The following is a 56005-nucleotide window of genomic DNA, read 5'->3' on the forward strand; positions in this document are numbered from 1 at the left end:
GAGCCAGGATCAAACTCTCCGTAAATGTTTGATTGCACGACCACCGAAGTGACCGGCACATCTAGAGTGCCCAGCCGCCGGAATAGGCGAACCAGACACAAGTTTGAAACTGACAGAACAAATCATTACTGACTTGCTTTGTTGTTTAAATGTTTTCCAAAGGAATCTCATACGCGGTACCCCCTAGAAAGGAGCCCTACGAACGAGGTTTTTGGCATTTGACATTGTGCACGCTGTTGAGTTCTCAAGGATCGGACGCACCCGACTTCAGGCCTTACGGCTGTCGCTCCGGGGCACTTCCTGTGTTACGTATGTAGCTTTTCCGTTGTGTCCGGGCCCCAGCTAGTGGTGCCGTCTTCACAACTCATCAAGTAGAATCGGGCGAATATCTTCGCTTGTTTCTTACCTGGGATGGCCCCCGCTTGAGGCCGAGAAGCTTTCCGCTTCCCGCACCTTTGGGGTGACAAGAGATGACATTACGCGGATTCCGGGGGGCCCGCAAATTGTGCTTGCAGCCCGGGCGTGTCGCGGCCCGCTCCGCGGTCGCGGCTACTCCACGAAGACGCCGGCCAGCGTCTTCTTGCCGCGACGCAGCACGGCGAACCCGCCGGGGAGCACTGACCCCTCGATGGTGTCCTCGTCGCTGGACACCTTCACGTTGTTGAGGTAGACGCCTCCCTGGGAGATCGCCCGCCGCGCTTCGCTGAGGCTGCTGCTGAGTGCGGTGTCCACCAGCAGCTGCGCCACCGGCGCATGCGGGGCGGTCGTGGTGTTCGGGAGTTCCCGAAGCGCCGCCTCCAGGGTGGCCTGGTCGAGATCGCCGAGCTCCCCCTGGCCGAACAGGGCCCCCGCGGCGCGGATCGCGGCATCCGTTGCGCCCTCACCGTGTACGAGGCTGGTGACCTCCCACGCCAACGTTCGCTGGGCCTCGCGTTTGAACGGTTCAGTGGCCACTGCCTGTTCGAGGCGGTCGATTTCGATGCGCGGCAGGAAGGTGAAGATCTTCAGCCGGTCGATGACGTCCAGGTCCCCGGTGTTGACCCAGAACTGGTAGAACGCGTACGGGCTGGTGAGCGCGGGGTCGAGCCAGATGGCGTTGCCCTCGCTCTTGCCGAACTTGGTGCCGTCGCTGTTGGTGATGAGCGGGGTGCCGATCGCGTGCACGCTCTCCCCCTCAGCGCGATGGATGAGGTCGGTGCCGCTGGTGAGGTTGCCCCACTGGTCGCTTCCGCCGGTCTGCAGCACGCAGTCGTAGCTGCGGAACAACTCGAGGTAGTCCATCCCCTGCAGGATCTGGTAGCTGAATTCGGTGTAGCTGATGCCGGCGTCCGAGTTGAGCCGCGCGCTCACGGCGTCCTTCTTGAGCATGGTGCCGACGCGGTAGTACTTGCCGATGTCGCGGAGGAAGTCGATCGCCGACAGGGGCGCTGTCCAGTCGAGGTTGTTGACCAGGGTGACGGCGTTGTCACCTTCCGAGCTCAGGAACCGCGCCACCTGGCTTTGGAGGTAGCCGACCCACTCGGCGACGACGTCCTTGGTGTTGAGGGTGCGCTCGGCGGTCGGGCGCGGGTCGCCGATCAGTCCGGTGGAGCCGCCGACCAGCCCCAGCGGCCGATGGCCGGCCAGTTGCAGCCGTCGCAGCAGCAGAATCTGCACCAGGTTGCCGAGGTGCAGGCTGGGGGCGGTGGGGTCGAAACCGCAGTAGTAGGTGATCGGGTCCCCCGAGAGAAGCTCCTTCAGCTCGGCCGCGTCGGTGGAGACGTGCACCAGGCCGCGCCAGTTGATCTCCTCCCAGACATCGTCGAAGGAGGGATCGTTGGACTGCTGGGCGAGGATCGCTGGGTCTGACACCTCGCCAGATTACCAGCGGCGGGGCGTCGGGAGCGTGTGCGGGCATCCGCTTGATAAAGGCTGTGGGCTAACTCGATATTGATTTAGGCTCTAGCCTTTACTAAGCTGCATGTAGGACGGAGGCTTAACCATGTTCGTGATCACCGCTGACCAGATCGACAGTCGCAACGACCGTGACCGCGCCGGTGAGCTCATCGCCGAACTCAGCGCCAGGTTCGGCGAATCATTCGAACTCCCGCCGGACCAGACGTCAGGCGACGAGATCCAGATCATCACAGCGGATGCCCGCGCCGCGTTCGACACGGTGCTCACGATCCATCGCACCGGGCGTTGGAGTACCGGCCTGGGCGTCGGCGGTGTGCGCACTCCCCTTCCCGCCGCTACCCGGCAAGCGACCGGCGGCGCATTCATCGCCGCCCGGGATGCCGTCAACCGGTCGAAGAAGACGGATGCGCGGTTCGCGCTCGAGGTGTCGGGTGGCGGCTCGGACGGATCCGGCGGTGCCGGCGGTGCCGCGGGTGGCGGCGGTGCCGCGGGTGGCGGCGGTGCCGCGGGTGGCGGCGGTGCCGCGGGTGGCGGCGGTGCCGCGACGCTGCTCTCCCCCGGCGAAATCGACGCCCTCATCTCGATGCTGCTGCTGCTCCGCGGGCGCCGGAGCCCGGAAGGCTGGGAGGCGGTGGACCTCCTGGAACGCGGCCACAACCAGTCCGAGGCCGCCGGTCGGCTGGGGGTCACCACCGCCGCGGTGAGCCAGCGGGTTAAATCGGCCATGTGGAGAGTCGAGGAGTCAGCGCGGCCGGGCTTGGTTAGGCTGCTGGAGAACCTCGATCGCGCTACGACCGAAACGGAACCAGCCGAATGACCTATTTCCCGCTGCTCAGCTACCTGTACTGGCTCCTGTTGTTGCTGGTGACCGCGGGATCGCTCGTCTTCGCGGTGCTGGCCTTCCGGCTGGAGAAGCGGATGTACGCGATCATCTCCGCCGGTGCCCTCGCGGCCGCGTTGTTCATCGCGGTGGTGCCCGCGCCCCGCGGGGAGACCAACCTGAGCATCGTGCTCGGGATGCTCGCGCTCGCGCTGGCCGTCGTCGGCGGCGGCCCGATGGCGGTGCTCGTATTGAAGCTCGCGACCAAGAACACGGTGGCGCCCGGCACCCACGGCGGCATCATGGTGGAGAACGAGGGCGGGATTCCGGTCACGGGCGGCGCGGGAAGAGAGGGCCTGCTGCCGGAGCCCGGGGTGCACGAGGTGCTCCGCGGCGGACTCGCGATCGGCATGCTCGAACGATTCGCCCTGGCCGGCGCCATTCTGGCCGGCTTCCCCGAGGCCATCGCCGTGATCGTGGCGATCAAGGGTGTCGGCCGGTTCACCGAACTGGCCGCCTCCGAGGCACGCGAGCGATTCATCATCGGCACGTTCGCGAGCCTGATCTGGGCGAGCGCCTGCGCCGCCCTGGTGCAGCTCGCCACGTCTTGACCTGCGGCACAGCGGCATCCGCTCACCCGCCAGCCTTCCCCCGGTCGTCGCTTCGTCGCTTCGTCCCGTGACCCTGCAGCCTCCACGCCCCTGCCCCCGTGACCCTGCAGCCTCCACGCCCCTTCGCCCGCGCCCCGTTCGCCCCTCACTCTGTCCCTCGCGCTGAGGATTTGACCACACGCGGATGGCAGGCCCACCGCGCGTGGTCAGATCCTCAGCGCGAACGGAAATGCCCAGGCGCAACAGCGCACCGGCACGGCGGCGAGCAGGGAGCGGGCAGGGAGCGGGCGGCGAGCAGGGAGCGGGCGAAGAGTGAAGAGTGGGGACCAAGGGGTCAGGGGGCCAAGGGGCCAAGGGGCCAAGGGGCCAAGGGGCCAAGGGGCCAAGGGGCGATCGTCAGCGGCGGCGTCAGCGGGGCAGCTTGGGATGCCGCTTGTAGGGTGACACGCTCGGCTCGCCGGGAATCCAGAACCGCCAGGGGAACTGCTTGCTCCCCCCAGCGCCGTTGATACCGGTGCGCGGCCCCGCGAGATACTCGGCCGGGCTGTCGGCCAGGACCAGGTCGAACGGCTGCTGGTTGAGGTCGGCGCCGTTGTCCGACAGCACGATGCCGAGCGCGACAGTGAGGCGGGCCGGTCCGCGGGCCAGGTCGTGGTCGCTGCGCGAGGTGAAGCGCCTCTCCCGGGCAGCCTCGATGCCGGAGACGACCTCACCCGCCCGGACCAGGCAGCCGGAGGGCTGCCCCTCGGGCGAGCACACGATGTTGGCGCACGTGTGCATGCCGTAGGTGAAGTACGCGTACAAATGCCCGGGCGGCCCGTACATGCTCGAGTTGCGCGCGGTCAGGCCGCGGAACGCGTGCGAGCCCGGGTCGACGCCGTCACCGACGTAGGCTTCGACCTCGGTGATCCGCACCGCAACGTCGTCGTGGGTTAGGACCGCACCGAGCAGGAGCGGCGCGACCTCAGGCGCCGGTCGCTCAAGCAGGGTGCGATCGAACGTCATCGGACGCTGACCCGCATCATGGTGTGAGCGCGGCAGCCAGTCCGCGCACTCGCTCGACCAGGGCGGCCCGCTGCTCGGCGACGCGCACCGGTGCGGTTCCGCCGACGCCGTTGCGGCTCTCCACTGACCCGCGGATGGTGAGCACGTCGCGCACATCCGGGGTCAGGTGCGGTGAGATGGCCTCGAGCGCGGCGTCGTCCACCTGCTGCAGCTCGAGGTCGTGGTCTTCCGCGTATTTCACCAGCGCGCCGGTGATCTCGTGTGCGTCACGGAAGGTGACGTGGCGTTTGACCAGCCACTCCGCGACATCCGTTGCCAGGGAGAAACCCTGCGGGGCCAGCTCGGCCATGCGTTCGGTGTGGAAACGCAGCGTCGCGACCATACCGGTGAAGGCGGGCAGCAGCACTTCGAGGGTTTCGATCGAGTCGAAGACGGATTCCTTATCCTCCTGCAGGTCGCGGTTGTAGGCCAGCGGGAGGCCCTTGAGCGTGGTCAGCAGGCCGGTGAGGTTGCCGATCAGCCGGCCGGACTTGCCGCGCGCGAGCTCGGCGATGTCGGGGTTCTTCTTCTGCGGCATGATCGACGACCCCGTGGAGTACGCGTCATCGAGGGTGACGAAGCCGAATTCGCGGGTGTTCCAGATGATGATCTCCTCGGCGAGGCGGGAGAGATCGATGCCGAGTTGGGCAGTGATGTACGCGAACTCCGCGGTCAGGTCGCGGCTGGCGGTGCCGTCGATCGAGTTCTCCACCACCCCACCGAAACCGAGGTCCGTCGCCACCAGCTTCGCGTCGAGTCCGAGGGTGTTGCCGGCCAGGGCCCCTGAACCGTAGGGCGAGAAGTCGGCGCGCTTGCTCCAGTCCGCGAACCGGTCAAGGTTGCGCACGAGCGGCCAGCAGTGCGCGAGCAGGTGGTGGGCGAGGAGCACCGGTTGTGCGTGCTGCAGGTGGGTGCGGCCGGGCATGATCGCGTCGGCGTGCTCCTCGGCCTGGGCGGCGAGGGCGTCGATCAGGTCGATCACCAGTCGCGCGATGGTGGCCGCGTGGTCACGCAGCAGTAAGCGGATGAGGGTGGCGATCTGGTCATTCCGGCTGCGGCCGGCCCGCAGCTTGCCTCCCAGGTCGGCCCCAGCGATGTCGATGAGGCCACGTTCGAGCGCCGAGTGGACGTCTTCGTCGGTCTCGGCGGGCGTGAACCGGCCATCGACGACAGCCTGTTCGAGGACGTCGAGCGCATCAACCATGCCGGCCAGCTCGTCGTTGCTGAGGTACCCGGCCGCCGCCAGCGCGCGGGCGTGGGCCCGCGAACCGCGGAGGTCGTATTCAGCCAGCTGCCAGTCGAAGTGGGTGGACTTGCTCAGTCGCGCCAGCTCGGGTGACGGTCCGCCGGCAAAACGGCCGCCCCAGAGGGAGCCGGCCTCGCCGGCGCGGTTGACGACCGTGTTATCGGCCGGGTTGGCGATGTCGTTGTTCTCAGGCATTGCGGGCACCCGTCGTCGTGTCGGTGTTCTTCTCCAGCAGCCACACCAGGAGGGCCTTCTGGGCGTGCAGCCGGTTCTCGGCCTCATCCCAGATGACGCTCTGCGGGCCGTCGAGCACCTCGGCCGACACCTCGTAGCCGCGGTCGGCGGGGAGGCAGTGCAGGAAGAGGGCGTCGGTCTTGGCGCGGGACAGCATCGCCTCGTCCACCCGGTACGCGCCGAAGGTGTCCAGGCGCGCTGCCTTCTCCTCCTCCTTGCCCATCGACACCCAGGTGTCGGTCACCACGACGTCAACGCCGGCTACGGCGTCGTTGGGATCGGTGAAGACGGTGACCGAGCCGTGGGTCTCCGCGGCGATCGCGGCGGCATCCGTCACGACCTGGGCATCCGGTGCATACTCGGCCGGGGCGGCCACCCGTACATGCATGCCGGCCGTCGCGCCGGCCAGGAGGTATGACTGCGCCATGTTGCTGGCGCCGTCACCGAGGAAGGCGACGGTGAGCCCGGCAAGTGCGCCGCGGTGCTCACGGATGGTGAGCAGGTCGGCCAGCAGCTGGCACGGGTGGAAGTCGTCGGAGAGCGCGTTGACGACGGGGACGGTGGTACCGTTCGCCATCTCTTCGAGCCCGGCCTGCCCGAAGGTGCGCCAGACGATCGCGGCGACCTGGCGTTCCATCACCCGGGCCGTGTCGGAGGCGGTCTCCTTGCCGCCGAGCTGGCTGCTCGCGGTCTGGATGATCAGCGGGGAGCCGCCGAGGTCCGCGATGCCGACGGCGAATGAGAGCCGGGTGCGGGTGGACGACTTGTCGAAGATGACGGCGACGGTCTGCGGCCCGTCGAGCGGGCGCACCGCGAATCGGTCTCGCTTCAGTTCCAGGGCCAGATCGAGGATCTCGGCCTGTTCGGCCGGTGAGAGGTCGTCGTCGCGCAGGAAATGGCGGGTCACGGTGTCGCTTTCAGCTGGGTTTGTGGGATTCCTCAACTCTAGAGGCTGGCCAGTGCGAGCCCGAATCGTCGTTCGAATTCGGCCAGTTCGGCGTCGCCGACCACGAGCGGCGGAGCCAGGCGAATGCTGGTCTCGTTGGCCGCGTTGATGATCAGACCGTGCTTCATCGCCTCCGCGACCAGCCGCACCGCGACCGGTTCGGCCAAGCCCAGCCCGATCAATAGGCCCTGCCCGCGCACATCGGTGATCAGCGGCGAGTCGAGCCGGGCGACGATGTCCCGCAGCTGGTCCCCGCGCACCCGGGCGTTCTCGACCAGGTTGTCGCGCTCGATGACGTTGAGCACGGTATTGGCGGCGGCGGTCACCAGCGGGTTCCCGCCATAGGTGCTGCCGTGCTGCCCGCGGGTGAACAGGTCGGACGCCGCGCCGAACGTCACCAGGGCGCCGATCGGCACTCCCCCGCCGAGCCCCTTTGCGAGGGTGACGGCATCGGGGAGGATACCGGCGTGCTGGTAGCCGAACCAGGCGCCGGTACGGCCGATGCCGGTCTGGATCTCGTCCAGGATCAGCAGTACGCCGTGCTTCGTGCACAGGTCGCGGGCGCGAGCGAGATAGCCGTCGGGCAGGTCGATCACGCCCGCCTCGCCCTTGACCGGCTCGAGGAACAGCGCGGCGACGGTGTCGTCGATCGCGGCCTCGAGCCCGTCGATGGTGCTGTCGATGTGCTCGACCCCGCCGGGAACCGGCTCGAAGGCCTCACGCAGCTGCGGCTTGCCGGTGAGGGCGAGCGCGCCCATGGTGCGGCCGTGGAAGGAGTTGTGCAGTGCGATGATGCGCGTGCGGGGACCCGGGGCGACGGATGCCGTACTCCGGTCGGTGTTCAGACCGTGCGTGTTCAGCCGGGCCAGTTTGAACGCCGCCTCGTTTGCTTCGGCCCCGGAGTTGCAGAAGTAGGCCCGGCCGGGGTCGCCGGCGCCGGTGAGGCGTTTCAGTCGTTCGGCCAGCTCGATCTGCGGTGGCGATGCGAAGTAGTTGGACACGTGGGCCACTGTGGCGATCTGCTCGCTGACCGCGGCGACGACCTCGGGGTGGGCGTGGCCGAGCGAATTCACCGCGATGCCGGCCAGGAAGTCGAGATATTCAGTGCCCTCGTCATCCCAGACGTAGCATCCCTGGCCGCGCACCAGCAGCGCCAGCGGGATTCCGACCGTGCGCATCATCGAGGCGCCGTAGCGGTCCTGCCAGGTTGTCATTACGACTCCACTTTCTCTACTGGTTCTGCGGGCGCTGTTGGTTCTGCCCTGACGACTTCGGTGCCGATACCGCTCTGGGTGAAGATCTCCAGCAGGATCGAGTGCGGCACCCGGCCGTCGATGATCGCGGCCTTGGCGACGCCACCGTTGACCGCGTCGAGGCAGGCGGTCATCTTGGGGATCATCCCGGACTCAAGGCTCGGCAGCAGCTCGGTGAGCGCGTCGGCGTTGATCATCGACACCAGCGAGTCCCGGTTCGGCCAGTCGCTGTACAGTCCGGCGACATCGGTGAGGATCACGAGCTTCGCGGCACCGAGCGCGACCGCGAGGGCCGCCGCCGCGGCATCCGCGTTGACGTTCAAGGACTGGCCCGGGACATCCGTGTCAGGGGCGATGGAGGACACCACCGGGATCCGGCCCGCGGCCAGTTGGGCGTGAACGGCCTCGGGGTCCACCCCGACGACGTCGCCGACCAGGCCCAGGTCGACCTCTTCGCCGTCGACGACCACACCGCGCCTACGGCCCTGGAAGAGTCCGGCATCTTCACCGGAAAGCCCGGCGGCGAGCGGACCGTGCTCGTTGATGTGGCCGACCAGGTCGCGGTTGATCTGCCCCGTGAGCACCATCCGCACCACGTCCATGGCTTCCGGCGTGGTCACGCGATAGCCGCCGCGGAACTCGCTCTGGATGCCGAGCCGTTCGAGCATCGCCGAGATCTGCGGGCCGCCGCCGTGCACCACGACCGGGCGGATGCCGGCGTACCTGAGGTACACCATGTCCTCGGCGAAGGCGCGCTGCAGGGCTTCGCTGACCATGGCGTTCCCGCCGAACTTGACCACGATGATCTGGTCGTGGAAGCGCTTCAGCCACGGCAGCGATTCAATGAGCACCGCCGCCTTGACTGCGGCTTCGGCCTGGCTGACGGTTTCGGTCTGGTCGTCGCCCATCAGCTGGAGTACGCGCTGTTCTCTTCGACGTAGTCGTGGGTGAGGTCGTTGGTCCATACCGTCGCCATGGCGTGTCCGGCGTGCAGGTCGATCACAACGGATGCCGCGCGCGGCGTGAGGTCCACCAGGTCACGCGGTTGGTCCGGTTCCCCGCCGCTGCATACCTGCACCCCGTTGATGGCAACGTCGATGTTGTACGGGTCGAAGGTCGCATCCGTGGTGCCGACGGCGGCGAGGACCCGGCCCCAGTTGGGGTCGTTGCCGTAGATGGCGGCCTTGAACAGGTTGCTGCGGGAGACGGCGCGGGCCACGATGACGGCCTCGTCTTCGGTGGCGGCGTTTCGCACTTCGATCGCGACGTCGTGGGAGGCGCCCTCGGCGTCGCCCTGGAGCTGGAGGGTGAGGTCCGCGCAGAGGGCGGTGAGGGCGTCCGTGAACTCGGTGAGGTCGGCCTCGATGCCGCTGGCGCCGGAGGCCAGGAGGCTGACGGTGTCGTTGGTGGACATGCAGCCGTCGGAGTCAAGGCGGTCGAAGGTGATGCGGGTGGCGGCGCGGAGGGCGACGTCGAGCTGCGGCGAGGTGAGGTGCGCGTCGGTGGTGATCACCACGAGCATGGTCGCCAGTCCGGGTGCGAGCATGCCGGCGCCCTTGGCCATGCCGCCGATGGTCCAGCCGGTCGGCGACCGGTACTCGGACTGCTTCGCGCGGGTGTCGGTGGTCATGATCGCCTGCGCGGCCGCCAGGCCCGACTCGGCGCTGGTGGCGGCATCCGTTGTCAGGGCGGCAGAGGCCGCACGGATGCCGGTCTTCAGCTTCCCGAGATCGAGTTGCTCGCCGATCAGGCCGGTGGAGCAGACCAGCACGTCGCCGGAGGAGATGCCGAGCTGCTCGGCGACGTATTCGGCGGTGGCGTGGGTGGTCTGGAAGCCCGCTCTGCCGGTGTAGCAGTTGGCGCCGCCGGAGTTCAGCACGATGGCGCTGACCTGGCCGTCGCCCATGACCTGCTGGCTCCAGATCACCGGATTGGCCAGGCACCGGTTGCTGGTGAAGACCGTGGCGGCACTCTGCAGCGGACCTCGGTTCTGCACCAGGGCGAGGTCGAGGCCGCCTGACTTCTTGAGGCCGGCCGTGGCGCCGGCTGCGGCGAATCCGGCGGGGGCGGTGACGCTCACGGGGCTACTCCATTCGTGCTGAGGCCGGCCGTTTCGGGCAGGCCGAGGGCGATGTTGGCGGACTGGATCGCGGCGCCGGCGGTGCCCTTGGTGAGGTTGTCGACGGCGGTGACCGTGACCACCCGGCCCGCGGCTTCATCGACGGCCAGGCCGATCAGTGCGGTGTTTGCGCCGAGCACGTCGGCGGTGCGCGGGAAGTGGCCCTCGGGCAGCAGGTGCACGAACGGCTCGTCGGCGTAGGCGCGTTCCCAGGCGTTGCGGACGTCTGCCGGGGTGGCGCCGGGCGTGAGGCGCGCGGTGGAGGTGGCCAGGATGCCGCGGGACATCGGCACGATCACCGGCGTGAACGAGAGGGTGGGGTTGGTGGCGCCGGCCCAGCGGAGGCTCTGCTGGATCTCGGGGATGTGCCGGTGCGTGCCGCCGACCGCGTAGGGGTTGGCGGAGCCGAGCACCTCGCCGGCCAGGTTCGGCAGCTTCAGGCTCTTGCCCGCGCCGGATGGGCCGACAGCGAGCACGGCGACGATGTCGCGCTCCTCGATCACCTTGGCGCGGATGCCGGGTGCTAGCGCGAGCGCGACGGTGCTGGCGTTGCAGCCGGGGGCGGCGATGCGCCTGCTGTGCTGCAGGTTGGCGCGTTGGGATCCGCCTACGCCGACGACCGGAAGCTCGGGCACGCCGTAGGCCCAGGCGCCGAAGTAGTCGCCGCCGTAGAACGCCGCCCAGTCGTCTTCGCTCTCGAGGCGGTGGTCGGCGCCGCAGTCGACGACGAGGGTGTTCTCGGGCAGGTGCTCGGTGAGCGCGCCCGACTTGCCGTGCGGCAGCGCGAGGAACACGACGTCATGGCCGCCGAGTGTCTCCGGTGTGGTCTCGCTGAGCGTGAGGTGCGCGAGGGAGCGAAGGTGCGGCTGCACGTCGACCAGGCGCTGCCCGGCGTTGCTGTTCGCGGTGACGGTGCGCACCTCGAGGTCGGGGTGCGCGGCCAGGAGCCGGAGCAGTTCACCGCCCGCGTATCCGCTTGCGCCTGCGACCGCCACCGAAAGAGTCATGCTACAAATCTACTGCGCGGCGCGGCGGGGTCTTACGCGGGGCATCCGCTCGGGGCATGCGGCGGGCATCCGCCCTCCATCGAGCCGTGCCGGATGTCGTTCGCGCTGAGGATCTGACCACGCGCGGAGGGCCTGCCATGCGCGCGTGGTCAAATCCTCAGCGCGACGGAAAAGCGGGCGGCGGAAGCGGGCGGCGGAAAAGCGCGCGCGCGGATGCCGCGGCGGGCGCCCAAGGCGCCCGCCAGCGGCTACTCGCGGAGCGTCGCCCCGAAACGCTCGGCCGCCGCGGCCACGCCGGCGAGCTTCGCGTCGCTCGCCTCTGCAGCAGTGAGGGTGCGGTCGTGCGCCCGGAACCGCAGGGCGAAGGTGAGCGACTTCTTGCCGGCGGGAACGCCGGTGCCACGGTAGTCGTCGACGAGGTCCGCTCGCTCAAGCAACGCGCCTCCCCCGTCGATGACGGCGGCGAGCACGTCCCCGGCCGGTACGGCGGCATCGACGACGAGCGAGAGGTCCTGCGTGGCGGCCGGCATGGTCTCGATCGGGGTGGCCGTGATCAAGCGGCCGGCCTCCGCCATGACGGCGGAGAGGTCGAGTTCGGCGACGCCGACCACCGACGGGAGGTCGAACTCGTGCGCGACGGTGGGCAGCAGCTCGCCGGCGTAGCCGACGACCTGCTCGCCGGCATCCGTTGTCACGAACAGTTCGGCGGTGCGACCGGGGTGCATCGCCTGGTGCGCGCCCTGGCGCACCTCGATACTGACACCGGTGGCGAGGGCGACCTGGCGCACCGCGGCGATGGCGTCGGTCCAGCCGGCGGCGATCGGCGGCTGGCCGGGCTGGTGGCGCACCGCGTTGCCGGTGAAGACCACGCCGACAGAGAGCGGCTGCGGCGGGATGCCCGCGTTCAGCTCGGCCTCGAGTTCGGCGCTCGGGCGCACAGCACCGGGTGGCACGACGGCGGCACCGTACTCCACGCCCGCGACGGGGCGGAATACCGTGCCCATCTCGAACACCGCGAGGTCGGTGAGGCCGCGGGAGCGGTTGCGGTGGGCGATCTGGAGCAGCCCGGGCAGGATCGAGGTGCGGAGGAACGGCGCCTCGCCGTCGAGCGGGTTGGCGACGCGCACCTGCGGAACCCCGGCACGAGCAGCGCCGGCAACGACGGATGCCGCCCCGAACAGGTCGTTCGCCTTCTCCGACACGAACGGGTACGCGAGCACCTCGGTGTGCCCGGACGACGCCAGCGTGTTCGCCACGGTGCGCCGCAGGGTCTGGGTGCGGGTGAGGCCACGCCCGGGCGGCGCCACGGGAAGCACGGACGGGATGCGGTCGTAACCGACGATCCGAGCTACCTCTTCGGCGAGTGTCCACTTGTCGGTGAGGTCGGGCCGCCAGCTCGGCGGGGTGACGGCGAGGCCGGTGGGGGTCTCGGTCAGTGACGCGCCGATCTCGGCGAGCGACTCGCGCACCTCGTCACGGGTGTACTCGAGGCCGATCAGCCCGGAGATGAAGCCCAGCGGCAGGTCGATCGGCTGCACTTCGGGTGTCGCATCGTGCAGCGACCCGAGGTCGTCGGCGACTCCCCCTGCCAGCTCCACCAGCAGCTGCACCACCCGGGCCGCGGCGACCACCGCGACCGACGGGTCGACGCCCCGCTCGAAGCGCTTGGAGGCTTCGCTCGGCAGTTTGTGCCGGCGGGCGGTACGGGCGATCGACACCGGGTCGAAGTTCGCGGCCTCGACCAACACGTTCGTGGTGCCGTCCCCGATCTCGGTGGTCGCACCGCCCATCACGCCGGCCAGGCCGATCGGACCGGAGTCGTCGGTGATCAGCAGGTCTTCGGCGCTGAGGGTGCGCGTCACGTCATCGAGCGTGGTGAGCTTCTCCCCCGCGCCGGCTCGGCGCACAGTGATGCCGCCGCTCAGCTTGTCGAGGTCGTAGCCGTGAACCGGCTGGCCGAGTTCGAGCATCACGTAGTTGGTGATATCCACGACCAGCGAGATCGAGCGGATGCCGGCGAGCTTCAGGCGGGCGATCATCCAGGCCGGGGTCGGCCGGGTCGGGTCGACTCCGCGAACGACCCGGGTGACGAAGACCGTCGCGCCGACGTGCCCGCGGACGGGGGCCTGGTCGTCGATGGTCACCGGGAATTCGGAGGCGACGGTGATCGGCGGCACCGCGAGGGCCGGGTCGCGGAAGTCGGCGCCGGTGGCGTGCGAGTACTCGCGCGCCACCCCGCGGATCGAGAACGCGTAACCCCGGTCGGGGGTGACGTTGATCTCGACTGCCGCGTCGTCCAGGCCGAGCAGGCTGATCGCATCCGCTCCGACCTCGGGGTCGAGTCCGAGGGTCGTCAGCCGCAGGATGCCGTCGTGTTCCTCGCCCAGGCCGAGTTCGCGGGCCGAGGCGATCATGCCGTCGGAGACATGGCCGTAGGTCGTGCGGGCGGCGATCGGGAACGGGCCGGGCAGCACCGAACCGGGCAAGGTCACGACGACCTTGTCGCCGGTGATGAAGTTGTGGGCGCCGCAGACGATGCCGTGGACTGCCGGTCCGCCGTCGGCGGCGGTGTCGACGCCCTCTGGCGCGACGCGCACCTGGCACCAGCGGATGGTCTTGCCGTTGGACTGCGGTTCGTCGACGTACTCGAGCACCTGGCCGACGACGATCGGGCCGGAGAGTTCGAACCGGTGGATCGCCTCCTCTTCCAGGCCGACGCTGACGAGGGCGGCGTGCACGTCCTCCGGGGTGGTGCCGGGCTCGAGGTCAACGTATTCGGCGAGCCAGCTCAGGGGTACGCGCATCAGACGGCCATCCCGTACTGCTGGCTGAACCGAACATCACCCTCGACCATGTCGCGCATATCCTTCACATCGTTTCGGAACATCAGTGCTCGTTCGACTCCGACGCCGAATGCGAATCCGGAGTACACGTCGGGGTCGATCCCGGCCGAGCGCAGCACGTTGGCATTGACCATGCCGCAGCCGCCCCACTCGATCCAGCGCGCGCCACCCGAGAAGGTGGGGTGCCAGAGGTCGAGCTCGGCGCTCGGCTCGGTGAACGGGAAGTAGTTGGGGCGCAGCCGCACCTTGGCCTCGTCGCCGAACATGGCCTTGACGAAGTGGTCGAGCGTGCCGCGCAGGTGCGCCATGGTGAGGCCCTTGTCGATGGCGATGCCCTCGATCTGGTGGAACACCGGTGTGTGCGTGGCGTCGAGCTCGTCGGTGCGATAGACGCGCCCGGGCGCGACGACGTAGACCGGAAGTTCCCGGCTGAGCAGGGCGCGCAACTGCACCGGGGAGGTGTGCGTGCGGAGCACCAGGTGCGCGCTGGTCGGTTCGGTGAAGAAGGTGTCCTGCATGGCGCGGGCCGGGTGGTCCTCGTCGAAGTTGAGGGCGTCGAAGTTGAACCATTCGCTCTCAAGCTCCGGCCCCTCTGCCATCTCCCAGCCCATGCCGACGAACACGTCGGCGACGCGTTCCTGCAACAGGGTCAGCGGATGCCGCGCGCCGGCCTGCCAGAGTGAGGGCGCCGCGGTCACGTCCACTGTCTCGGCGGCGAGCTGCGCCCGGGCCTCGGCCTCGAGGATCACTGCCTCGCGTGCGGCGAGAGCCTGGGTGACCCGGCCGCGGGCTGACCCGACCAGCTTGCCTGCCGCCGCCTTCTGGTCGTTCGGCACGCTCCGCATCAGGCCGTTGAGCTTCGCCAACGGCGACGTCTCCCCTGCGTGGGCGGCGCGCACGGTCTTCAATGCGGCCGAGTCTCCGGCGGCGTCGATCGCGACCAGGGCGGCGTCGACGGCGGAGTTGACCGCGGCTTCGGTGATGGCGGGTGGTTCGGTGGGCGCGGAGGGATCGCTGTTCAGAGGCTCAGACACAAGGCCCAAGTTTAGTGCGTGCCCGGGCCCGTCCCGCCGCCGAGGGCGCCGCCGGGGGTGCCGCTGCCGGCCAACGCGGAGTCGACCACCGTGACATCCACTGGGGTGACCTTGCCCGCCTTGGATCCGGTGCGCCGCGCAATCACCCGGGCAAGCCAGGACAACAACAGGTTCATCGTGAGGTAGATGGCGAGCACGACGAAGAAGAACGAGAACGCGTAGCGGTTGCCGAAGAAGTTCGCGAGGTTGTAGACGCCGGAGCGGAGCAGCTCGTCGTAGCCGACGACGAACGACAGCGACGTGTCTTTCAGCAGCACCACGAGCTGGGCGATGATGATCGGGAGCATCTGGCGGAACGCCTGGGGGAACTCGATGCGGAACCGGGTGGCGATCGGAGTGAGGCCGATCGCGAGTCCGGCTTCGCGCTGGCCGCGGGGAAGCGACTTGATGCCGGCCCGCAGCGCCTCCCCGATGATTGCCCCGTTGTAGACGGAGAGGGCTGCCACGCCGGCCCAGAAGGATCCGGTCGAGAACACCAGCAGGATGAAGAGCATCATCAGCAGCACCGGCATGCCGCGCACGAACTCGAGGATCACGGTCGTGGGTCGGCGGATCCAGGCTTTCTCCGATGCGCGTCCGAAGGAGAACACGATGCCGAGGGCGAGCGCGATCACTGCGGCGACGGCGGCCATCCGGAGGGTGTTCAGCGCGCCCTGGCCGAGGGTGCGCCAGACCTGGAGGTCGTTGAAGACGTCCCAGCGGGTGGGGTCCCAGAGCCCCGGTTGCACGGCGCCGTTGGCGCTGGTCTTCGGAGCGCCCAGGGCGAGAATGAGGGCGACCAGTCCGGCGGCGATCACGATGATGCCGACGATGGAGATGAGCCGGGAGCGCTGCCTGGCCTTGGGGCCCGGTGCGTCGTAGAGGACTGAGGTGCTCATCGGAGGACCGCCACCTTCTTTTCAATCCTGCCGGCGATGAGGCCGAGCGGGATGGTGATGATGAGGTAGAAGAAGGCCACGGCGAGCAGGATGGCGATGACCTCGTCGCCACGCTCATTGGTGATCTGCTTGGCGGCGCCGAACAGCTCGAAGACGAAGAACGCGCCGGCGACGGAGGTGTTCTTGGTGAGCGCGATGAACACGTTGATCAGCGGCGGGATCACCATCCGCACGGCCTGCGGCATCACGATGAAGGAGAGCGTCTGCCCGAACGTGAGTCCGATGCTCCTGGCGGCCTCGGCCTGGCCGATGGCGACTCCGTTCACGCCGGACCGGAGCGCCTCAGCCACGAACGGCGAGGTGTACACGGTGAGCCCGATCAGCGCGAGGGTGAAGTAGCCGGGCTGGAAGTTCAGGTACGGGAGGAGGGTGGCGCAGAAGAACAGGACCAGGGTCAGCGGGGTGTTGCGCACCACCTCGGTATAGACGGTGGCGAATCCTCGGAATGAACCGACCGGCGAGATCCGCATGGCGGCGATGACGATGCCGATGACCAGTGCGCCGAGGCCGGCGAGCACGAGCAGGCTCAGCGTGTTCCAGAAACCCTGAAGGAACAACGGCAGGTTCTCAATGATTGCGTCCACAACTCACCTCCTCTTCTGGTTGAACTGACGATTTCGGATTTAACAACGGAATGATCGCGGTGGCCCGCCCGTCCCGGACGGGCCACCGCGGTCATGCGGCCCTAATAACGGTTCAGGGTCGGCGGCTTCGGGGTGGAGAGCACCTTGCCGGCGGTCGCCTCCCAGGCCTTGGCCCACGAGCCGTCCTTGAACGACTGCTCGAGCACGTCGTTGATGAAGCCACGGAACTCGGTGTCGTCCTTCTTCAGGCCGATACCGTACGGTTCCTTGGTGAACGGCTTGTCCAGCACCTCGAACTCACCGGCGTTCTGGTCGGCGAGGCCGGCCAGGATGACGTTGTCCGTGGTCACGGCGACGACTTCACCGCTGCGCAGCGGGCCGAGGCAGTTGGAGTAGGTGTCGCTGGCGAGCACGTTGGTCGTGTACGGCTGGATGTTCTTCTCCGACGTCGATCCGCTGACGCTGCAGACAGCCTTGCCGGCGAGGTCTTCCGGTCCGGTGATCTTCTCCGGGTTGCCCTTCAGCACCAGCAGGTCCTGGCCGGCTTCGTAGTACGGTCCGGCGAACGAGACGACCTCCTTGCGGGTGTCGTTGATCGTGTACGTCGCCACGACGATGTCGACCTGGCCGTTCTGGATGAACGGTTCGCGGTTGGCCGAAACCGTCTCGACCCATTCGATGTTGTCGGGCTTGATGCCGAGCTTCGCGGCGACGAGCTTGCCGATTTCGACGTCGAAGCCGACGGGGGTTCCGTCCGGTCCCTTGAGGCCGAACAGTGGCTGGTCGAACTTGGTGCCGATGGTGATCTTGCCGGCTTCACTCAGCTTGGCCATCGTGGTGCCAGGGTCGAACGTCGGCTTCTCCGCCACGGGAGGAGCGGATGCCGATGAGGCGCCGGAGTCGGTGCATCCGCTGAGTGTCAGAACACTCGCGAGGGCAATGGCTGAGATCACTAGACCCTTATTAAGTCTCATGGTGTCCTCCTGGTTGCTGTGTATCCCGCCCACCGGTTAGTGGGCAAGTATTTTCGAGAGGAATTCCTTCGCCCTCGTGCTCTGGGGGGCGGTGAAGAACGTCTCCGGGGTGGCCTCTTCGACGATCTCGCCGTCGGCCATGAAGATGACCCGGTCGGCCGCCTTACGCGCGAAGCCCATCTCGTGGGTGACCACGATCATGGTCATGCCGTCGTTCGCGAGGTTGATCATGACCTCGAGGACTTCGTTGATCATCTCCGGGTCGAGCGCACTGGTGGGCTCGTCGAGCAGGATCACCTTGGGGTCCATGGCGAGGGCACGGGCGATCGCAACGCGCTGCTGCTGGCCACCGGAGAGCTGGGCCGGCATCTTCTTGGCTTGGTTCGCGACGCCGACGCGTTCGAGCAGCTGCATGGCGCGCGCGTCGGCGTCTTTCCTGGACATACCGCGCACCTTGATCGGGCCGAGGGTGACGTTCTCCAGCACCGTCTTGTGGGCGAAGAGGTTGAACGACTGGAAGACCATTCCCACGTCCGCGCGCAGCTGGGCGAGTTCTTTGCCCTCTTCTGGGAGCCGCTTGCCGTCGATGGTGATGGTGCCGTCGTCGATGGTTTCCAGGCGGTTGATGGCGCGACACAGGGTCGACTTGCCGGAACCGCTCGGCCCGATCACCACGACGACCTCGCCGCGGTTCACCACCGAGTTGATGTTCTTGAGAACGTGTAGTTCCCCGAAATGCTTGTTGACGTCTTTCACGACGACCAGCGGTTCGCCTCGACGCACCGAAATGTTCGAGGTAGCCGGCGACGGGTCTGTAGGCTCCATAACCCCCAACCTAGGGTAAACAGATGGTCCTGCCGCGGACATTCTGCGGACGGTTACCTATTCGTAACCGGGAAAAATGGATTCGGTCGTGTGCTAGGCGCGCTGCGCGAATGCGCTCTCATAGAGGCAGACGGATGCCGCGGTCGCGAGGTTCATCGACTCCGCGTGTCCGTAGATGGGCACACTGACCGACCGATCCGCGAGGACCAGGTCGTCGTCGGTCAGCCCGCGCGCTTCGTTGCCGAACAACCACGCGGTCGGCGCGGTGAGCAGACCCTCGTTGCGGGCGGCCAGCAGGTCGCCGCCCTTGATGTCGGCGGCGAGGATCTGCAGCCCGGCCCCACGGGCCCGGTCGCGTACGTCCTGCAGGGTGGCGCCGACGGCGACCGGGAGGTGGAAGATGGACCCGGTTGACGAGCGGACCACCTTGGGGTTGTAGAGGTCGACACTTCGGCCGGTGAGGATCACGGCGTCGGCACCGGCGGCATCCGCTGCCCTGATGATGGTTCCCGCGTTGCCGGGGTCGCGCACCTCTTCGAGGATGGCGATGAGCTTCGGCTCTGAGTTGAAGATGTCCTTCACCGAGGTCGGGAACTGATGGCAGACAGCGACGAAACCCTGCGGCGTGACGGTGTCGGCCATGGTCTCGAGCACCTGCTCGGTGACGAACTCGACCTCGAGGCCGGCTTCGGACGCCGCGTCGGCGATGTCGGTGTAGCGCTCGAGGGCGGTGGGGGTGGCGAACAGGTCGACGACCAGCTCCGGGCGGAAGGTGAGGGCCTCGGCGACGGCTTGCGGTCCCTCAAGGAGGAACAGTCCGGTCTCGAGGCGGGCGGCGCGATTCGCAAGCTTCGCGACGGCACGTACGCGGGGGGATCGGGGGTTATCGAGCATGTGCCAAGCCTACGGGCGCGTCCCCCAGTCGCGGGTCAGCCTCGCCGGGCCCCTTCGATGAGCTCAGGGCATCGCTTGACACTGGACCACCGCCGATCCGGTTCCTGCGTGGCCGTCCGACTCTCGCCGCGCGAATCGAAAGCCACCGCGCGGGTCGAGCGCCAGCAGACCAGTGAGCAGCTTCTGGATGCGCGGGTTGAACGCCGTTGGGCCTACTGGGTTCAGCCAGCGCAGTGGCGTTCAACCCGCGTATCACTGCCGACCCGAAACGGGAGCCGCGACTTTCGTCGACGGCTCCCGTTGGGGTGAAGCGGTGGTGCGGGTGACTACGCGGCGGCGTTGGCCTTGGGCGCGGACGTGTCGGCCGGCAGTGCGGCGCGTGCGGTCTCGACGAGGGCCGCGAAGGTGGCGGGCTCGTTGACGGCCAAGTCGGCCAGGATCCGACGGTCGACGCCAACGCCGGCCAGGCCGAGGCCCTGGATCAGGCGGTTGTAGGTCAGGCCGTTCGCACGCGATGCGGCGTTGATGCGCTGGATCCACAGCCGACGGAAGTCACCCTTGCGGGCACGGCGGTCACGGTAGCTGTAGACGAGGGAGTGGGTGACCTGCTCCTTGGCCTTGCGGTACAGGCGCGAACGCTGGCCGCGGTAGCCGGATGCGCGCTCGAGGATGACGCGACGCTTCTTGTGGGCGTTGACGGCCCTCTTTACTCTTGCCATTTTCTTAGTTCCTTACGGGGTAACGGGGGTCTAGTGACCGAGAAGCTTCTTGGCGACCTTGGTGTCGGCCTTGGACAGCACCTGGTCCTGGTTCAGGCGAGCCTTGCGCTTGGCAGACTTGACCTCCAGGTTGTGGCGCATGCCGGCCTGCTGCTTCATGATCTTGCCGCTACCGGTGACCTTGAAACGCTTCTTCGCCCCAGAGTGAGTCTTCTGCTTAGGCATTCTTTTCCTCCTGTTTCGCTGCTTTGTCAGCAGCACGATGTGCGAGGGCCTCGCCCTTGACCTCTGACTTGTTCTTCAGAGGACCAATGACCATGACCATATTTCGACCGTCGATGGTCGGGGTCGATTCCACAGAACCGAACTCCGCCACATCCTCGGCAAACTTTTGCAGCAGACGTACGCCCTGGTCGGGGCGGGACTGCTCACGACCACGGAACAAGATCATGGCCTTGACCTTGTCGCCGGCCTTCAGGAAGCCTTCAGCGCGCTTGCGCTTTGTCTCGTAGTCGTGCTTGTCAATCTTGAGGCGGAAACGAACCTCCTTGAGGATCGTGTTCGCCTGGTTGCGCCGGGCCTCCTTGGCCTTCTGCGCAGCCTCGTACTTGAACTTGCCGTAGTCCATGATCTTGGCCACCGGCGGCTTGGAGTTGGGGGCCACCTCGACCAGGTCAAGGTCGGCCTCCTGTGCCAGTCGCAGGGCAACATCAATGGCCACGACCCCGACCTGCTCGCCATTGGGACCAACGAGGCGGACTTCGGGGACGCGGATACGGTCATTTGTACGGGGATCGCTGATGCGTCGCTCCTCTACTCAATCTTCGTGACTCAACCGGGTGACGGATGCCGCCCAGCGACGAAGAGAGGAGAATCACGTGCGCAGCGGTTGCGACTTACGTCGAACACCACACACGACACCCTGTCTACCTTCGCGTTGCCGATCCCTCTCGGGGTCCTGCGCCGCGACGGCGGAGTGTAAACAACCCGGTAACCTTGATGTAGCGGTCAACGCGGGTGGGAGATTATCCACTTTCGTACCGAGGTTTACACCTCGGAGCCCGGACGAGTCTAGCAGAGGAACACAGTGAGTAACAGCGCGGCCGAAAACAGCTTCCAGTACGACGCCTCCGGGGATGTCGACGCCGAACAGGCGACACGGGACATCGCCGATGTTGCCGCAATCGAGATCATCACCACCGCTGCCGTGCACCTGATGAGCGCCGCAGCGGTGAAGGTCGGCCTGGCCGACAACCCCGAGGAGCAGATCGACCTTGACGAGGCGCGTAAACTGATCACCGCCCTCGCCGGCCTGGTGACGGCATCCGCTCCCGACATCTCGGACATGCACGCCAGGAGCCTCCGTGACGGGCTGCGGTCGCTGCAGCTGGCGTTCCGTGAGGCATCGGCGATCCCCGACCCGATCGGCAAGGGCCCGGGCGAGAAGTACACCGGCCCGGTCAACTAGAGCCGCCGCCCCCGAGCCGCTTCCCGCGGGCCCGCGGCTCGAGAGTTACCCGGGGAGGGTCTTGACGCGCATCCGTTCGAGCGTATGGTGCGGGGTATGAGCGATGAATCCCGGATCGAGAACGTGAACGGCGAACCGGCGCCGGACAAGGATGCCAACCTGGGCGACCTGGGCGACGCGGCTCACCCCTTCGACCAGACCAACGGCATCGTCGACGGGTTGGCGGGCAACGCGGACGGCCAGGCCGATCCAGCCGACACGGATGCCGCCGATCGCGGAACCGACGACTACGGCGACACCGACGACGGCACCGATGACGGCACGGACGACGGCACGGTGGTGCCGCCGGTGCTGCCGGCCGGGCGCTGACCCGGCGCTGGGGTCGGCCTGAGGTACGCTGCACGTGCGCCGCGGTGCGCCAGGCGCGCCACCCGCATGACGGCGCAACTGCCGCATGACGCATGTCGCGGGTCACCTCAGGCCTGGCAGACGGGACACCAGAAGGTGTTCCGCAACTCCAGTTCGTTGCGCCCCAGGCTGCCGCGCTCGATGCGCGTGCCGCAGCGGCGGCACGGCTGGCCGTCGCGGCCGAAGACCCAGGCTTGCGCGCCGCGGCGGGCGTTGCCCGTGGTGATCCGCTCGCTGCGGTTGCGGTTGGCGTAGATCAGGCGGTGCGCCAGGCCCACCACGGCGGGCAGATCGGGGACCTCCCCCACCGAACGGGTCGGGAGCACCCCGCGGAGGAAGCACAGTTCGTTGACGTATTCGTTGCCGAGCCCGGCGAGATTGCGCTGGTCGGCCAGCGCCACGACGATCGGCACGTCGGGGTGCGCCGCAAGCCGCCGCACGGCTTCGTCGGCATCCCAGTCCGGGCCGAGCAGGTCGGGCCCCAGGTAGGCCAGCAGTTCTGCTTCCCGTGCGAGGGGCACCACTTCCAGCAGCCCGAGCTCGAAGCCGACCGCCACCCACTCCGACGTGGCCAGGATCGCCCGCGCCTGGTGCGCCGGCCGGCGCCAGGGCGTGCCCGGCCGGTACAAGTGCCAGGAGCCCTCCATCTTCAGGTGCGAGTGGATGCTGAACTCGCCCACCCGCATCACCAGGTGCTTGCCGCGGCTGGCCACCTCACGCACGGTCTCGCCGGTGAGGTCCACCGTCGCGAACTCCGGCACCCGGATGTCGCATCGCGTAAGCACGGCGCCGTGCAGGGCCGCGTCCAGGTTCCGCGCGGCCAGGTAGACGGTGTCGCCCTCCGGCATCCGATCAGCTCCGCAACCTGAGGCCCTGCGGCGTGGCCGTGAAGCCCGCCGTCTGCAGCGCGGCGCCGAGCGGGGTCCCGATGATGAACGTGCCGTTGACCGTTTCGACGCTGAGCTTTCGCACTCCCCCACCGGTCACGATCCGGCCGACCGACTGGGCAGCCGCCTCAAGCGCCGACTGCTCCCCGGTGAAGGCGATGATTGTCTTGCCGCCGCGCTCGATGTACAGCACCAGTCCGCCGTCGTCCACGACAACCAGCGCGCCGGCCTTCCGGCCGGGCCGGTGACTGGTGCCCTCCGGCATGGCCGGCCACGGCAGCATCGCGCCAAACGGGTTCGCGGGGTCAGTTGCGGCGAGCGTGACGACGGTCGGCTCGGTGGCGGAGCCCTGCACCGCGGCGTCCGTCCTGTTGCCGTTGAACTCAGAGACGGTGAACGACCGCAGCCGGTCGATCGTGCCGGCGGTGGCGAACTGCGCAGCCCCGAGGCCCTCGACGAAGTAGCCGCGGCGGCAGCGGCCGAGTTCCTCGAAGCCGGACAGAGTGCGATAGACCAGCGCGAACCCACCGACCACGCCCTCGCTCACGACGGAGCCGCGGGTGACGACCCCGTATCGCTCGAGCAGTGTCTCGCCGAGGGCGTGGGCCCGGCGGGTGGCCGAATCGTCGGGCAGCGGCAGGATCGACCAGCGCCCTGAGGCGACGGGCGGACCGCTGCGGCTGGGCATCGACGGCCGGGGCAGAGCGCGCCCGCGGTGCAGTCGCGCCCGGGGCGCCGACCGCGCCGGTTTGTGGGCGGTGCGCCCGCCGGAGATCAGCGACCGCACGGGCGCGAAGGTGTCGTTGCCGATCAGGCCGCTCCAGACCAGGTCCCAGAGCGCCGCGGTGAGTTCGGTGTCGTCCTGGCTGCCGACCGCATCCGCCAGCTGCCGGAAGAAGAACGCGCCACCGCTGCCGAGAGTGGCGAGGATCTCCTGCTGCAGCGGCGACAGCTCGACCTCCGGCAGCTGCGGCAGGGTGAGTGGCGCGGTCTCGGCCAGGTGCAGGCTGATCCAGCCGTCGTTCCCCGCGAGGGCACCGGAGCCGGCCCACACCACTTCCCCGGTCGCGGTGAGTTCGTCGAGCATCGCCGGGCTGTAGTCGCGAATCCGCGCCGGCAGGATCAGCGACTCCCATGCCGACGCCGGAATACGCGTGCCTTCGAGTTGTTCGATGACGGATGCGACCCCGTCTATCCCGCGCAGCTTGCCGCCCACATGCTGCCAGGCCGGGAGGAAGCGGGCCGCAGTGGCTGTGTCGACGGGTTCCACCTCGTGCCGGAGCGCGGCGAGCGAACGACGGCGGAGACGCCGGAGCACCTCGGCGTCGCACCACTCGCTGCCGGTGCCGTGCGGACGGAACTCCCCCTCCACGATGCGGCGGGCGTCGGCCAGGCGCCGGAGTGCGACGAGCGCGACGGCGGCGCCGAGGCCGAAGCGTTCGGCGACGTCGGTCGTGGTGAACGGCCCGTGGGTGCGGGCGTAGCGGCTGACGAGGTCGCCGAGCGGGTCGGCGACGGACTCGGTGAACGCGGCCGGGACGCCGACCGGCAGCGGCACCCCGAGCGCGTCGCGGAGGCGGCTGGCGTCTTCGACGGCGGCCCACCGTTGTGTGCCGGCTACGTTGACCCGCATTGCCCGCTTCGCGGTGACCAGCTCGGCGAGGAGCGTGCCTGCGGTCCCGCTCCCCGGCTCCAGCCGCGCTGCCACCTCGTCCGCGGCTTGCGGGCCAAGCACCCGGAGCAGGTCCGCGACGCCTTCCAGGCCACGGGCCTTGCGGTCGGGGGTGATCCGCTGCAGTTCGAGTTCGGTTTGTTCCATCACCGCCGGATCGAGCAGTTCCCGCAGTTCCACCCGGCCGAGCAGTTCGGCGAGCAGGCTCGAGTCGATGGACAGCGCGGCGGCGCGGCGTTCTGCCAGCGGTGAGTCACCCTCGTACATGAATGCGGCCACGTAACCGAACAGGAGGGTCGACGCGAACGGGCTGGCGGCATCCGTTGTCACGTCGACCAGCCGAATCGACCTCGCACCGATCTGGCGGGCGATATCGGTGAGTGCAGGGAGGTCGTAGACGTCCTGCAGGCATTCGCGGACCGTCTCGAGGATTATCGGGAACGTCGGATAGGTGCGGGCGACGTCGAGGAGCTGGGACGCCTTCTGCCGCTGCTGCCAGAGCGGCGAGCGCTGGCCGGGGTTGTAGCGAGGCAGGAGCAGCGCACGCGCCGCGGATTCCCGGAATCGGGAGGCGAACAGTGCCGACCCACCGACTTCGTCTGTGACCAGCTGTTCGAGTTCCGCCGGTTCGAACACGAACAGTTCGGCGCCGGGCGGGTCGGATTCGGTGTCGGGGATGCGCACCACGATTCCGTCGTCGCTGGCCATCGCGCCCCCGTCGATGCCGAACCGCTCCCTGACCCTCGCGCTCACGGCGAGCGCCCACGGGGAGTGCACTTGCATGCCGTACGGGGAATGCATCACCACGCGCCAGTCCCCCAGCTCGTCACGGAATCGTTCGACGACCAGGGTGCGGTCGGTGGGGAGGTGCCCGGTGGCGGCCTGCTGTTCGCGGAGGAAGTTGAGCAGGTTCCAGGTGGCGCGCTGGTCGAGGCCGACGGCGGTGCAGCGGGCGGCAGCGTCGTCGGCGGTGCCGGCCGCGACCTCGCGGATGAACGCGCCGACCGCCTGCCCGAGTTCGGCCGGCCGGCCCTGGCCGTCGCCCTTCCAGAACGGCAGCCGCCCCGGCTCGCCGAATGCGGGCAGCACCAGCACCCGGTCGTGGGTGATCTCCTGGATGCGCCAGCTCGTCGCCCCGAGCGCGAACACGTCGCCGACGCGGGACTCGTAGACCATCTCCTCGTCGAGCTCGCCGACGCGTTTGCCGGTATTCGCGTTCGACCCGGTGGCGGCGGTCCCTGAGCCTGTCGAAGGGTCGCCGCCGACCATGAACACCCCGAACAGGCCGCGGTCGGGGATGGTGCCGCCGCTGGTCACGGCCAGTCGCTGCGCACCCGGACGGCCGGTGAGGGCTCCGGTGTCGCGATCCCAGAGGATGCGCGGCCGGAGCTCCGCGAACTGGTCGGACGGATACCGCCCGGCGAGGAGGTCGAGCGTCGCCTCGTAGGCGGACCGTGGCAGCGTGTTGAACGGGGCGCTGCGGCGCACCGTGTCGAACCATTCCTCCGCGTCGAGCTGGTCGAGGGCGACCGCGGCGATAGTCTGCTGGGCGAGGATGTCGAGCGGATTGGCCGGCACCGACATCGATTCGATCAGCCCCGCCGCCATCCGCTCGGCCGCGACAGTGGAGTGGATGAGGTCGGCCCGGTGCTTGGGGAAGAAGACGCCGTTGGAGACCTCGCCGACCTGGTGGCCGGCGCGCCCCACCCGCTGCAGGCCGCTGGCCACCGACGGCGGGGACTCGACCTGCACCACCAGGTCGACCTCGCCCATGTCGATGCCGAGTTCAAGGCTTGAGGTGGCGACCACGCAGCGCAGCCGGCCGGACTTCAGGTCGTCCTCGATCATCGCCCGCTGTTCCTTGCTCACCGAGCCGTGGTGGGCGCGGGCGAGCAACGGGTCGGCCCCCTCCATCTGGCCGGAGGCGCCCATCAGCGCCGCCGGGGGACGGAACGGCGGCGTTCCGGGGGCGGGCACGAGGCCGTCGACCGGCAGGGAACCCGCCGCCTGGAGCGCGGTGGGTGTCGCGGTTCCGGGACCGACGGATGCCGCGGCCAGCGCCGGTTCCGCAGCCGGCTGCCCGCCGCCGGCCGCCTGGGCGGCCTCGGCCGCCAGCGCCAGGCGCTCGGTGTAGATCTCGTTGAGCCGGGCGGTGAGGCGCTCCGCCAGCCTCCGGGAGTTGGCGAAGACGATCGACGACGAGTGCGCGAGCACCTCGTCGACGATCGCCTCCTCCACGTGCGGCCAGATCGAGCCGGTCTGGGGGGCTGCGGCCGCGGCCGAGCCTTCGCGTGGCGGCACGGCTCCAAGGTTGCTCATGTCGTCCACCGGCACCACCACGCGCAGGTCGAACCGTTTCATCGACTCCGGGGCGACGATTTCGACCGGCGCCGTGCCGCCGAGGAACCGGGCGACCTCGGCGAGCGGGCGCACCGTCGCCGAGAGGCCGATCCGCTGGGCCGGCCTGGCCAGGAGCGCGTCGAGGCGTTCCAATGACACGGCCAGGTGGGCGCCGCGTTTGGTGGCCGCGACCGCGTGGATCTCGTCGATGATGACGGTGTCGACACTCCGCAGGGAGTCCCGTGCCGCCGATGTGAGCATGAGGAACAGCGATTCCGGCGTGGTGATCAGGATGTCGGGCGGCGACTTCACCAGGGCGCGGCGGTCGGCGGCCGGGGTGTCACCGGAGCGAACCCCGACCCGCACGTGCGGGGGCTCGGTGCCCAGGCGCCGCGCCGTCTGGGTGATTCCCACCAGCGGGGCGCGGAGGTTGCGCTCGACGTCGACCCCGAGGGCCTTCAGCGGTGAGATGTACAGCACCCGGGTGCCTGCGGCGGGCTGGGATGTCGGCGACGCGACGGCAGAGGCATCCGCTGCGGGATCTGTGCCACCGCCCGGCAGTAACCCGTGCGCGAGTCGGTCGATCGCCCAGAGGAACGCGGCGAGGGTCTTGCCCGACCCGGTGGGGGCGACAACGAGGGCGTGGGAGCCGCGGGAGATGGCGTCCCAGGCGCCGAGCTGTGCCGGGGTGGGCGCGTCGAACGACTCCCCGAACCAGGTGCGGGTGGCCGGTGAGAAGCGGTCGAGGACGTCGCTCATACTCCCATCTTCACCCAGACCACCGACATCGCGAACGGTGGGCCTATTTCAGCAGCCGGGACAGGACCCGGTCGGCCAGCGGCTTGCCGCCGGTCTGGCAGGTCGGGCAATACTGCAGCGTGGAGTCGGCGAAGATCACCTGCCGAACCGTGTCGCCGCAGACCGGGCACGGTTCGCCAGTCCTGCCGTGCACCTGCATGCCCGTCTTCTTCTCCTGCTTCAGCTCGGATGCGGCCAGGCCCTCCGACCGGGAGATCGCCTCCCTCAGCGTCGCCTGCATCGCGTCGTAGAGCCGAGAGCCGTCATCCGCGCCCATCGATGCCGGCTTGAACGGCGACATCCGGGCCGTGTGCAGGATCTCATCCGAGTAGGCGTTGCCGATGCCGGCGATGATCGACTGGTTGCGCAGGACGCCCTTGATCTGTGACCGGCCCGCGGAGGCGAGGATGCCAGCGAAGACGTCGCGGGTGAACCCGTCGGCCAGCGGGTCCGGCCCGAGTCGGGCGACGCCCGGAACATCCGCGGGCTGCCTGACCAGGTAGATGGCGAGGCTCTTCTTTGTGCCGGCCTCGGTGATGACGAGACCGGATCCGTCGTCCAGCACGAGGCGCGCCGCAACCGGGCTCCGTCCCGGGCGGACCGGGGCCGGGCGCGTTCCGTCGGTCCACCGCACCCAGCCGGCCCGGGCCAGATGCATGACCAGGTGAAGGTCCCCGACCGCCATGTCAATGAACTTGCCGTGCCTCGTGACCGATCGGATCCCCTGCCCGGCCAGGGCGGAAACCGGCGGATCGAACGTTTTCAGCGCGGCGAAGGACATGAGGTCGAGCCGCGCGACGACGCGGTCACGGAGGCGGTGGTCGAGATCGGCAACCAGCGCGTGCACCTCGGGGAGTTCGGGCATGTACCCAGTCTTCATCGGCCAACCGGCATCCGTCCAGCCTCGTTCGGCCCGCGGCGACTACCCGTCGGACGATGGCACCAGCTGCACCCGTAGTGAGTCCACCCCGGTGGCGATCACATCGTTGCCCGACCAGCGGGTCGCCAGGCGCGAGAGGGTCGCGTCGAGCTCGGACTGGGTGAGGCCGTCGATCAGCTCCAGTCGCACGACCAATTCGGGACCGGTCAGCCGCGAGTCGGGGTCACCGGCCACCAGCGAGACGCTCAATACCGACAGTTCCGTCCTGATGGATTCGCTGAACGCCTGCGCAACCGGCTGGCTGGCGTAGCTCGGCGTCCACGGGTGTGTTTGCGCGATCGCCCACAACGCCGGGCGACGGATGACGTACTCGGTTTCGGCGGTCGGGTCCAGGACCACAAGATCGGTGTGTTCCTGCGCCGCGGCCAACGCGACGCGGACGGCATCCGCCGGCACCGGGCGTGCGAGCGGGTTCCAGGCGGTCATCGCGGCGGTCGAGGAGAACACCGGCAGCACGCTCCGGCCGTCGGGGCCGGCGACGGTGATGATGGAGAGTTCCTGGCTCTTGTCGATCGCCAATCCGTGCGACGACGTCGCAGTCTCGCCCAGCTCGGCGACCAGCGGGACCAGCAGGCGTGAGCCGCGGAGCGCGTCGATGACGCTCTCCTCACCGACCTCACGGGCCCGGAACCGGGCCAGCGCGAGCAGCAGCTCCGCCGGAGCCGCGCCGTCGTCGCCGGCCAGCTCGTTGGGCTCGAACGACCGGCCCGCCCACGGCTGCCCGGCGGAGTCGCCCGGTTCGGCCGGCAGCCCGGTGGATCCGAGGTTATGAGCCGGCGACATCCAGTGCCTCGGCCAGGGTGAATGCTTGGGCGTAGAGGGCCTTGCCGACGATGGCGCCCTCAAGCCCCAGCGGAACCAACTCGCGCAGCGCCGCGATGTCGTCGAGGCTGGAGACGCCGCCTGAGGCGACGACCGGACGCTGCGTGCGCTCCATCACCTGGCGCAGCAGGTCGATGTTCGGGCCCTGCAGGGTTCCGTCCTTGGTGACGTCGGTGACGACGTAGCGCGCGCATCCGGCGTCCTCCAGGCGGTCCAGCACGCCCCAGAGGTCGCCGCCGTCCTGCGTCCAACCGCGGGCGGCGAGGGTGGTGCCGCGCACGTCGAGCCCAATCGCGATGGCCTCCCCGTACTGTGCGATCACGCTGGCGGCCCATTCCGGGTTCTCCAAAGCCGCGGTGCCGAGGTTGATCCGCTTCACGCCCGTGCTGAGTGCCGCTTCCAGCGACGCGTCGTCGCGGATGCCGCCGGACAATTCCACGTTGACGCCGCGCACCTGCTTGATGACCTTCTTCAGCACGGCGGTGTTGCTGCCACGCCCGAAGGCGGCGTCCAGGTCGACGAGGTGGATCCACTCCGCGCCCTGCTCGGCCCAGTCCACCGCTGCGTCGACGGGGTCGCCGTAGTTGGTCTCTGTTCCGGCCTCGCCCTGGGTGAGGCGCACGGCCTTACCCCCTGCGACGTCGACGGCGGGCAGCAGCACGAGACGCGGGGTCCTGTTGAACTCACTCATGGTTGTGTTGATCCTCGTTTGGGTGTGGCGGACGAAGCCGGAAGGGTGAAGGCCCGGCCTACTCTTGAAGCGAGCCGAGCCAGTTTGACAGCAAGCGGATGCCGGCTTCACCGGACTTCTCTGGGTGGAATTGGGTGGCGGAGAGCGGCCCGTTCTCGACCGCGGCCAGGAAGGGCCCGCCGTGGTCGGCCCAGGTCAGCCTGGCCGGCGGGAACGGAGGCATCACCTCCAGCGACCAGTTCTGCGCGGCGTAGGAGTGCACGAAGTAGAACCGTTCCCCCTCGAGCCCGCTGAACAGGACCGAGTCTTGGTCGGCTCTGACGGTGTTCCACCCCATGTGCGGGAGGATCGGCGCGGCCAGCTGGGTGACGGTGCCCGGCCATTCGCCGAGTCCCTCGGTGTCGACGCCACGCTCGACCCCGTGTTCGAACATGACCTGCATGCCCACGCAGATGCCGAGAACCGGGCGCCCGCCCGCCAGGCGCCGGTCGATGATCTCGTCGCCGCGGACTGCTTTGAGCGACTCCATGACGGCGCTGAAGGCGCCGACCCCTGGCACCACGAGGCCGTCGGCCTCGAGTGCCTCGGCCCGGTTCGACGTGAGCGTGACGTCAGCACCGGCGCGTTCGATCGCCTTCAGGGCGGAGTGGACGTTGCCGGAACCGTAGTCGAAGACGACGACCCTGGTCACGAGTGGCTCCTCGCTGTCATAGGGCCCCCTTGGTTGAGGGGATACCCGACACCAGCGGGTCGAGCGCCTTGGCCTGGCGGAAGGCACGGGCGAACGCCTTGAACTCGGCTTCGGCGATGTGGTGCGGGTCGCGCCCCCCGAGCACGCGCACATGCACGGTCAACGCCGCGTTGAAGGCGATGGCCTCGAACACGTGCCGCACCATCGAGCCGGTGAAGTGACCGCCGATGAGGTGGAATTCGAAACCCGCGGGCTCGCCGGTGTGCACCAGGTACGGGCGCCCGGAGATGTCGACGACCGCCTGCACGAGCGCCTCGTCGAGCGGCACGAGCGCATCCCCGTAGCGGGAGATGCCCGACTTGTCGCCGAGCGCCTGCTTGATCGCCTGCCCCAGGACGATGCCGATGTCTTCGACCGTGTGGTGCACGTCGATCTCCACGTCCCCGGAGGCACGCACGGTCAGGTCGGTGAGCGAGTGCTTGGCGAAGGCCGTGAGGAGGTGGTCGTAGAACGGGACGGAGGTCTGGATGTCGCTCACGCCGGTGCCGTCAAGGTTCAGGCTCAGGTCGATGCTCGACTCGCTCGTCTCGCGTTGCAGGTGCGCGACGCGAGACGCTGTGGCCTGCGCGGCGGCCGCTTCTGGGGTGCTCATTCGCCTAGTTTATTCGGCTACGACAGGTGTGACGCGCGCGAGCGCCTCGAGGAAGGCGGTCGTCTCGGCTTCGGTGCCGGCGCTGACCCGAAGGTTGCCCGGGATTCCGACGTCCCGGATCAGGACGCCCTCGGCGAGGAGCGCTTCGAAGGTCGCGTTCGGATCGTCGACCCCGCCGAACAGGACGAAGTTGCTGCCGCTGCGGTGCGGCTGATAGCCGAGGGCCGCCAGCTCGGTGACCAGGCGGTCGCGCTGCCGACGGATGTCGTCGACCATGGCCAGCATCTCATCGGTGTGGGCGAGGGCGGCAATCGCGGCGGCTTGGGTGAGCGCGGACAGGTGGTACGGCAGACGGACCAGGCGCAGGGCATCCGTCACGGCGGGGTCGGCGGCGAGGTAGCCGACGCGTGCGCCGGCGAAGGCGAACGCCTTGCTCATGGTGCGGGACACCAACAGGCGCGGACGGCCCGGCAACAGGCTGAGGGCGGTCGGGGCGCCATCGGGCGCGAATTCGGCGTAGGCCTCGTCGACGACCACGACGCCGTCGGTGGCATCGTAAACCGCGGTGACCGTCTCGAGCGAGAGCGGGGTGCCGGTGGGGTTGTTGGGCGCGCACAGGAAGACGATGTCGGGGCTGGTCTGGCGAACCTGGGCCGCCGCCGTCTCTGCCGAGAGCTCGAATTCCGCGTCGCGGGCGCCGGGGATCCAGCGGGTGCCGGTGCCTGAGGCCAGGATCGGGTACATCGAGTAGGTGGGGACGAAGCCCAGCAGCGACCGGCCGGGACCGCCGAACGCCTGCAGCACCTGCTGGAGCACCTCGTTGGATCCGTTGGCCGCCCAAATGTTCTCCCGGGTGAGCCCGTGCCCGAGATAGCCGGCGAGCGAGTCGCGCAGCCGGGTGAACTCGCGGTCAGGGTAGCGGTTGAGGCTGCGCACCGCCCCGGCCAGCGCCGCGACGATGTCGTCAGCCACGTCGTCGGGCATCGGGTGCGAATTCTCGTTGACGTTCAGTGCCACCGGGACGTGCTTCTGCGGGGCTCCGTATGGGCTCTTGCCGCGAAGGTCGTCACGCAGGGGAAGGTCATCGAGAGTGGTCACCCGTTCAATGTTACCGGGCAGATCCTGGCGAGCTGCTGGGCGGCATCCGCTGCCGGTGGATCACCCGGCGGGCGTCCAGGGCCGTGCAGCGGGCTCAGTAACCGGCCGGCAGGGCGAGGCTCTGACCCGGCTGTACATCCTCCGACTGCAGCTGGTTGAGCCTGACGATGTCGGCGATCACGTCCCGGGGGTCTGCGGTCGGCGCGATGGACTCGGCGAGCTCCCACAGGGATTGCCCGGACTGCACCGTGACGTAGTCGAATTGCACGGCGCTGCTCTGCCCGAGTTCGCTGGTGGCGGCGGCGATGCCGCCGTTCAGCGCGAATGCCAGGGCCGCGGCCACCAGCGGCACGGCGGCCAGCGTGGTGAAGACGACGCGACCGCGACGGGTGAGGTGCAGGCGGGTGGTGGGTGCTGAAGCGAATCCTGAATGGGCAACTGCTGCGCTCATGGTCAAAACCTCCTGGTTAGTAACGCACCCGGCCCTCGGCCGGGAGGGCCGGATGCGAATCTATGTTCCGAATGTATCTTCGAATGTTCGAACAATCAAGCTTTTTCGTCGGTGTTACCGAAATGAAACCTGCAACACACTCGAATAAGTGTTTGTATAAGGCCGCGCGGACAGATACAGTTTCGATTGTTCGGTTGAACTCAACCAGACACCACTGACATTCCCCGCGAACCCAGTGTTTTCAAGGGATCGACGGCAGATGAAGGGCGACGGACATGGCGCACGAAAGCAACCGTTCGGGCGGAACCCCACGTGAGAAGGGCGGAACCCGCCGCCGGAAGAGCCTCAGCGAGAAGCAGCTCGCCGTTCTCGACGTCATCCAACGGTCGGTGAGCCAGCGTGGTTACCCACCGAGCATGCGCGAGATCGGCGATGCGGTCGGACTCGCCTCGCTGTCCAGCGTCACCCACCAACTCAACCAGCTGGAGCTCAGCGGCTACCTGCGTCGCGACCCGAACCGTCCGCGGGCGCTCGAGGTCCTGATCGAGCTCCCGCAGTCATCGGAAGACGTTCCGGCCGGCGACGCGGAGTCGTTCCAGTCCGGGGCGCCGATCGCCGACGCGGCGATGGTGCCATTGGTCGGACGCATTGCCGCCGGCGTGCCGATCATGGCCGACCAGCAGATCGATGAGGTGTTTCCCCTGCCCCGGCAGCTCGTCGGAAAGGGCGAGCTGTTCATGCTCAAGGTCGTCGGAGAGTCGATGATCGACGCCGCCATCCTCGATGGCGATTGGGTGGTGGTTCGACAGCAGAAGACCGCGGAGAACGGAGAGATCGTCGCCGCGATGCTCGACAACGAGGCCACCGTCAAGGTGTTCAGGCAGCGCGACGGCCACACCTGGCTCCTGCCCCGGAACAGCAACTTCGAGCCCATCCTCGGTGACTACGCCGAGATCCTCGGCAAGGTCGTCTCCGTCCTCCGCTCGGTCTGACCCGCGCCATCCGCTCGTTTCCTCACCCCTCCCTCGTTCACCTCGATTCACCTCGATTCACCTCGCCGAGTACGCACTCGTTGGGGTTATCCGAGGCTCATAACCCCAACAAGTGCGTTCTCGCGGAGCGGCGAGTCAGGCGGGGAGGGGCACGGCGACCTTGGCGCGCACGGCCCGTGTGGCCTCGAGGATGTTCTTCAGCGACGCGACCGTCTCGGCGTACCCGCGGGTCTTCAGGCCGCAGTCCGGGTTGATCCAGACCTGGCGCCCCGGGATGCCCTCCAGCGCCCGCTCGATCAGTTCCGTCACCTCGGCCACGCTGGGCACCCGCGGGGAGTGGATGTCGTAGACGCCCGGGCCGATGCCGTGGTCGAATCCGCTCGATCGGATGTCGCCCACCACCTCCATCCGGCTGCGCGCGGCTTCGATGCTGGTCACGTCGGCGTCAAGCTTGCGGATCGCGTCGATGACCACACCGAACTCCGAGTAGCAGAGATGGGTGTGGACCTGGGTCGCCTCGGCGACGCCCGCCGTGGCCAGCCGGAAGGAGCCGACCGACCAGTCGAGGTAGTCGGCATGGTCCTTCTTCTTCAGCGGCAACAGCTCACGAAGCGCCGGCTCGTCGACCTGGACCACCCGGATCCCGGCGGCCTCGAGGTCGTGGATCTCGTCGCGCAGCGCAAGCGCCACCTGCCGGGCGGTGTCACCGAGCGGCTGGTCGTCGCGCACGAACGACCAGGCCAGGATCGTGACCGGGCCGGTGAGCATGCCCTTGACGGGCTTGTCGGTGAGGCCCTGGGTGTATGTCGACCACTCGACCGTGATCGGCTTCGGCCGGGACACGTCGCCCCAGAGGATCGACGGGCGAGTGCAGCGACTGCCGTACGACTGCACCCAGCCGTTCTCGGTGACGGCGAACCCGTCCAGGTTCTCGGCGAAGTACTGCACCATGTCGTTGCGCTCGGGTTCGCCGTGCACCAGCACGTCGAGTCCGATCTCCTCCTGCAACTCCACCACCCGTGCGATCTCGGCGCGCATCAGCGCCGTGTACTCCCCTGTGCTGAGTTCGCCGCGGGTCAATTGTGCGCGGGCCCGGCGGATGTCGCGGGTCTGCGGGAAGGAGCCGATCGTGGTGGTCGGCAGGAACGGCAGCCCGAGGGCAGCCTCCTGGGCGGCGACGCGGGCCGCGTAATCGCCGCGGCTGAAGTCCGCCTCCGTGAGGGACGCAGCGCGGTCGCGCACCGCTCCGTCGCGCACACCCGGAGCCGCGAGGCGTGCCGCCAGCGCAGCGGATGCCGCGTCCAGCTCGGACCGGATCGCGTCGGCGCCGGACGTGGCGCCGGACGCAGCGCCAGGGCCGGCGCCGGCGGTGAGCCCACGGGCGAGGACGGCGACCTGCTCGACCTTCTGGTCGGCGAACGCCAGCCAGCTGGCCAGGTCGCCGTCGTTCCCCCTGCTGCCGAGGCCGGACTCGTCGTCCACATCGTGCGGCACGTGCAGCAGGGAGGTAGACGTGGAGACCGAGACGGAGGGCGACAGGGCCGCAAGCGCCCCGGCCGCCCCGAACGCGGCGGCCAGGTTCCCCCGCCAGATGTTGTGACCGTCGATGACGCCGGCGACCAGGGTCTTCCCGGCCAGGGCGGATGCGACGGTGTCGTTCAGGCCATTCGGCACGTCCCCGCGCACGAGGTCGAACCCGAGCGCCTCCACCGGTGTGGCGGCGAGGATCGGCAGGGCGTCGTCGAGGCTGCCGTATGGGGCGGCGACGAAGATGGAGGGCCGCCCGGTGAGCGCGCCCAATGTGGAGTAGGCGTACTCGGCCGCGCCGAGCAGCTCGGCCCGGGCCACGTCGATCGTCTCGCTGACCAGGGCCGGTTCGTCGAGCTGCACCCATTCGGCGCCTGCCACCGAAAGGCGGTCAAGGAGCGTGGCGTACACCGGCAGCAGGTCATCCAGGCGATTGAGCGGGCGGTAGCCGGCGGGCGCCTCGTCGCTGGCCTTGCCCAGCGCGAGGAACGTCACCGGGCCGACGATCACCGGGCGGGTGAGGAAGCCGGTTTCCCTGGCCTCCTCGAACTCACGCACGATCCGGTCGCTCGCGAGCGCGAACACCGTCTCGGGGCCGATCTCCGGCACCAGGTAGTGATAGTTCGAGTCGAACCACTTGGTCATCTCCAGCGGCGCGTGCTCCCCCACGCCACGGGCGATGGTGAAATAGCCGGCGAGGTCGATGGCGCCGTCGTCGTCGGCGAGGGACGCGAAGCGCGGCGGCACGGCGCCGACGGTCACCGCGGCGTCCAGCATCTGGTCGTAGAACGAGAACGTCTCGGGGATCGATGAGTCGCGTCGGCCCAGGCCGAGTTCGGCAAGGCGGTCGCGGGTCGCACGGCGGAGGCCGGCCGCTGTCGACTCGAGTTCGTCTGCCGTGATGGTGCCGGCCCAAAAGGCTTCGACGGCCTTCTTGAGCTCCCGGCGGCGACCGATGCGCGGGTAGCCGAGAATAGTGCCGGGCGGGAATGCCGGGGTGCTGTTGGTCATGCCAGTTCCTTTTCTCTGGGCTGTGCGTGGGAGGTGAGCAGCCCGCATCCGTCGAGGACGGAGAGCACGGTCTGATGCTGGTTGAACGCGTAGAGATGGAGGCCCGGTGCGCCGCCCGCGATGAGTTTCTGAGCCAGCTCGACGGCGTACGCGACACCGATGTCGCGCTGCCCCTGGGCGGTCGGCTCGATTTCAAGCTGGATGGACAGTTCCGACGGGAGTTCCTCACCCGAGAGTTGAAGGATGCGTCGCAACCGGCCGGGACTGGTGACCGGCATGATCCCGGGAAGGATGGGGAACTCGACCCCGGCCTCCTGCGCCCGCTGAATGAAACTGAGGTAGTGGTCGGCGTGGAAGAACAACTGCGTGATGGCGAGGTTTGCCCCGGCGGCCTGCTTGGCCAGGAGGGTGTCGATGTCCTGCGAGGTGGACCGCGACCGGGGATGCCCGTTCGGGAACGCGGCCACCGCCACGCGCACTTTCGGTCGTTCGGTGCGAACTTCGCGGGCACCGGGCAACCCCGGGATCAGGAGTTCGCGGTACGGCTCGTGTTCGGCCTGCACCCGGTGGATCAGCTGCACCAGCTCGCCGGCGCTCCGCAGGTCGCCGAGGAAGTCGTCGGCCTCGGAGAAGCCGAGCGGCGGGTCGCCGCGGAGGGCGAGGAAATGGCGTACTCCGGCGTCGAGGAACTCACGCACCAGCGCGTGGGCCTCATCGTGGGAGGAGCCCACGCAGGTGAGGTGAGCCATCGGCTCGATCCTGGTGGCGTGCAGGATGTAGCGGAGCACGTCGAGTGACGAGGTGCGCGACGATCCGCTGGCGCCGTAGGTGACCGAGATGAACTCGGGCCCGGCGGCGGCGAGGTGGTCGATGGTCGCCTGCAGGGCCGTCACAGCAGCATCGTTCCGAGGCGGGTACAGCTCGAAGGAGAACGGGATGTGTGCGCTACGCGCCGGGTCCGTCATCGCGTTCATCGTTCCCCGTTCGGCAGAAGCTCCACAGTGGCCACGCACTGCGCTGACAGCCACCGGTGCGGTCGGATCGACCGCGAACCCGACAGGCCGGGCCTGTGGGTTACTCGCGGGCGGGTGCCGGGCTCGGCTGTCGCTCCATGCCGATCGGCGAACCGGCCGGCAACGATTGAGGAGACTCTAACAACGCGAAAGGGCCAATACCAGAGTGTGACTCCGTGTTTCTTCGCGCCTAGTTGAGCGACGGGGCCGTGATCGCCGGGGCAACGGCGAAGGGCTCGAACTGCGACTTGATCTCCGCGGTGACCAGCGCGCTGACACGGGTACCGGTCTCCGCGTATTCGGTGGCGATGACGCGCCCCTGTTCATGCAGCACCGCAATCAGATCGCCGCGCTCGTAAGGGATGAGCAGGTCGAGTTCGATCCGGGGGCTCGGCAGCGCCTCGGCGATAGCCGCGAGCAACTCGTCGACGCCTTCGCCGGTGCGAGCGGATGCGAAGATCGCGCGCGGTTCGAGACCGCGCAGCACCAGGCGGTCGTCGTCACTGACCAGGTCGCTCTTGTTGAAGACGACCAGCTCGGGGATGTCACGGGCGCCGACCTCACCGATGACGTCGCGCACGGTTGCGAGCTGGCTGGCCGGGTCGGGGTGGGAACCGTCGACGACGTGCACGATCACATCAGAGTCGGCGACCTCTTCCAGGGTCGAGCGGAAGGCCTCCACCAGCTGGTGCGGCAGGTTGCGCACGAACCCAACGGTGTCGGTCAGCGTGTAGAGCCGGCCGTCGGCGGTCGTCGACTTGCGCACTGTGGCGTCGAGGGTCGCGAACAGGGAGTTCTCCACCAGCACGCCGGCCTTGGTGATGCGGTTGAGCAGGCTCGACTTGCCGGCGTTGGTGTACCCGGCGATGGCAACGGATGGCACGGCGTTGCGCTTGCGGTTGGCTCGCTTGGCTTCGCGGGCCGGCTTCATCTCGATGATCTGCTTGCGCAGCTTGGACATCCGGGTGTGGATGCGGCGGCGGTCGAGCTCGATCTTGGTCTCGCCGGGTCCACGGGAGCCCATGCCTGCTCCGGCGCCTCCGACCTGTCCGCCGGCCTGCCGGGACATCGATTCACCCCAGCCACGCAGGCGTGGGAGCAGGTACTCGAGTTGGGCGAGTTCGACCTGCGCCTTACCCTCCCTGCTCTTGGCGTGCTGGCTGAAAATGTCGAGGATCACCGCGGTTCGGTCGATGACCTTCACCTTGACCACGTCTTCGAGCGCGCGTCGCTGGCTGGGTGCCAGTTCGGTGTCGGCGATGACCGTGTCAGCGCCGAGCGCCTGCACCAGGGACGCGAGCTCCAGAGCCTTGCCCTTGCCGAGGTAGGTGCTGGGATCGGGGTTGGGCCGGCGCTGGAGCAATCCGTCGAGCACGCTCGCCCCGGCCGTCTCGGCAAGTGCCGCCAGTTCACGCATCGAATTCTCGGCATCCGTCACAGAGCCTTGCGAGTAGATGCCGATCAGGATCACGTTCTCCAGGCGCAGCTGTCGGTACTCGACCTCGGTGACGTCTTCGAGTTCGGTGGAGAGGCCGGCCACGCGGCGCAGCGCGTTGCGATCGGCACGGTCGAACTGTTCACCGTCGCGGGCGGCGTCATGCTGCTGGTCGGCGGTGTCGGCCTGCAGTGCCTGGGCGGATCCGCCGAAGAGGGCGAAGCCTGCGGCCCGGGCGTCGGCGTTGGCCAGTACCCGCGCTACTACGTCATCGTCGTGCGGCGCTGTTGGTTCAATCATTGCTTTAACCCTAGTTCCTCTAACTCCGGTAGGTTCCCTCTATGGCACCCGACCACTATTTTTCTTCCGCGCCCAGCGGTACCCCGAAATTGCGGCAGATCACCGTGCAGCTGGCGGGACAGCAGTACGACGTGACGACCGCGAACGCGGTCTTCAGCCCCGAGCACATCGACACCGGCACCCAGGTTTTGCTGGGCAACATTCCTGCGCCCCCGCCGGGCGGTGATTTCCTCGATCTCGGCTGCGGGTGGGGTCCGATCAGCCTGCACCTGGCGCTGTCGTCGCCTCATGCCACCGTCTGGGCTGTTGATGTCAACGAACGCGCCCTCGATCTGGTTCGGATGAATGCCGAAAAACTCGGCCTGGCTAATGTCAACGCGGTGTTGGCCGAGGATGTTCCCGCCGAACTCGCCTTTCGCGGCATCTGGTCGAATCCACCGATCCGCGTGGGCAAGAACGAACTCCACAGTCTGCTGACCACCTGGATCCCGCGGCTGGAGCCGGGTTCTGACGCCTGGCTGGTGGTTCAGCGGAACCTGGGATCTGACTCTCTGCAGCGCTGGCTGGAGGGTGAACTCGACGACGAGTTCGCCGTTTCCCGGGCGGCCACCAGCAAGGGGTTCCGGGTGCTGCGGGTCAAGCGCCGGAGTGCGCGCGACCTGGGTTAGCGGGTTAACCGGCCGGCTCAACGTGCCGCTTCATTGTGGCGGTTCAACCCAGGCCGAGGACCCCGTCGAAGACCAGTTCGGCCGGCCCGGAGAGGCCGACGTGCTCGCCGTCCTCAGCCGGGAACATCCGTACACCGAGGGTGCCGCCGGGGACTTCGACCCGCCACTGGTTCGGGGCTCCCGCGCCCGCCCAGTGCCGGGTTGCGAGGGCGGCCGCTGCGGCGCCGGTGCCGCAGGACAAGGTTTCCCCGCTGCCACGCTCGTGCACGCGCATGCGGATTCGCCCGACCCCGTCGACGACCAGGGGATCGTGCGGCACGACGAATTCGACGTTCACTCCCCCGGCCGGCTCGGGCTCGAGCTGTGGGATGTAGCCGAGATCCGCGGTGTCGAGCTCGTCCTCGTCGGCGAGGGCGACGACGACGTGCGGATTGCCGACGTTGATCCCCAGGCCGGGACGGGCGACAGGAAGGTTTCGGGCTCGCACCAGCGGCTCGCCACCGTCGAGTCTCCAGCGTCCGAGATCCACCTGGAAGCCGGTCAGGTTGCGCTGCACGTCGCGCACTCCCCCACGAGTGCCGACGGCGAGCGTGTCGCCGTCGGCCAGGTCGACCAGGCCGTGGTCGATCAGGAACCGGGCGTAGACACGGATGCCGTTCCCGCACATTTCGGACGGGGTGCCGTCCGCGTTCCAGTAGTCCATGAACCACTCGGCCGCATCGTCTTCGGCGAGGGCCGCAGCACCGTCAGGCAGGTTCGCCGAGCGCACGGCGCGGATGATGCCGTCGCCCCCGACCCCGAACTTGCGGTCGCAGACCGCACGGATCTGCGCCGGGGTCAGGGTGAGCTCACCATCGGGGTCGGCGAACAGTACGAAATCGTTCCCTGTACCCTGGCCCTTGGTGAAGTTCAAATCGATTCCCATCGACCCAGTTTAGGCACGGGCCGATCTCACGGCCGCCCTCCACTGCCCGCGCGCGGGTGGGTCGGGCGTTCGCCCGACGGGGCCGTGCGTAACCGCTGGGATTTTCGTCGAAACGGGCCTCGGTCGCCGCGTACCGCCACCGATCCGGATAATCCCCGCAGTTGCGCACGCACGCTGGTCGGCTTTGCCGGTCTCAGCGGTGCGAGAGGGCTCCGAACGCCTGCTCGAGCCGGTCGGCGGCGCCGGACGGCGTCAGCGCGTCACTCTGCACGTCGATCCAGCGCGTGTCGGGGTAGCGCTTGAACCAGCTGACCTGCCGACGGGCATAGCGGCGGGTGAGTTGCCGGGTCTGCTCGATCGCCTCGGCCCGGGTGAGGGTGCCGTGCAGTTCGCCGAGGGCCTGGGCGTACCCGATCGCCCGGCTTGCGGTGACACCGGTCTCGATTCCGTCTGGGATGAGTCGCCGCACCTCGTCGACCAGTCCCGCTGCCCACATGCTGTCCACCCGCGCGTCGAGCCGGGGGGTGAGTTCGTCCCGTGGCGCGCGCAGTCCGATCGTCGCTGTGGGCATCCAGTAGACCGGCGTGTCGGGGAGCGTCGCGGCATGCGGTTCGCCGGTGAGGCTGATAATTTCGAGCGCACGAACCAGGCGCCGGCCGTTCGAGGGGCCGATCCGCTCCGCGGCGCGGGGGTCGAGGCCCTTCAGCCGCGCGTAGAGCAGGCCGGGTCCGTCCGCGGCCAATTCCGCCTCGAGTCCGGCTCGCAGCACCGGATCGGTGCCCGGGAACTGGAAGTCGAAGATGACCGAGGAGACGTAGAGTCCGGATCCGCCGACCAGCACCGGAACCGCGCCGCGGGCGAGGATGCCGGTGATCGCGGCGCGGGCATCCGCTTGGTAGCGGGAGACGGTCGCCTCGTCGGTAACGGCGAGCACGTCGAGCATGTGGTGCGGGATTCCGCGGCGCTCCGACTCGCGGAGCTTGGCGGTGCCGATATCCATGCCGCGATAGAGCTGCATTGCGTCGGCGTTGACGATCTCGGCCGGTTGCCCGTTCCTGACCAGGCGGCAGGCGACGTCGAGCGACAGCTCTGACTTGCCGGTGCCGGTCGCGCCGACGATCACAACCAGCATGTGAGGCTAGCGTTCGCCGTCGGTCGTGTCGTAGATCGGAATGGTGGTGGCGCCGCTCCGGAGACGCAGCGACGGCAAGCCCAGCGACACCGGGCCGGCAGCGCTGGCGGCACTCGCCCCGGCGGCGGGAACGGCGCAGGAATCCGATTGGGCACGGTCCCAGGCGTCGCCCGCGCGGGTGCGACGGATGCGCAGGGGCGCGCCGTCGACGGAGTCCGCGATCAGGTGGAACGGTGCGGCCTGGCTGACGGTGACGGTGACCATGTCGCCGGGTCGCGGCACGTCTGACCCGACCGGCAGGTCGAAGTGCACCAGGCGGCTGTCTGCGGCGCGACCACTCAGGCGGTGCGTATCGGCGTCCTTCCGGCCCTCGCCGTTGGCGACGAGCAGTTCGACCTCCCGGCCGACGAGTTTTTGGTTCTCCTCCCAGGAGATGCGGTCCTGCAGCTTCTGGAGGCGCTCGTAGCGTTCCTGGACGACGGCCTTCGGCACCTGGTCGGGCAGCGTGGCAGCCGGGGTGCCGGGGCGGATCGAGTACTGGAAGGTGAAGGCGGTGGCGAAGCGGGCTTCCTCGACAACGCGCAGGGTCTCCTGGAAGTCTTCCTCCGTCTCGCCGGGGAAGCCGACGATGATGTCGGTGCTGATCGCGGCGTCGGGCATCTGCGCGCGGACCCGCTCGAGAATGCCGAGGAACTTGGCCGAACGGTAGGAGCGGCGCATGGCCTTGAGGATCCGGTCGGAACCGGACTGGAGGGGCATGTGCAGCTGCGGCATCACCGCATCGGTGTCGGCCATGGCGTCGATGACGTCGTCGGTGAAGGCCGCCGGGTGCGGGCTGGTGAAGCGGATGCGCTCCAGCCCCTCGATCTGGCCGGCCGCGCGCAGCAGCTTACCGAAGGCGAGGCGGTCGCCGAACTCGACGCCGTAGGAGTTGACGTTCTGGCCGAGCAGGGTGACCTCTACGGCGCCATCGTCGACGAGGGCCTGGATTTCGGCGAGTATCTCGCCGGGGCGGCGATCCTTCTCCTTGCCACGCAGCGACGGGACGATGCAGAAGGTACAGGTGTTGTTGCACCCGACCGAGATCGACACCCATCCGCTGTAGCTGGACTCCCGTTTGGTAGGCAGCGTGGAGGGGAACGTTTCGAGCGACTCGAGGATCTCGAGTTGCGCCTCGCCGTTGTGGCGGGCGCGCTCCAGCAGGGTCGGGAGGGAGCCCATGTTATGGGTGCCGAAGACGACATCGACCCAGGGCGCCTTCGCCAGGATGGTGTTCTTGTCTTTCTGGGCGAGGCATCCGCCCACCGCGATCTGCATCCCGTCGTGCTTCTTCTTGACTGATGCGAGGTAGCCCAGGTTGCCGTACAGCTTGTTGTCCGCGTTCTCCCGGACCGCACAGGTGTTGATGACGACGATGTCGGCTTCTTCGCCGTTGGCGGGAACGTAGCCCGCGGCTTCGAGGGACCCGCTGAGGCGTTCCGAGTCGTGCACGTTCATCTGGCAGCCGAACGTGCGTACCTCGTACGTGCGCGCGCGGCCGGTCGCGTCGAAGGCGGCATCCGACGGCGCGATCACGGTCGGGCGGGACAGGGTGTCACTCATAGTGCGTCTAGTTTACGTTGCACCCGCAGGGTAGATGGCGCGCTGTGGTTCAGCGGAAACGCACCTTGGAACCCCCGCCTGAGCCGCCGCGGGATGCGAGTGCGGCTTTCACGGCGACGCGCACGATGGAGGAGTTGTAGCCCTTGCGCATCAGGAAACCGGTGAGCCGGCGGTCGATGGTCTGCTCGTCGAAGCGCGCCAACTGTTGCACCCGTTTCACCGCGAGCTCGATGGCGCGCTCTTCCTCATCGTCGGGGATCTCCTCGAGCTTGTCCAGGATCACGTTCGGGTCGAGTTTCCGGCGACGCATTTCGAGTTCGACCCCGGTGCGGCCGAGGCCTTTGCGCTCGTGGTGGCTGTGGAGGATCTGGTCCGCGAGTTTGGCCTCATCGAGGTAGTGGAGCTCTGTGAACCGGTCCAGCATCTCTTCGGTTTGCACCTCGTCGAGGTCGGCCCCGCGCAGCACGGCCTCGGCTTCCACCCGGGACAGCGACCGGCCCCGGAGCCGGGCGAGTAGCAGCTTTTCGGCCCGTTCCGGAGCATCAGTCGACTCGTCGGCGTCGTCCAGTTCGGCTTCGAAGCCTTCGGGGTCGTAGTCCTCGGCTGCATCGAACGGTACCGGCGTGGTCCGCTTCGAAATGGCGGGCTTCCGCGGCGCCCCACTGATCGGCACCGCGTCGATCGGCACCGCATCGGCCGGGGCCTCGCCATCCCGCGGCGAACTGAGCGGTGACCGGCGCTTCATGCCCGGCGCCGCGCCGGGAAGGTAGGTCACGGGTGCCAAACCCGATTTCGCTGCTGACTCATCGGAGGGTTCGAAGTGAACCATGCCCGTGACCTGCCTTCCGCTGGTGGTGGTGAACCGGTGGGTTGTGCCCGGGTACTACGCGCCCTTACGGGCGTTGAGCTTGGCCTGGATCGGCAGGGCGTTGCCGGCGAGTTCCTTCGCTGCCGCGGCAGCGGCGGCTTCCTCGGCGAGGGCAGCGGCCTTGGCGGCCTTGCCCTCCGGGCCGATGCCGAGCTTGTTGAGGATCTTCTGCTCGATCTCGTTGGCGATGTCAGGGTTCTTGAGCAGGAAGTTGCGGGAGTTCTCCTTGCCCTGCCCCAACTGGTCCCCGTCGTAGGTGTACCAGGCACCGGACTTCTTGACGATGCCGTGGTCCACCCCGAAGTCGATCAGGCTGCCCTCGCGAGAGATTCCGACGCCATAGATGATGTCGAACTCGGCCTGCTTGAACGGCGGGGCCATCTTGTTCTTGACCACCTTGACGCGGGTGCGGTTGCCCACTGCCTCCGTTCCGTCTTTCAGGGTCTCGATGCGACGGATGTCGAGGCGAACGGAGGCGTAGAACTTGAGGGCCTTACCACCGGCGGTGGTTTCCGGGCTGCCGAAGAACACGCCGATCTTCTCACGCAGCTGGTTGATGAAGATCATGGTGGTGTTGGTCTGGCTGAGCCCACCGGTGAGCTTGCGGAGTGCCTGCGACATCAGGCGGGCCTGCAGGCCGACGTGGGAGTCGCCCATCTCGCCCTCGATCTCGGCCCGCGGTACGAGTGCGGCGACCGAGTCGATCACGATCAGGTCGATGGACCCGCTTCGCACCAGCATGTCGGCGATTTCGAGCGCCTGCTCACCGGTGTCGGGCTGGGAGACAAGGAGGGCGTCGATGTCGACGCCGAGCTTCTTGGCGTACTCGGGGTCGAGCGCGTGCTCGGCGTCGATGAACGCGGCGATGCCGCCATTCTTCTGCGCGTTGGCGATCGCGTGAAGGGTGAGCGTAGTTTTACCCGACGACTCCGGGCCGTAGATCTCCACGATGCGACCGCGCGGCAGTCCGCCGACGCCGAGCGCGACGTCGAGGGCGATGGAGCCCGTGGAGATGGTCTCCACCGGGGCGCGATCGTCGCTCCCCAGGCGCATGACCGAGCCCTTGCCGAACTGGCGGTCGATCTGGGCGAGTGCTGTTTCGAGTGATTTTTCGCGATCTGCTGCAGATGGCATGTTCGGACTCCTTCGGTCGTGCGCTGTCGCCTATAGGCTGTCGTTGCCAACTTCGGGAAGACCCCGGAAGCCCGCTTTCGACAAGGCATGTGCTCTCTGTCGTTGACGAAATCGACTGTACGCCGCGCCTCCGACACTGGTCGGAAATCACAGCAAACGGTGGACAACTGTCGCTGACTTCTGCTTGTTGAGGAGCCTAGCAATAACCGAACAGACATTCGAGAGAAGCGCGGCGTGTCGCCGGACGCCCTCGAACGGCGGAGGACTCCCGGTCCCGGCTGTGCTATCCCTTGGGAACGGGCAGGCCGACGCCGTACCAGCGACTCTCCGGGACATCCGCTTCGACGCAGAGCGCGAGCCACACGTCGCGCGCCGGAACACCGCCGGCCAGAGCCTGGTCGGCGGTGACCCCGAACCGGGTCAGCACGAGATCGCTGGTGAGCACGCGCCCGTACCCGTCGCCAAACTCGTCTTTGATCGCTTGGCGGAACTCGCTCAGGCGCATCTAACCAGCACGCACGTCGGTGAAGACGCTGGTCAACGAACCATCAGATCGGCGTCGAAGTCGACGACCAGATCGTCGGGGACGGTGTCGGGGAAACGGTCGATTCCCTCGATGACGGCGAGACGGTCCCCCACCTCACGCATGATGACCGAAATCGGGGTCTCCAGCGCATCTGCAACCGAAGCAAGAATCTCTGAAGACGCTTCCTTCTGGCCGCGCTCAACTTCGCTCAGGTATCCGAGGGCCACACTGGCCTTGCTGGCTACCTGGCGCAGCGTGCGCCCTTTTTGCAGGCGGAAGTCCCTGAGCACATCGCCGATTTCCTGACGAACAAGAATCATCGGAACCTCCTTCTTGGGCTTTCCAGCCAACTGAGCCCTGTCAACATCCAGCGGCCATTGAGTGGATGTATACGTTACTACTACCACCAACACCCTCAGACTACTGCCGTCTTCATGGGCTTACATGTGAATCTGCTCGGTGTAACCCAGCTGTAACACGAACTATTCCGGCGCGTCCCGCGCTAGCAGGTCCCGTACAGCTTCCACCGCCCTGGCGACGGTCTGCTCCCGGATCGAGGCCCGGTCGCCGTGCAATCGCAGCGCGATCACCCACGCCCCGCTACCCATCGACAGGCCGATGAAGACAGTGCCGGGTTCCTGTCCGTCCTGCGGGTCAGGGCCGGCGGCCCCGGTGGTGGCGACGCCGACGGCAGCGCGCACCCCGCCGACGGCGACGGCCGTGCGCACCCCGACCGCCATCTGGATGGCGACGTCCGGGTGCACTGCCCCGTGCACGTTCAGAATGCTGCCGTCCACACCGAGAAGCGTCCGCTTGAGTTCGGTGTCATAGGCCACGATTCCCCCGGTGACGACAGCGGATGCGCCCGGGATGCGGACCAGCTCCGCCGTCAGCAGGCCACCGGTCAGGGACTCGGCCACGCCGATGGTGAGGTGCCGGGCCGTGAGTTCGGCGACCAGGTCCGCGGTGGCGTCGGGCGCGGTCACGTCGGGCGCGGCGGCGTCAGGCATTGTGCCTCGTCCGCCGTTCAATCCAGGCCAGGCGGAGGTAGTCCAGCCCGGTGAGCACCGTCAGGATCACGGCAATGGTCATCGCGATCCCGTTCACCCAGTGCACCCAGTCGCCGAGAAGGGTCCAGAACGGCAACAGCGCCAGTGAGATGGCGACCGACTGGGCGATCGTCTTCAGCTTGCCACCGCGGGACGCGGGTATGACGTGGTCGCTGAGCATCACGAAGCGGAACACGGTGATGCCGATCTCCCGCACCAGGATGACGAGGGTGACCCACCAGGGAAGCTCGGCCAGAATCGACAGCCCCACCAGCGCGCCCCCGGTGAGGATCTTGTCCGCGATCGGGTCGAGGAGCTTGCCGAGGTCGGTGACCAGCCCTTGCCGGCGCGCGATCGCACCGTCGACGCCATCCGTTGCGATCGCGACGATGAACAGCAACGCCGCCCACCAGCGCAGCGCGCCGTCGTCGCCGGCGTCGGCCAGGAGCATCCAGACGAACAGCGGGGCAAGCAGGATGCGCACGACCGTGATGAGGTTCGGGATGTTCCAGTTGCTCGGTCGTGCGGTTGGCGCGGCGGGAGTGTTCGGTGTCGCCATGGATGAGCCCCCCGCTGGTCTCGTTCTCAATCTCGGTCCGTGAGGCCCCACGCGTCTTCGTCGGAATCGCCCTCGGCTTCCACTTCAGGATAGCCCTCGGTCATCTTCGCGACCGGGTCGTCGGCGTACCGGGAGTCCGGCTGGCTGGTCGCCGGGGCGTAGCCGGCGGATGCCGAGTGGGCCTGCTGCTGCGCGGCGTGCTCGGCGTCCGATCCGCGGAGCTTGGCCAGCACGGCCGGCAGCTGCTCGGCGTTCACCAGCACGTCGCGAGCCTTGGACCCTTCTGACGGGCCGACGATCTCGCGGGATTCGAGCAGGTCCATCAGGCGGCCGGCCTTGGCGAAGCCCACGCGGAGCTTGCGCTGCAGCATCGACGTGGACCCGAACTGGGTAGACACCACGAGTTCGGCGGCAGCGAGCAGCAGTTCGAGGTCGTCGCCGATGTCGGAGTCGATCTCCTTCTTCGGGGCCTCCATCGCGACATCCGGTCGGTAGTCCGGCCTGGCCTGCTGGGTGACGTGCTTGACGACCTTCTCGATCTCGGCCTCGTTGACCCACGCTCCCTGCACCCGAATCGACTTCGAGGCGCCCATCGGCAGGAACAGGGCGTCGCCCTGCCCGATCAGCTTGTCCGCGCCGGGCTGGTCCAGGATGACGCGGGAGTCGGTGACGCTGGTCACCGCGAACGCCAGCCTCGACGGCACGTTGGCCTTGATCAGGCCGGTGACGACATCGACGCTGGGGCGCTGGGTGGCGAGGACGAGGTGGATACCGGATGCCCGTGCCAGCTGGGTGATGCGCACGATCGAGTCTTCGACGTCGCGCGGGGCGACCATCATGAGGTCGGCGAGCTCGTCCACCACGACCAGGAGGTACGGGTAGGCCTTGAGCTTCCGTTCGCTGCCGGCCGGCAACACGATCTCGTCGTTGTTGACGGCCTTGTTGAAGTCGTCGATGTGGCGGAAGCCGAAGCTCGCCAGGTCGTCGTAGCGCATGTCCATCTCTTTGACGACCCACTGCAGGGCTTCCGCGGCCTTCTTGGCGTTGGTGATGATGGGCGTGATCAGGTGCGGCACGCCCGCGTACGGCGCGAGCTCGACCCGCTTGGGGTCGATCAGCACCATCCGCACCTCGCTCGGCTTGGCGCGCATGAGCAGGCTGGTGATCATCGAGTTGACGAAGCTCGACTTACCGGATCCGGTGGAGCCGGCGACCAGGAGGTGGGGCATCTTGGCCAGGTTGGCCACGACGTAGCCGCCGCCGACGTCTTTGCCGACCCCGATGGTCATCGGGTGGGCGCTGCTCGTGGCCGCCCCGGAGCGGAGCACGTCACCGAGGGTGACGATTTCACGGTCGGTGTTCGGGATCTCGATGCCGATCGCGCTCTTGCCGGGGATGGGCGAGAGGATGCGCACCTCGTTGGACGCGACAGCGTAGGAGAGGTTCTTGCTGAGTGCCGTGACACGTTCGACCTTGACACCAGGGCCGAGCTCGATCTCGTACTGGGTGACGGTCGGACCGCGGGAGAAGCCGGTGACCTTGGCATCAACGCTGAACTGGCGGAGCACCTCGGTGATCGATTTGACCACCTCGTCGTTCGCGGCCGAGCGCGCCTTGGCCGGCGGACCGGCGACGAGGGTGGACGCGGACGGCAGCACGTAGGGGGCGGTGGGTTGCGCAGGGCTCGGCACGGCGGGCGTCATCCCCGCCCCGGCTGCGCCGGCTGCACCAACGGCAGCCACGGGGTCGAGTGCGTCGAAGCCGGGGAGCACCTCGGTCAGCCCGGACGGGTCGTCGGCGTGCAGTCCCGTGGATCCGCGTTGCAGGTCGGTGTCGCCGGTGAACCGCTTGATGGCGTCTTCGGCGCGCGCGAGGTCGTTCAGGACCTCGGTGCCGTAGCTGTCGGGGGCGGCGGGTTGGTCGGCGGGTTCGTCGGCGGGGGCGAGCGTTCCGAGCGGGGTGTCGAAGGCGCCGCGGGCCGCATCGCCCTGCGCGGCGGGCCCGCCGCCGAGCAGGTCTGCCATCGGGTCCGCCGCAGCGGAGCCAACGCTGACGGCGCTGCCGAAGTCCGGGTCTTCCTCACGCTTGCTGGTGTTGCGTCGCCACCATGGCAGTGCGTTGGGATCTATCTCCGGGTCGTCGTCGTGGCCCAGTCCGTCGAGTTCGACCTGTTTGGTCTTGCTGAACTTCGCCGCCTTGGCGGCGGCGCGCTCCTCGGCATCCGGCAGCTGGGCCCCGAACAGCCAGGCATAGAGTTCCCGGGAACGTTCACCGATCTTGTTCGGCGGGGTCTTCGTGATGATGAACAGGCTCAGGACCAGCAACAGGATGACCACAGCCGTCGCGCCGATCCCGGTGGTCAGGGCGATCAGCGGGGCAGCGATCATCCATCCGATGACGCCGCCGGAGAGGGCGAGCACGTCCATGCCCTCGCTGGGGTTGGGCTGGCCGCCGAAGATGTGGCAGAGGCCCGACACGGTGACCAGCAGCAGGGTGAGGCCGATGCCGATGCGACCGTTGTCGTGCACCGAGCTGGGCTTCCGGAACAACCAGATTGCGAACAGCAGCATGATCACGGGAAGGGCGAACGCGACGCGGCCGAACAGCCCGCCGAAGGTCCAGCTGTCGAGCGTCTTCGCGATCGGTTCGTTGATCAGGAACCACTCGACGATCGCGCCGACGACGGCCAGCAGCACCAGGAAGAAGGGCAGGCCGTCGCGGCGCTCCTCCTTGGACAGTTGCTCGGGTCCGAGGGCGCGGGCGGCGCCCCCGGTGAGGTGGGCCAGGCCCATCCAAGCGCGCACCAGGAGGCTCTGCTTCGGCTCGGCCGCCGGGTAACGAACCGTCTTCTGGGTTGCGGTGCGTGCGGGGGCCTTCGCTGCGGGCTTCCTGGTGCTTCCGCCGCGCGCGGGAGTGTTCCCGGCGCGACCGGTCGACTTAGTGCTCGTAGCCATGGGTTCAACGGTACTTCCAACCCCCGGCATTGGGGGTTAGGCCGGGGCGGGTGTCTGGCCGGGGCGCCCCGGCGCGGGAAACCGCACCGGGCACCCGAAATAGCGCGCGCCCGGCGCGTTTTCGCGCGCCCGGAGCCGCCAGTGGGGCGCATCCGTTGCCCACCCGCCGCCAGCGCGCCGTCAGTAGCGGATGGCGTCGATCACCTTTACGCGCACGGCCACCAGGGCGGGCAGCAGGCCGGCCATTGCGCCGACGACGGTGGCGGCCACGAGGCCGAGCACCGCCGCCTCCACCGGGAACGGCGGGAAATCGGAGACCATCCCCTGGCCGACAAGCTCCTCGACCCAAGGGTTCTTGACGATCAGGATGGCCACGATCACACCGACCACCCCCGCCACGACCGTGGCGACGACGCTTTCCATCATCACCGCGAAGAACACCCGGCCCGCGGTGGCGCCGAAGCTGCGGCGGATGCCGATCTCCCGGATCCGCTGCCTCAGTGTGACCAGCGCGATATTGACCAGGCCGAGCGCCCCGAGGAGGAGCACCAGCACCGCCACTCCCCCGACCATGAGCTTGATCGGCAGGAACGGGTCTTCGCCGTATGCGGCGTAGTCCTGCCGGTAGACCTGCGCACTCGCGCCGTCACCGAGGGCGCCTTGGAGGTCCCGCTGCAACAGCGTCGTGAGCTGGTCCGCGAGTTCGGGCGGCACCCAGAGCTCATACTGGGGCGGATTGCTGAAGCCACCGGGCGGGGCTCCCGGCACGTCCGATGCCGGCGTGGTCGCCGGGAGGCCGGCGACGGCATCCGCCAGCATGTACATCGCCGGTTCGGTCTCCCACTGCTGCGACGGGTAGACGCCGGTGACCACGGCCGTGGTGTCCTGCTGCCCGAGGAGGCTGATCGTGGGGTGGGTCGCGAGGTCGGGCCGGCCTATCCGGTCGTAGAACACCGAGTTGACCAGGACGGCGGGCGCGAGCCGCTCGGCGTCGTCGTCGGTGAACCAGTGGCCTTCACTGAGCTGCACCCGGCGCATGACGCCGTAGTCCGGGTCGACACCCTGCACCTGCACAGTCACGGCGCCGTCCCGAAACTGCACGGTCTGCTGGGTGGATGTGATCCGGCTGGAGTAGCTGATGTCGTAGCGCTCGAGGGCCGTTTCGAACACTGATTGCATGGTCTCGGCGTCGGGGCTGCTCCCGTCGGGGTTGTACGCCGACAGGTTCAGGCTGGCCGGTCGGCCGCCGTTGCGTTCCTGCTGCTGCACGATCGCGGCTTCCGCCACCGTTCCGAGCCCCACCACCGTGGTGAGCGCGCACACGGCGACCGCCACTCCGACCAGGGAGAGCATCACCCGGGTCTTGTGGATTCGCACCTCCTGCCAGGCCTCGACGAACGAGCCGACCACGTTGCTCCAGAAGCTACTCACGACGGGGCTCCAGCGGCCACGGCCTGAGCGGCATCCGCTGCCGAGGCATCCACTTCCGCGGCACCCGTCGGCGCCACGGTGAGCACCCCGCGGTCAAGCCGCAGGTGCAGGTTCGCCCGCGCGGCGATCGCCGGGTCGTGGGTGATGGTGACCAGCGCGGCGCCGGACTCGGTGGCGACCGCGTCGAGAAGGTCCATGACGGATGCCCCGGTCTCCAGGTCCAGGGCTCCGGTCGGTTCGTCGGCGAGGATCAACCGCGGCCCGCGCACCAGCGAGCGTGCGATCGCCACCCGCTGCTGCTCGCCGCCGGAGAGTTTGTCGGGCATCGCGGTGAGGCGGTTGCCGAGTCCCACCCGGCCGAGCATCTCGGAAGCGATCCGGGAACGCTGCCAGAAGGCGCGCCCGGTGGCGTAGAGCAGAGGTGTCATCACGTTCTCCAGCGCGGTACGACCCTGCAGCAGGTTGAACTGCTGGAAGATGAAGCCGACGTCGCGGCCGCGCACCCGGTCCCGCTCCCCCGACGAGAAGGACTGCACCGGCCGGTCGTCGAACAGCATCAGACCGGTGGTCGGGGTGTCGAGCAGCCCCAGCAGGTTGAGCAGCGTGGACTTGCCAGACCCCGAGCGCCCGACGATCGACACCCGGTCCCCCACCGCCACCTCCAGGTCGACTCCGGAGAGGATGGTGAGCGGCGGCGCGTCGACGAGCTGCACCGTGCGGGTCACACCCTCCAGGTGCAGCAGGTTCATCGTGCGGTTCCGGCGCCGGCGACGAATCCCGCGTCAGTGCAGACCATGCCGGGCTGGCAGGGCGCGGGCGCGACGGCGCCCGGCACGAACTGGTTGACCAGGTCGCCCTCGGAAAGCCCCTCGACGATCTGCACGTTGGTGCCGTCGTTCATTCCGAGGATGACCGGGTGTTCCGCGGCCGTGCCGTCGGCGCCGACCAGCCACACCAGCCCGGTCTCGGCGGATCCCTTGACCGCGGTCGTGGGCACCACGAGCACGTTCTCCGCCTTGCCGCCGGCGATGGTGATCAGGGCTGCGAGCCCCGGGAACACGGTCACCCCCGCGGGAACGGCGCAGCGAACGGTGGTGCCGGACCCGCTCCCGCCGGTGGTCCCGTTGCCGGGACCGGGGCCACCACCGGCGCCGCCGCCGTCCGCGCCGGCCAGCGGGGTGCTGATGGTCAGGCCGGTGCAGGTGAACGGCGCCGGCCCGTTGGTGATGGCAACGGATGCCTCGGTCGGCCTGGTCACCAACCGGTACTGCTGCTCGGGGCTGAGCGAACCGCTCACCGAGAAGGTCGGCGGTGCGACCTGGCCGGTGGTGTCCCCGACCGCCACCGACTGGCCATGGATCACCGCGAGCGAACTGAGGGTGCCGCTGGACGGGGCGAGGACCTTCGCGAAACTGACCAGCGGTTTGGGTTGGGTGACGGACATGTTGCCCGCGGCATCCGTTGTCTCGACCGGGTCACGCGGTGTCTCGACCTTGATGTCGTAGAGCGTGTCGCCGGTGGCGACGGCCTGCCCTGCCGTGACGAAGACCTCGTCGACCGTGCCCTGTGCCACCGCCTTCACCGGGACGGCCGGGTCGGCGTTGACCGTGCCGGGGAGGGTGACGTCGTTGGTGATGGTGCCGAGCGCCACCGGAACCTGCGGTTCCACGATCTGCCCGGTGGGCTGCGCCGGATCGTCGGCCACGGCGCTGTCGGGGAAGAAGGCGAGTTTCACCAGCGCCACGGCGACCGCCGCGACCAGCAGGATGCGGATGATCGGAAAGATCCATGTGCGCGCTACGTTCACCGGTGTGTCCCCCATCGGATTGGCTTTCGTTGATCCTAGGGGTACAACGTGCCCCACCGGTGGATGGGCGGGCCGCAAGCGACGGCGGCATACTGAAGGGAATGGAACTCTCCGAGTACTGCGCACTCGATGCCACGGCGCTGCGTGAACTCATCCGCACCGGCCAGGTGAACGCGGCGGAGGTCGAGACGGCCGCCCGGCAGGCCATCGAGTCGGTCAACGGCGACCTCAACGCGCTGACCCAGCCATTGTTCCAAAGCGCCCTCGACCACGACCCCGACGGTCCGATCGGCGGTGTGCCGTTCCTGGTCAAGGACAGCGGACCCTTCGCCCGAGGCGTCACATTCACTCTCGGCAGCCGCAGCATCCGCGGCGCGGTAGCGGCGGTCGACCACGAGCTGATGACACGGTTCCGCGCCGCCGGGCTCGCCACCCTCGGCCAGACCACGGCGCCGGAGCTCGGCCTGAGCTACGCGACCGAGTCCCTCCGTTACGGGCGCACCCGCAACCCGTGGGCGCTCGAGCGCGGGGTCGGCGGCTCAAGCGGCGGGGCTGCCGCACTCGTCGCGGCCGGCGCCGTGCCGCTCGCGCACGGCAACGACGGCGGCGGTTCGGTGCGCATTCCCGCGTCGGCATGCGGCCTGGTCGGCCTGAAAGTCAGTCGCGGCCGCACCCCGAGCGGCCCGCTGGCCGGAGAGGCGGGCTTCGGGTTGATCGCCGAGTTCGGGCTGACCCGCAGCATCCGTGACACCGCGTTGCTGCTTGAGTGCGTCTCGGGACCGGCCGTCGGCGAGAAGTACACGCTCTCGTCGCCGGACGTGCGCTACACCGAGGTGCTGCGGGCGGACCCGGGGCGGCTCCGGGTGGCGGTGACGACGGATGCCTGGTCCGGCGTCCCGGTGGACCTCCAGGTCGCCGGGGTCGCCGCGGAAGCCGCCCGCACCCTGGAGTGGATCGGGCATTCCGTCTCGCCCGCGACTCCGGGCATCCAGCCGGATGACATCGTGGAGGGCTCGATGCTCGCCGCCGTCGCAACCGGCGCCGCACTGCTTCGCGCGCCGGTGCGCCCGGACCCGGGACGGCTCGAGGCGGTGTCCCGGGCACTGCTGGCCGAAACCCTGGCGTTCACCGCACTGGATGTGATGGCCGCCCTCGACGCGCAGAACCGCCTGACCCGGGCTGTCGGAACCTTCTTCACCGAGTACGACCTGCTGGTCACCCCGACGCTCGCCCAGTTGCCGGCGCGCCACGGCGAACTCGACTACGACGATCCGGGCTATTCGATGCGCGACTGGCTGCGGCGGATCTATCAGTACGGGCCGTTCACCGCCGCATTCAATGTGTCCGGCAACCCGGCGATCAGCCTCCCGCTCGGGCAGAGCCGGGAGGGCCTTCCGATCGGGGTGCAGCTGGTGGCGGCGACCGGCCGGGAGGACCTGCTGCTGCAGGTGGCCGCGCAGCTCGAGCAGGCGCAGCCCTGGGCCGGCCGGCAACCATCGGTCTTCGCGGGCTGACCCGAGCCGCACCGCCAGGACGGCTATTTCTGCGCGACGCAGAACCGGTTGCCGTCCGGGTCGGCGAGGACCACATAGTCGGCGTCCGCCGGGTAGTCCCACTCCACGCGCTGGGCGCCGAGGCCGAGCAGGCGCTCCACTTCCCCGGCCTGCTCGGACGCATAGAGGTCGAGGTGGTGGCGCTGCGGTGCTGCCGGGTCTGCAACGGATGTGACCAGCATGATGGCGATCTGCTGTCCGGGTTGTCCGTCGCGCGGAACCAGGACCGCCCAGTCGTCGGAGGGTTCCTCCCGCGGCCGGTAGTCCAGCGCCGCCCGCCAGAACTGGACCATGCCCGGTACGTCCCGAGCGCCCAACACCACCGACCCGACCGTCAACATGCAGCCAGTATGCCGCCGGTGCACCCAGCCCGCCACACCTGTTGCGAAAGTATGCTGTGGCCATGGGGATCAGGACCGCACTCGTCGACGCGGGGTCGAGGGCGCTCAGCGCGGGCCACCGGGGACTGCTGGCGCTCACCCGCGGCCGGGTCGGCTGGTCGCTCGGGACGCTCCAGATGGTTGAGTTGCACACGGTCGGCCGCACCAGCGGAC

At 68.5% G+C, this 56005-nt stretch carries 52 protein-coding genes (1 of these 52 cut by a window edge); 8 read left to right on the forward strand and 44 right to left on the reverse strand.

Translation table 11 applies throughout. The annotated features are described in order from the left end of the window. Positions 1-549: 549 nt before the first annotated feature. Complete coding sequence (tyrS, locus tag AB4Y94_RS15670) at positions 550-1851, reverse strand: tyrosine--tRNA ligase (protein ID WP_441728895.1); 1302 nt, start codon at positions 1849-1851, stop codon at positions 550-552. Positions 1852-1981: 130 nt separating this feature from the next. On the opposite strand from tyrS, the gene AB4Y94_RS15675 reads away from it, so the two are divergent. Both AB4Y94_RS15675 and AB4Y94_RS15680 read left to right on the forward strand, forming a co-directional pair. Next, positions 1982-2713, forward strand: coding sequence for a DNA-binding protein (locus tag AB4Y94_RS15675; protein WP_441728896.1), 732 nt, complete (start codon positions 1982-1984; stop codon positions 2711-2713). Continuing rightward, a complete protein-coding gene (locus tag AB4Y94_RS15680) occupies positions 2710-3327 on the forward strand; it encodes a hypothetical protein (RefSeq protein ID WP_441728897.1) in 618 nt (205 codons plus the stop codon). Before AB4Y94_RS15675 ends, AB4Y94_RS15680 begins: the two co-directional genes overlap by 4 nt. A gap of 408 nt (positions 3328-3735) precedes the next feature. Here the strand turns inward: AB4Y94_RS15680 and AB4Y94_RS15685 are convergent, their stop codons facing one another. The 17 genes from AB4Y94_RS15685 to infC form a co-directional block, all read right to left on the reverse strand. Further along, positions 3736-4332: a DNA-3-methyladenine glycosylase gene (locus AB4Y94_RS15685; RefSeq protein WP_441728898.1), complete on the reverse strand. Its 597-nt coding sequence runs from the start codon at positions 4330-4332 to the stop codon at positions 3736-3738. Between the two features lie 16 nt (positions 4333-4348). Beyond that, positions 4349-5812 carry an argininosuccinate lyase gene (gene argH / locus AB4Y94_RS15690; protein WP_441728901.1) on the reverse strand — a complete coding sequence of 488 codons (1464 nt, stop codon included), beginning with the start codon at positions 5810-5812 and terminating at the stop codon, positions 4349-4351. After that, entirely contained in the window at positions 5805-6758 is a 954-nt protein-coding gene (gene argF / locus AB4Y94_RS15695; protein WP_441728902.1) for an ornithine carbamoyltransferase, read from the reverse strand. The genes argH and argF overlap by 8 nt, the downstream gene beginning before the upstream one ends. Before the next feature lie 38 nt (positions 6759-6796). Next, positions 6797-8011, reverse strand: coding sequence for an acetylornithine transaminase (locus tag AB4Y94_RS15700; RefSeq protein WP_441728903.1), 1215 nt, complete (start codon positions 8009-8011; stop codon positions 6797-6799). Continuing rightward, entirely contained in the window at positions 8011-8958 is a 948-nt protein-coding gene (argB, locus tag AB4Y94_RS15705) for an acetylglutamate kinase (protein ID WP_441728904.1), read from the reverse strand. Before argB ends, AB4Y94_RS15700 begins: the two co-directional genes overlap by 1 nt. After that, a complete protein-coding gene (gene argJ / locus AB4Y94_RS15710) occupies positions 8958-10130 on the reverse strand; it encodes a bifunctional glutamate N-acetyltransferase/amino-acid acetyltransferase ArgJ (RefSeq protein ID WP_441728905.1) in 1173 nt (390 codons plus the stop codon). The genes argB and argJ overlap by 1 nt, the downstream gene beginning before the upstream one ends. After that, a complete protein-coding gene (gene argC / locus AB4Y94_RS15715) occupies positions 10127-11176 on the reverse strand; it encodes an N-acetyl-gamma-glutamyl-phosphate reductase (RefSeq protein ID WP_441728906.1) in 1050 nt (349 codons plus the stop codon). Before argC ends, argJ begins: the two co-directional genes overlap by 4 nt. 248 nt (positions 11177-11424) lie before the next feature. Then, complete coding sequence (gene pheT, locus AB4Y94_RS15720) at positions 11425-13980, reverse strand: phenylalanine--tRNA ligase subunit beta (RefSeq protein WP_441728907.1); 2556 nt, start codon at positions 13978-13980, stop codon at positions 11425-11427. Then, a complete protein-coding gene (pheS, locus tag AB4Y94_RS15725) occupies positions 13980-15053 on the reverse strand; it encodes a phenylalanine--tRNA ligase subunit alpha (RefSeq protein ID WP_441728908.1) in 1074 nt (357 codons plus the stop codon). Before pheS ends, pheT begins: the two co-directional genes overlap by 1 nt. Before the next feature lie 11 nt (positions 15054-15064). Then, a complete protein-coding gene (locus AB4Y94_RS15730; RefSeq protein ID WP_441728910.1) occupies positions 15065-15991 on the reverse strand; it encodes an amino acid ABC transporter permease in 927 nt (308 codons plus the stop codon). Further along, entirely contained in the window at positions 15988-16635 is a 648-nt protein-coding gene (locus AB4Y94_RS15735) for an amino acid ABC transporter permease (RefSeq protein ID WP_441728911.1), read from the reverse strand. The genes AB4Y94_RS15730 and AB4Y94_RS15735 overlap by 4 nt, the downstream gene beginning before the upstream one ends. A gap of 101 nt (positions 16636-16736) precedes the next feature. After that, on the reverse strand, positions 16737-17609 hold the full coding sequence (locus AB4Y94_RS15740; RefSeq protein ID WP_441728913.1) for a glutamate ABC transporter substrate-binding protein: 873 nt from the start codon (positions 17607-17609) through the stop codon (positions 16737-16739). Between the two features lie 36 nt (positions 17610-17645). Continuing rightward, on the reverse strand, positions 17646-18434 hold the full coding sequence (locus AB4Y94_RS15745; protein ID WP_441728914.1) for an amino acid ABC transporter ATP-binding protein: 789 nt from the start codon (positions 18432-18434) through the stop codon (positions 17646-17648). A 93-nt stretch (positions 18435-18527) separates the two neighbouring features. Beyond that, positions 18528-19328: a TrmH family RNA methyltransferase gene (locus AB4Y94_RS15750; protein WP_441728915.1), complete on the reverse strand. Its 801-nt coding sequence runs from the start codon at positions 19326-19328 to the stop codon at positions 18528-18530. Positions 19329-19654: 326 nt separating this feature from the next. Continuing rightward, entirely contained in the window at positions 19655-20047 is a 393-nt protein-coding gene (gene rplT, locus AB4Y94_RS15755; protein ID WP_441728916.1) for a 50S ribosomal protein L20, read from the reverse strand. A 30-nt stretch (positions 20048-20077) separates the two neighbouring features. Then, positions 20078-20272 (reverse strand): 50S ribosomal protein L35, encoded by a 195-nt coding sequence (gene rpmI, locus AB4Y94_RS15760; protein ID WP_414804866.1) that lies wholly within the window; start codon positions 20270-20272, stop codon positions 20078-20080. Further along, the gene (infC, locus tag AB4Y94_RS15765) at positions 20265-20849 is read right to left on the reverse strand and encodes a translation initiation factor IF-3 (RefSeq protein ID WP_441729001.1); all 585 of its coding nucleotides are present in this window, start codon (positions 20847-20849) and stop codon (positions 20265-20267) included. The genes rpmI and infC overlap by 8 nt, the downstream gene beginning before the upstream one ends. Positions 20850-21134: 285 nt before the next feature. Between infC and AB4Y94_RS15770 the strand changes: the two genes are divergently transcribed. Together AB4Y94_RS15770 and AB4Y94_RS15775 are read left to right on the forward strand one after the other, a co-directional pair. Beyond that, the gene (locus AB4Y94_RS15770) at positions 21135-21515 is read left to right on the forward strand and encodes a DUF1844 domain-containing protein (RefSeq protein ID WP_441728917.1); all 381 of its coding nucleotides are present in this window, start codon (positions 21135-21137) and stop codon (positions 21513-21515) included. 96 nt (positions 21516-21611) lie between these two features. Next, a complete protein-coding gene (locus AB4Y94_RS15775; protein WP_441728918.1) occupies positions 21612-21884 on the forward strand; it encodes a hypothetical protein in 273 nt (90 codons plus the stop codon). Positions 21885-21991: 107 nt separating this feature from the next. Here the strand turns inward: AB4Y94_RS15775 and AB4Y94_RS15780 are convergent, their stop codons facing one another. The 9 genes from AB4Y94_RS15780 to AB4Y94_RS15820 all read right to left on the reverse strand — a co-directional run bounded on the left by AB4Y94_RS15780 (position 21992) and on the right by AB4Y94_RS15820 (position 32965). Further along, on the reverse strand, positions 21992-22771 hold the full coding sequence (locus AB4Y94_RS15780; RefSeq protein WP_441728919.1) for a DNA-formamidopyrimidine glycosylase family protein: 780 nt from the start codon (positions 22769-22771) through the stop codon (positions 21992-21994). Positions 22772-22775: 4 nt separating this feature from the next. Further along, positions 22776-27581 carry an Lhr family ATP-dependent helicase gene (locus AB4Y94_RS15785; protein ID WP_441728920.1) on the reverse strand — a complete coding sequence of 1602 codons (4806 nt, stop codon included), beginning with the start codon at positions 27579-27581 and terminating at the stop codon, positions 22776-22778. Between the two features lie 43 nt (positions 27582-27624). Further along, positions 27625-28485: a DNA-formamidopyrimidine glycosylase family protein gene (locus tag AB4Y94_RS15790; RefSeq protein WP_441728921.1), complete on the reverse strand. Its 861-nt coding sequence runs from the start codon at positions 28483-28485 to the stop codon at positions 27625-27627. 57 nt (positions 28486-28542) lie between these two features. Continuing rightward, positions 28543-29343 (reverse strand): SseB family protein, encoded by an 801-nt coding sequence (locus AB4Y94_RS15795; RefSeq protein WP_441728922.1) that lies wholly within the window; start codon positions 29341-29343, stop codon positions 28543-28545. Then, complete coding sequence (gene priA, locus AB4Y94_RS15800; RefSeq protein ID WP_441728923.1) at positions 29327-30073, reverse strand: bifunctional 1-(5-phosphoribosyl)-5-((5-phosphoribosylamino)methylideneamino)imidazole-4-carboxamide isomerase/phosphoribosylanthranilate isomerase PriA; 747 nt, start codon at positions 30071-30073, stop codon at positions 29327-29329. The genes AB4Y94_RS15795 and priA overlap by 17 nt, the downstream gene beginning before the upstream one ends. A gap of 58 nt (positions 30074-30131) precedes the next feature. Then, positions 30132-30764, reverse strand: a complete 633-nt coding sequence (gene hisH / locus AB4Y94_RS15805) for an imidazole glycerol phosphate synthase subunit HisH (protein ID WP_441728924.1) — start codon at positions 30762-30764, stop codon at positions 30132-30134. A gap of 16 nt (positions 30765-30780) precedes the next feature. Then, positions 30781-31416, reverse strand: coding sequence for an imidazoleglycerol-phosphate dehydratase HisB (gene hisB, locus AB4Y94_RS15810; protein ID WP_441728925.1), 636 nt, complete (start codon positions 31414-31416; stop codon positions 30781-30783). A gap of 9 nt (positions 31417-31425) precedes the next feature. Beyond that, positions 31426-32514, reverse strand: a complete 1089-nt coding sequence (locus tag AB4Y94_RS15815; protein WP_441728927.1) for a histidinol-phosphate transaminase — start codon at positions 32512-32514, stop codon at positions 31426-31428. A gap of 94 nt (positions 32515-32608) precedes the next feature. Beyond that, positions 32609-32965 carry a LysM peptidoglycan-binding domain-containing protein gene (locus AB4Y94_RS15820; protein WP_441728928.1) on the reverse strand — a complete coding sequence of 119 codons (357 nt, stop codon included), beginning with the start codon at positions 32963-32965 and terminating at the stop codon, positions 32609-32611. Between the two features lie 275 nt (positions 32966-33240). On the opposite strand from AB4Y94_RS15820, the gene lexA reads away from it, so the two are divergent. After that, complete coding sequence (lexA, locus tag AB4Y94_RS15825; protein ID WP_441728930.1) at positions 33241-33957, forward strand: transcriptional repressor LexA; 717 nt, start codon at positions 33241-33243, stop codon at positions 33955-33957. A gap of 135 nt (positions 33958-34092) precedes the next feature. On the opposite strand, the gene metE is transcribed toward lexA, so the two are convergent. From metE to hflX, 3 genes are all read right to left on the reverse strand, one after another. Further along, the gene (metE, locus tag AB4Y94_RS15830; protein WP_441728932.1) at positions 34093-36495 is read right to left on the reverse strand and encodes a 5-methyltetrahydropteroyltriglutamate--homocysteine S-methyltransferase; all 2403 of its coding nucleotides are present in this window, start codon (positions 36493-36495) and stop codon (positions 34093-34095) included. Then, complete coding sequence (locus tag AB4Y94_RS15835; RefSeq protein ID WP_441728933.1) at positions 36492-37469, reverse strand: methylenetetrahydrofolate reductase; 978 nt, start codon at positions 37467-37469, stop codon at positions 36492-36494. Before AB4Y94_RS15835 ends, metE begins: the two co-directional genes overlap by 4 nt. Before the next feature lie 229 nt (positions 37470-37698). Then, positions 37699-39243: a GTPase HflX gene (gene hflX, locus AB4Y94_RS15840; RefSeq protein ID WP_441728934.1), complete on the reverse strand. Its 1545-nt coding sequence runs from the start codon at positions 39241-39243 to the stop codon at positions 37699-37701. A gap of 41 nt (positions 39244-39284) precedes the next feature. On the opposite strand from hflX, the gene AB4Y94_RS15845 reads away from it, so the two are divergent. Then, on the forward strand, positions 39285-39911 hold the full coding sequence (locus AB4Y94_RS15845) for a class I SAM-dependent methyltransferase (RefSeq protein ID WP_441728936.1): 627 nt from the start codon (positions 39285-39287) through the stop codon (positions 39909-39911). A gap of 43 nt (positions 39912-39954) precedes the next feature. Here AB4Y94_RS15845 and dapF read toward each other — a convergent pair whose 3' ends face one another. From dapF to AB4Y94_RS15910, 13 genes are all read right to left on the reverse strand, one after another. Next, positions 39955-40836 carry a diaminopimelate epimerase gene (dapF, locus tag AB4Y94_RS15850; RefSeq protein WP_441728937.1) on the reverse strand — a complete coding sequence of 294 codons (882 nt, stop codon included), beginning with the start codon at positions 40834-40836 and terminating at the stop codon, positions 39955-39957. Between the two features lie 193 nt (positions 40837-41029). Continuing rightward, on the reverse strand, positions 41030-41968 hold the full coding sequence (gene miaA, locus AB4Y94_RS15855; RefSeq protein WP_441728938.1) for a tRNA (adenosine(37)-N6)-dimethylallyltransferase MiaA: 939 nt from the start codon (positions 41966-41968) through the stop codon (positions 41030-41032). Between the two features lie 6 nt (positions 41969-41974). Next, a complete protein-coding gene (gene miaB, locus AB4Y94_RS15860) occupies positions 41975-43570 on the reverse strand; it encodes a tRNA (N6-isopentenyl adenosine(37)-C2)-methylthiotransferase MiaB (RefSeq protein WP_441728939.1) in 1596 nt (531 codons plus the stop codon). 49 nt (positions 43571-43619) lie between these two features. Then, positions 43620-44345: a regulatory protein RecX gene (locus AB4Y94_RS15865; RefSeq protein WP_441728941.1), complete on the reverse strand. Its 726-nt coding sequence runs from the start codon at positions 44343-44345 to the stop codon at positions 43620-43622. Positions 44346-44453: 108 nt separating this feature from the next. Beyond that, positions 44454-45572 carry a recombinase RecA gene (recA, locus tag AB4Y94_RS15870; RefSeq protein WP_441728942.1) on the reverse strand — a complete coding sequence of 373 codons (1119 nt, stop codon included), beginning with the start codon at positions 45570-45572 and terminating at the stop codon, positions 44454-44456. Positions 45573-45855: 283 nt separating this feature from the next. Beyond that, complete coding sequence (locus tag AB4Y94_RS15875) at positions 45856-46077, reverse strand: DUF3046 domain-containing protein (RefSeq protein ID WP_441728943.1); 222 nt, start codon at positions 46075-46077, stop codon at positions 45856-45858. A 32-nt stretch (positions 46078-46109) separates the two neighbouring features. Further along, complete coding sequence (locus tag AB4Y94_RS15880; RefSeq protein WP_441728944.1) at positions 46110-46418, reverse strand: helix-turn-helix domain-containing protein; 309 nt, start codon at positions 46416-46418, stop codon at positions 46110-46112. A gap of 162 nt (positions 46419-46580) precedes the next feature. Then, positions 46581-47108 carry a CinA family protein gene (locus tag AB4Y94_RS15885; protein ID WP_441728945.1) on the reverse strand — a complete coding sequence of 176 codons (528 nt, stop codon included), beginning with the start codon at positions 47106-47108 and terminating at the stop codon, positions 46581-46583. Then, positions 47101-47706, reverse strand: a complete 606-nt coding sequence (gene pgsA, locus AB4Y94_RS15890; protein ID WP_441728946.1) for a CDP-diacylglycerol--glycerol-3-phosphate 3-phosphatidyltransferase — start codon at positions 47704-47706, stop codon at positions 47101-47103. Before pgsA ends, AB4Y94_RS15885 begins: the two co-directional genes overlap by 8 nt. 26 nt (positions 47707-47732) lie before the next feature. After that, positions 47733-50660: a DNA translocase FtsK 4TM domain-containing protein gene (locus AB4Y94_RS15895; protein ID WP_441728947.1), complete on the reverse strand. Its 2928-nt coding sequence runs from the start codon at positions 50658-50660 to the stop codon at positions 47733-47735. Positions 50661-50840: 180 nt separating this feature from the next. Beyond that, complete coding sequence (locus tag AB4Y94_RS15900) at positions 50841-52091, reverse strand: ABC transporter permease (RefSeq protein WP_441728948.1); 1251 nt, start codon at positions 52089-52091, stop codon at positions 50841-50843. Next, positions 52088-52840 carry an ABC transporter ATP-binding protein gene (locus AB4Y94_RS15905; RefSeq protein WP_441728949.1) on the reverse strand — a complete coding sequence of 251 codons (753 nt, stop codon included), beginning with the start codon at positions 52838-52840 and terminating at the stop codon, positions 52088-52090. The genes AB4Y94_RS15900 and AB4Y94_RS15905 overlap by 4 nt, the downstream gene beginning before the upstream one ends. Continuing rightward, entirely contained in the window at positions 52837-53913 is a 1077-nt protein-coding gene (locus AB4Y94_RS15910; protein WP_441728950.1) for an efflux RND transporter periplasmic adaptor subunit, read from the reverse strand. Before AB4Y94_RS15910 ends, AB4Y94_RS15905 begins: the two co-directional genes overlap by 4 nt. A gap of 86 nt (positions 53914-53999) precedes the next feature. Here AB4Y94_RS15910 and AB4Y94_RS15915 point away from each other — a divergent pair, with 86 nt between their 5' ends. Continuing rightward, a complete protein-coding gene (locus AB4Y94_RS15915; protein ID WP_441728951.1) occupies positions 54000-55412 on the forward strand; it encodes an amidase in 1413 nt (470 codons plus the stop codon). Between the two features lie 23 nt (positions 55413-55435). Here the strand turns inward: AB4Y94_RS15915 and AB4Y94_RS15920 are convergent, their stop codons facing one another. Continuing rightward, positions 55436-55792, reverse strand: coding sequence for a VOC family protein (locus AB4Y94_RS15920; RefSeq protein WP_441728953.1), 357 nt, complete (start codon positions 55790-55792; stop codon positions 55436-55438). A 62-nt stretch (positions 55793-55854) separates the two neighbouring features. Here AB4Y94_RS15920 and AB4Y94_RS15925 point away from each other — a divergent pair, with 62 nt between their 5' ends. Further along, positions 55855-56005, forward strand: partial view of a nitroreductase/quinone reductase family protein gene (locus tag AB4Y94_RS15925; protein ID WP_441728955.1) — the beginning only. The gene runs 290 nt beyond the window's last position; the window shows 151 of its 441 coding nt (coding positions 1-151); it begins with the start codon at positions 55855-55857; its stop codon lies beyond the right edge, outside the window.

The organism is Glaciibacter sp. 2TAF33, assembly GCF_052114945.1.
Classification (GTDB): Bacteria; Actinomycetota; Actinomycetes; order Actinomycetales; family Microbacteriaceae; genus Cryobacterium.

What these genes read in the sequence shown, in the direction of transcription:
- AB4Y94_RS15885 (WP_441728945.1), bottom strand. Translation starts at nt 47,108, where the DNA reads ATGCCTGACGCCGCCGCGCCCGACGTGACCGCGCCCGACGCCACCGCG.
- AB4Y94_RS15835 (WP_441728933.1), bottom strand. Translation starts at nt 37,469, where the DNA reads ATGAACGCGATGACGGACCCGGCGCGTAGCGCACACATCCCGTTCTCC.
- AB4Y94_RS15780 (WP_441728919.1), bottom strand. Translation starts at nt 22,771, where the DNA reads ATGCCGGAGGGCGACACCGTCTACCTGGCCGCGCGGAACCTGGACGCG.
- pheT (WP_441728907.1), bottom strand. Translation starts at nt 13,980, where the DNA reads ATGCGCGTACCCCTGAGCTGGCTCGCCGAATACGTTGACCTCGAGCCC.
- metE (WP_441728932.1), bottom strand. Translation starts at nt 36,495, where the DNA reads ATGACCAACAGCACCCCGGCATTCCCGCCCGGCACTATTCTCGGCTAC.
- AB4Y94_RS15795 (WP_441728922.1), bottom strand. Translation starts at nt 29,343, where the DNA reads ATGTCGCCGGCTCATAACCTCGGATCCACCGGGCTGCCGGCCGAACCG.
- AB4Y94_RS15910 (WP_441728950.1), bottom strand. Translation starts at nt 53,913, where the DNA reads ATGGGGGACACACCGGTGAACGTAGCGCGCACATGGATCTTTCCGATC.
- rpmI (WP_414804866.1), bottom strand. Translation starts at nt 20,272, where the DNA reads ATGCCTAAGCAGAAGACTCACTCTGGGGCGAAGAAGCGTTTCAAGGTC.
- AB4Y94_RS15820 (WP_441728928.1), bottom strand. Translation starts at nt 32,965, where the DNA reads ATGAGCGCAGCAGTTGCCCATTCAGGATTCGCTTCAGCACCCACCACC.
- rplT (WP_441728916.1), bottom strand. Translation starts at nt 20,047, where the DNA reads ATGGCAAGAGTAAAGAGGGCCGTCAACGCCCACAAGAAGCGTCGCGTC.
- AB4Y94_RS15875 (WP_441728943.1), bottom strand. Translation starts at nt 46,077, where the DNA reads ATGCGCCTGAGCGAGTTCCGCCAAGCGATCAAAGACGAGTTTGGCGAC.
- AB4Y94_RS15700 (WP_441728903.1), bottom strand. Translation starts at nt 8,011, where the DNA reads ATGACAACCTGGCAGGACCGCTACGGCGCCTCGATGATGCGCACGGTC.
- miaA (WP_441728938.1), bottom strand. Translation starts at nt 41,968, where the DNA reads ATGCTGGTTGTGATCGTCGGCGCGACCGGCACCGGCAAGTCAGAGCTG.
- AB4Y94_RS15895 (WP_441728947.1), bottom strand. Translation starts at nt 50,660, where the DNA reads ATGGCTACGAGCACTAAGTCGACCGGTCGCGCCGGGAACACTCCCGCG.
- AB4Y94_RS15920 (WP_441728953.1), bottom strand. Translation starts at nt 55,792, where the DNA reads ATGTTGACGGTCGGGTCGGTGGTGTTGGGCGCTCGGGACGTACCGGGC.
- AB4Y94_RS15740 (WP_441728913.1), bottom strand. Translation starts at nt 17,609, where the DNA reads ATGAGACTTAATAAGGGTCTAGTGATCTCAGCCATTGCCCTCGCGAGT.
- AB4Y94_RS15675 (WP_441728896.1), top strand. Translation starts at nt 1,982, where the DNA reads ATGTTCGTGATCACCGCTGACCAGATCGACAGTCGCAACGACCGTGAC.
- AB4Y94_RS15790 (WP_441728921.1), bottom strand. Translation starts at nt 28,485, where the DNA reads ATGCCCGAACTCCCCGAGGTGCACGCGCTGGTTGCCGATCTCGACCAC.
- hisB (WP_441728925.1), bottom strand. Translation starts at nt 31,416, where the DNA reads ATGAGCACCCCAGAAGCGGCCGCCGCGCAGGCCACAGCGTCTCGCGTC.
- AB4Y94_RS15745 (WP_441728914.1), bottom strand. Translation starts at nt 18,434, where the DNA reads ATGGAGCCTACAGACCCGTCGCCGGCTACCTCGAACATTTCGGTGCGT.
- recA (WP_441728942.1), bottom strand. Translation starts at nt 45,572, where the DNA reads ATGCCATCTGCAGCAGATCGCGAAAAATCACTCGAAACAGCACTCGCC.
- AB4Y94_RS15880 (WP_441728944.1), bottom strand. Translation starts at nt 46,418, where the DNA reads ATGATTCTTGTTCGTCAGGAAATCGGCGATGTGCTCAGGGACTTCCGC.
- argH (WP_441728901.1), bottom strand. Translation starts at nt 5,812, where the DNA reads ATGCCTGAGAACAACGACATCGCCAACCCGGCCGATAACACGGTCGTC.
- AB4Y94_RS15775 (WP_441728918.1), top strand. Translation starts at nt 21,612, where the DNA reads ATGAGCGATGAATCCCGGATCGAGAACGTGAACGGCGAACCGGCGCCG.
- AB4Y94_RS15845 (WP_441728936.1), top strand. Translation starts at nt 39,285, where the DNA reads ATGGCACCCGACCACTATTTTTCTTCCGCGCCCAGCGGTACCCCGAAA.
- AB4Y94_RS15750 (WP_441728915.1), bottom strand. Translation starts at nt 19,328, where the DNA reads ATGCTCGATAACCCCCGATCCCCCCGCGTACGTGCCGTCGCGAAGCTT.
- pgsA (WP_441728946.1), bottom strand. Translation starts at nt 47,706, where the DNA reads ATGGCGACACCGAACACTCCCGCCGCGCCAACCGCACGACCGAGCAAC.
- argC (WP_441728906.1), bottom strand. Translation starts at nt 11,176, where the DNA reads ATGACTCTTTCGGTGGCGGTCGCAGGCGCAAGCGGATACGCGGGCGGT.
- miaB (WP_441728939.1), bottom strand. Translation starts at nt 43,570, where the DNA reads ATGAGTGACACCCTGTCCCGCCCGACCGTGATCGCGCCGTCGGATGCC.
- priA (WP_441728923.1), bottom strand. Translation starts at nt 30,073, where the DNA reads ATGAGTGAGTTCAACAGGACCCCGCGTCTCGTGCTGCTGCCCGCCGTC.
- AB4Y94_RS15905 (WP_441728949.1), bottom strand. Translation starts at nt 52,840, where the DNA reads ATGAACCTGCTGCACCTGGAGGGTGTGACCCGCACGGTGCAGCTCGTC.
- hflX (WP_441728934.1), bottom strand. Translation starts at nt 39,243, where the DNA reads ATGATTGAACCAACAGCGCCGCACGACGATGACGTAGTAGCGCGGGTA.
- AB4Y94_RS15685 (WP_441728898.1), bottom strand. Translation starts at nt 4,332, where the DNA reads ATGACGTTCGATCGCACCCTGCTTGAGCGACCGGCGCCTGAGGTCGCG.
- AB4Y94_RS15730 (WP_441728910.1), bottom strand. Translation starts at nt 15,991, where the DNA reads ATGAGCACCTCAGTCCTCTACGACGCACCGGGCCCCAAGGCCAGGCAG.
- AB4Y94_RS15915 (WP_441728951.1), top strand. Translation starts at nt 54,000, where the DNA reads ATGGAACTCTCCGAGTACTGCGCACTCGATGCCACGGCGCTGCGTGAA.
- argB (WP_441728904.1), bottom strand. Translation starts at nt 8,958, where the DNA reads ATGGGCGACGACCAGACCGAAACCGTCAGCCAGGCCGAAGCCGCAGTC.
- dapF (WP_441728937.1), bottom strand. Translation starts at nt 40,836, where the DNA reads ATGGGAATCGATTTGAACTTCACCAAGGGCCAGGGTACAGGGAACGAT.
- lexA (WP_441728930.1), top strand. Translation starts at nt 33,241, where the DNA reads ATGGCGCACGAAAGCAACCGTTCGGGCGGAACCCCACGTGAGAAGGGC.
- AB4Y94_RS15680 (WP_441728897.1), top strand. Translation starts at nt 2,710, where the DNA reads ATGACCTATTTCCCGCTGCTCAGCTACCTGTACTGGCTCCTGTTGTTG.
- AB4Y94_RS15785 (WP_441728920.1), bottom strand. Translation starts at nt 27,581, where the DNA reads ATGAGCGACGTCCTCGACCGCTTCTCACCGGCCACCCGCACCTGGTTC.